51 protein-coding genes are annotated in these 48,362 nt (G+C 46.5%); 14 read left to right on the top strand and 37 right to left on the bottom strand.

The features are described from left to right. The first annotated feature begins 267 nt into the window (after positions 1 to 267). Positions 268 to 816: a gamma carbonic anhydrase family protein gene (locus ASC40_RS11575; protein ID WP_055439975.1), complete on the top strand. Its 549-nt coding sequence runs from the start codon at positions 268 to 270 to the stop codon at positions 814 to 816. A 25-nt stretch (positions 817 to 841) separates the two neighbouring features. Here ASC40_RS11575 and ASC40_RS11570 read toward each other — a convergent pair whose 3' ends face one another. From ASC40_RS11570 to ASC40_RS11560, 3 genes are read right to left on the bottom strand one after another with little or no spacing between them, the layout of a single operon-like run. Beyond that, the gene (locus ASC40_RS11570) at positions 842 to 4,009 is read right to left on the bottom strand and encodes an error-prone DNA polymerase (protein ID WP_055439974.1); all 3,168 of its coding nucleotides are present in this window, start codon (positions 4,007 to 4,009) and stop codon (positions 842 to 844) included. Next, a complete protein-coding gene (locus tag ASC40_RS11565; RefSeq protein WP_055439973.1) occupies positions 3,993 to 5,411 on the bottom strand; it encodes a Y-family DNA polymerase in 1,419 nt (472 codons plus the stop codon). The genes ASC40_RS11570 and ASC40_RS11565 overlap by 17 nt, the downstream gene beginning before the upstream one ends. Continuing rightward, positions 5,408 to 6,061: a hypothetical protein gene (locus tag ASC40_RS11560; RefSeq protein ID WP_055439972.1), complete on the bottom strand. Its 654-nt coding sequence runs from the start codon at positions 6,059 to 6,061 to the stop codon at positions 5,408 to 5,410. Before ASC40_RS11560 ends, ASC40_RS11565 begins: the two co-directional genes overlap by 4 nt. 118 nt (positions 6,062 to 6,179) lie before the next feature. Between ASC40_RS11560 and ASC40_RS11555 the strand changes: the two genes are divergently transcribed. Continuing rightward, complete coding sequence (locus ASC40_RS11555; RefSeq protein WP_245622272.1) at positions 6,180 to 7,124, top strand: acyltransferase; 945 nt, start codon at positions 6,180 to 6,182, stop codon at positions 7,122 to 7,124. 94 nt (positions 7,125 to 7,218) lie between these two features. Here ASC40_RS11555 and ASC40_RS11550 read toward each other — a convergent pair whose 3' ends face one another. From ASC40_RS11550 to ASC40_RS11525, 6 genes are all read right to left on the bottom strand, one after another. Next, positions 7,219 to 7,827, bottom strand: coding sequence for a thiol:disulfide interchange protein DsbA/DsbL (locus ASC40_RS11550; RefSeq protein ID WP_055439971.1), 609 nt, complete (start codon positions 7,825 to 7,827; stop codon positions 7,219 to 7,221). 46 nt (positions 7,828 to 7,873) lie between these two features. Next, a complete protein-coding gene (locus ASC40_RS11545; RefSeq protein WP_055439970.1) occupies positions 7,874 to 8,878 on the bottom strand; it encodes a serine/threonine protein kinase in 1,005 nt (334 codons plus the stop codon). After that, positions 8,871 to 10,286: a cytochrome c oxidase accessory protein CcoG gene (gene ccoG, locus ASC40_RS11540; RefSeq protein WP_055439977.1), complete on the bottom strand. Its 1,416-nt coding sequence runs from the start codon at positions 10,284 to 10,286 to the stop codon at positions 8,871 to 8,873. The genes ASC40_RS11545 and ccoG overlap by 8 nt, the downstream gene beginning before the upstream one ends. Before the next feature lie 60 nt (positions 10,287 to 10,346). Further along, positions 10,347 to 11,621, bottom strand: coding sequence for a Zn-dependent hydrolase (locus tag ASC40_RS11535; protein ID WP_055439969.1), 1,275 nt, complete (start codon positions 11,619 to 11,621; stop codon positions 10,347 to 10,349). 266 nt (positions 11,622 to 11,887) lie between these two features. Further along, complete coding sequence (locus ASC40_RS11530; RefSeq protein ID WP_055439976.1) at positions 11,888 to 12,415, bottom strand: carboxymuconolactone decarboxylase family protein; 528 nt, start codon at positions 12,413 to 12,415, stop codon at positions 11,888 to 11,890. Between the two features lie 79 nt (positions 12,416 to 12,494). Beyond that, a complete protein-coding gene (locus ASC40_RS11525; protein WP_055439968.1) occupies positions 12,495 to 13,046 on the bottom strand; it encodes a peroxiredoxin in 552 nt (183 codons plus the stop codon). Between the two features lie 159 nt (positions 13,047 to 13,205). On the opposite strand from ASC40_RS11525, the gene ASC40_RS11520 reads away from it, so the two are divergent. Next, positions 13,206 to 14,120 (top strand): hydrogen peroxide-inducible genes activator, encoded by a 915-nt coding sequence (locus tag ASC40_RS11520; protein WP_055439967.1) that lies wholly within the window; start codon positions 13,206 to 13,208, stop codon positions 14,118 to 14,120. 41 nt (positions 14,121 to 14,161) lie between these two features. Here the strand turns inward: ASC40_RS11520 and ASC40_RS11970 are convergent, their stop codons facing one another. After that, a complete protein-coding gene (locus tag ASC40_RS11970; RefSeq protein WP_055439966.1) occupies positions 14,162 to 14,587 on the bottom strand; it encodes a hypothetical protein in 426 nt (141 codons plus the stop codon). A 130-nt stretch (positions 14,588 to 14,717) separates the two neighbouring features. On the opposite strand from ASC40_RS11970, the gene ASC40_RS11510 reads away from it, so the two are divergent. Further along, positions 14,718 to 15,863: a PQQ-dependent sugar dehydrogenase gene (locus tag ASC40_RS11510; protein ID WP_055439965.1), complete on the top strand. Its 1,146-nt coding sequence runs from the start codon at positions 14,718 to 14,720 to the stop codon at positions 15,861 to 15,863. A gap of 2 nt (positions 15,864 to 15,865) precedes the next feature. Further along, positions 15,866 to 17,884: a TonB-dependent receptor family protein gene (locus tag ASC40_RS11505; protein ID WP_055439964.1), complete on the top strand. Its 2,019-nt coding sequence runs from the start codon at positions 15,866 to 15,868 to the stop codon at positions 17,882 to 17,884. On the opposite strand, the gene ASC40_RS11500 is transcribed toward ASC40_RS11505, so the two are convergent. Together ASC40_RS11500 and ASC40_RS11495 are read right to left on the bottom strand one after the other, a co-directional pair. Beyond that, complete coding sequence (locus tag ASC40_RS11500; RefSeq protein WP_055439963.1) at positions 17,868 to 19,241, bottom strand: sigma-54-dependent transcriptional regulator; 1,374 nt, start codon at positions 19,239 to 19,241, stop codon at positions 17,868 to 17,870. The genes ASC40_RS11505 and ASC40_RS11500 overlap by 17 nt on opposite strands. Then, positions 19,238 to 20,584 (bottom strand): sensor histidine kinase, encoded by a 1,347-nt coding sequence (locus ASC40_RS11495; protein ID WP_245622271.1) that lies wholly within the window; start codon positions 20,582 to 20,584, stop codon positions 19,238 to 19,240. The genes ASC40_RS11500 and ASC40_RS11495 overlap by 4 nt, the downstream gene beginning before the upstream one ends. Before the next feature lie 157 nt (positions 20,585 to 20,741). Between ASC40_RS11495 and ASC40_RS11490 the strand changes: the two genes are divergently transcribed. Beyond that, positions 20,742 to 21,116 carry a DUF4168 domain-containing protein gene (locus tag ASC40_RS11490; protein ID WP_055439961.1) on the top strand — a complete coding sequence of 125 codons (375 nt, stop codon included), beginning with the start codon at positions 20,742 to 20,744 and terminating at the stop codon, positions 21,114 to 21,116. 72 nt (positions 21,117 to 21,188) lie between these two features. Here ASC40_RS11490 and ASC40_RS11485 read toward each other — a convergent pair whose 3' ends face one another. Then, on the bottom strand, positions 21,189 to 21,869 hold the full coding sequence (locus ASC40_RS11485) for a type 1 glutamine amidotransferase domain-containing protein (protein ID WP_055439960.1): 681 nt from the start codon (positions 21,867 to 21,869) through the stop codon (positions 21,189 to 21,191). A 90-nt stretch (positions 21,870 to 21,959) separates the two neighbouring features. Between ASC40_RS11485 and ASC40_RS11480 the strand changes: the two genes are divergently transcribed. Further along, complete coding sequence (locus ASC40_RS11480) at positions 21,960 to 22,454, top strand: PH domain-containing protein (protein WP_055439959.1); 495 nt, start codon at positions 21,960 to 21,962, stop codon at positions 22,452 to 22,454. Then, a complete protein-coding gene (locus ASC40_RS11475) occupies positions 22,447 to 23,940 on the top strand; it encodes a PH domain-containing protein (RefSeq protein ID WP_055439958.1) in 1,494 nt (497 codons plus the stop codon). Before ASC40_RS11480 ends, ASC40_RS11475 begins: the two co-directional genes overlap by 8 nt. Before the next feature lie 7 nt (positions 23,941 to 23,947). On the opposite strand, the gene ASC40_RS11470 is transcribed toward ASC40_RS11475, so the two are convergent. Genes ASC40_RS11470 through ASC40_RS11455 form a run of 4 tightly spaced genes read right to left on the bottom strand, consistent with a single transcriptional unit; the run spans position 23,948 to position 27,567 of the window. After that, positions 23,948 to 25,363 carry a glycosyltransferase family 2 protein gene (locus tag ASC40_RS11470; RefSeq protein WP_055439957.1) on the bottom strand — a complete coding sequence of 472 codons (1,416 nt, stop codon included), beginning with the start codon at positions 25,361 to 25,363 and terminating at the stop codon, positions 23,948 to 23,950. Continuing rightward, positions 25,350 to 26,456: a HEAT repeat domain-containing protein gene (locus tag ASC40_RS11465; protein ID WP_082432565.1), complete on the bottom strand. Its 1,107-nt coding sequence runs from the start codon at positions 26,454 to 26,456 to the stop codon at positions 25,350 to 25,352. Before ASC40_RS11465 ends, ASC40_RS11470 begins: the two co-directional genes overlap by 14 nt. Beyond that, entirely contained in the window at positions 26,413 to 27,177 is a 765-nt protein-coding gene (locus tag ASC40_RS11460) for a YaiO family outer membrane beta-barrel protein (RefSeq protein WP_055439955.1), read from the bottom strand. The genes ASC40_RS11465 and ASC40_RS11460 overlap by 44 nt, the downstream gene beginning before the upstream one ends. A gap of 3 nt (positions 27,178 to 27,180) precedes the next feature. Continuing rightward, on the bottom strand, positions 27,181 to 27,567 hold the full coding sequence (locus tag ASC40_RS11455; protein ID WP_055439954.1) for a response regulator transcription factor: 387 nt from the start codon (positions 27,565 to 27,567) through the stop codon (positions 27,181 to 27,183). Between the two features lie 144 nt (positions 27,568 to 27,711). Here ASC40_RS11455 and ASC40_RS11450 point away from each other — a divergent pair, with 144 nt between their 5' ends. Then, the gene (locus ASC40_RS11450) at positions 27,712 to 28,716 is read left to right on the top strand and encodes a DUF2339 domain-containing protein (RefSeq protein WP_055439953.1); all 1,005 of its coding nucleotides are present in this window, start codon (positions 27,712 to 27,714) and stop codon (positions 28,714 to 28,716) included. Here the strand turns inward: ASC40_RS11450 and ASC40_RS11445 are convergent. Together ASC40_RS11445 and ASC40_RS11440 are read right to left on the bottom strand one after the other, a co-directional pair. Further along, entirely contained in the window at positions 28,713 to 31,304 is a 2,592-nt protein-coding gene (locus tag ASC40_RS11445; protein ID WP_055439952.1) for an EAL domain-containing protein, read from the bottom strand. The genes ASC40_RS11450 and ASC40_RS11445 overlap by 4 nt on opposite strands. Positions 31,305 to 31,354: 50 nt before the next feature. Next, positions 31,355 to 31,816 (bottom strand): methyltransferase family protein, encoded by a 462-nt coding sequence (locus tag ASC40_RS11440; protein WP_055439951.1) that lies wholly within the window; start codon positions 31,814 to 31,816, stop codon positions 31,355 to 31,357. A 43-nt stretch (positions 31,817 to 31,859) separates the two neighbouring features. Here ASC40_RS11440 and ASC40_RS11435 point away from each other — a divergent pair, with 43 nt between their 5' ends. Then, positions 31,860 to 32,432 carry a gamma-glutamylcyclotransferase gene (locus tag ASC40_RS11435; protein WP_055439950.1) on the top strand — a complete coding sequence of 191 codons (573 nt, stop codon included), beginning with the start codon at positions 31,860 to 31,862 and terminating at the stop codon, positions 32,430 to 32,432. Positions 32,433 to 32,458: 26 nt separating this feature from the next. On the opposite strand, the gene ASC40_RS11430 is transcribed toward ASC40_RS11435, so the two are convergent. From ASC40_RS11430 to ASC40_RS11415, 4 genes are read right to left on the bottom strand one after another with little or no spacing between them, the layout of a single operon-like run. Continuing rightward, on the bottom strand, positions 32,459 to 32,929 hold the full coding sequence (locus tag ASC40_RS11430) for a hotdog fold domain-containing protein (RefSeq protein WP_055439949.1): 471 nt from the start codon (positions 32,927 to 32,929) through the stop codon (positions 32,459 to 32,461). Positions 32,930 to 32,970: 41 nt separating this feature from the next. Further along, positions 32,971 to 33,936 carry a phospholipase A gene (locus ASC40_RS11425; protein ID WP_055439948.1) on the bottom strand — a complete coding sequence of 322 codons (966 nt, stop codon included), beginning with the start codon at positions 33,934 to 33,936 and terminating at the stop codon, positions 32,971 to 32,973. Next, positions 33,929 to 34,957, bottom strand: coding sequence for a saccharopine dehydrogenase family protein (locus ASC40_RS11420; RefSeq protein ID WP_055439947.1), 1,029 nt, complete (start codon positions 34,955 to 34,957; stop codon positions 33,929 to 33,931). Before ASC40_RS11420 ends, ASC40_RS11425 begins: the two co-directional genes overlap by 8 nt. A 9-nt stretch (positions 34,958 to 34,966) precedes the next feature. Then, positions 34,967 to 35,425 carry a YccF domain-containing protein gene (locus tag ASC40_RS11415; RefSeq protein ID WP_055439946.1) on the bottom strand — a complete coding sequence of 153 codons (459 nt, stop codon included), beginning with the start codon at positions 35,423 to 35,425 and terminating at the stop codon, positions 34,967 to 34,969. A 140-nt stretch (positions 35,426 to 35,565) separates the two neighbouring features. On the opposite strand from ASC40_RS11415, the gene ASC40_RS11410 reads away from it, so the two are divergent. Together ASC40_RS11410 and yghU are read left to right on the top strand one after the other, a co-directional pair. Beyond that, positions 35,566 to 35,970 (top strand): BON domain-containing protein, encoded by a 405-nt coding sequence (locus tag ASC40_RS11410; RefSeq protein WP_055439945.1) that lies wholly within the window; start codon positions 35,566 to 35,568, stop codon positions 35,968 to 35,970. Positions 35,971 to 36,108: 138 nt separating this feature from the next. After that, positions 36,109 to 36,960, top strand: coding sequence for a glutathione-dependent disulfide-bond oxidoreductase (gene yghU, locus ASC40_RS11405; protein ID WP_055439944.1), 852 nt, complete (start codon positions 36,109 to 36,111; stop codon positions 36,958 to 36,960). A 41-nt stretch (positions 36,961 to 37,001) separates the two neighbouring features. Here yghU and ASC40_RS11400 read toward each other — a convergent pair whose 3' ends face one another. Further along, a complete protein-coding gene (locus ASC40_RS11400; protein WP_055439943.1) occupies positions 37,002 to 37,247 on the bottom strand; it encodes a GlsB/YeaQ/YmgE family stress response membrane protein in 246 nt (81 codons plus the stop codon). 137 nt (positions 37,248 to 37,384) lie between these two features. On the opposite strand from ASC40_RS11400, the gene ASC40_RS11395 reads away from it, so the two are divergent. Both ASC40_RS11395 and ASC40_RS11390 read left to right on the top strand, forming a co-directional pair. Next, positions 37,385 to 37,747, top strand: coding sequence for a PadR family transcriptional regulator (locus tag ASC40_RS11395; RefSeq protein WP_055439942.1), 363 nt, complete (start codon positions 37,385 to 37,387; stop codon positions 37,745 to 37,747). Further along, positions 37,728 to 39,086, top strand: coding sequence for a permease prefix domain 1-containing protein (locus ASC40_RS11390; RefSeq protein WP_055439941.1), 1,359 nt, complete (start codon positions 37,728 to 37,730; stop codon positions 39,084 to 39,086). The genes ASC40_RS11395 and ASC40_RS11390 overlap by 20 nt, the downstream gene beginning before the upstream one ends. Here ASC40_RS11390 and ASC40_RS11385 read toward each other — a convergent pair. From ASC40_RS11385 to ASC40_RS11320, 13 genes are all read right to left on the bottom strand, one after another. After that, a complete protein-coding gene (locus ASC40_RS11385; protein ID WP_055439940.1) occupies positions 39,083 to 40,000 on the bottom strand; it encodes a cation diffusion facilitator family transporter in 918 nt (305 codons plus the stop codon). The two genes, ASC40_RS11390 and ASC40_RS11385, sit on opposite strands and share 4 nt — an antisense overlap. 35 nt (positions 40,001 to 40,035) lie before the next feature. After that, positions 40,036 to 41,304 (bottom strand): APC family permease, encoded by a 1,269-nt coding sequence (locus ASC40_RS11380; protein WP_055439939.1) that lies wholly within the window; start codon positions 41,302 to 41,304, stop codon positions 40,036 to 40,038. An 81-nt stretch (positions 41,305 to 41,385) separates the two neighbouring features. Beyond that, complete coding sequence (locus tag ASC40_RS11375; RefSeq protein WP_055439938.1) at positions 41,386 to 41,637, bottom strand: hypothetical protein; 252 nt, start codon at positions 41,635 to 41,637, stop codon at positions 41,386 to 41,388. A 27-nt stretch (positions 41,638 to 41,664) separates the two neighbouring features. Then, the gene (locus ASC40_RS11370) at positions 41,665 to 42,270 is read right to left on the bottom strand and encodes a hypothetical protein (protein ID WP_055439937.1); all 606 of its coding nucleotides are present in this window, start codon (positions 42,268 to 42,270) and stop codon (positions 41,665 to 41,667) included. Between the two features lie 239 nt (positions 42,271 to 42,509). Next, positions 42,510 to 43,511 carry a hypothetical protein gene (locus ASC40_RS11365; protein WP_055439936.1) on the bottom strand — a complete coding sequence of 334 codons (1,002 nt, stop codon included), beginning with the start codon at positions 43,509 to 43,511 and terminating at the stop codon, positions 42,510 to 42,512. A gap of 400 nt (positions 43,512 to 43,911) precedes the next feature. Then, entirely contained in the window at positions 43,912 to 44,466 is a 555-nt protein-coding gene (locus tag ASC40_RS11355; protein ID WP_055439934.1) for a hypothetical protein, read from the bottom strand. A gap of 178 nt (positions 44,467 to 44,644) precedes the next feature. Further along, a complete protein-coding gene (locus ASC40_RS11350) occupies positions 44,645 to 44,929 on the bottom strand; it encodes a type II toxin-antitoxin system RelE family toxin (RefSeq protein WP_055439933.1) in 285 nt (94 codons plus the stop codon). Continuing rightward, the gene (locus tag ASC40_RS11345) at positions 44,919 to 45,170 is read right to left on the bottom strand and encodes a type II toxin-antitoxin system Phd/YefM family antitoxin (protein WP_055439932.1); all 252 of its coding nucleotides are present in this window, start codon (positions 45,168 to 45,170) and stop codon (positions 44,919 to 44,921) included. The genes ASC40_RS11350 and ASC40_RS11345 overlap by 11 nt, the downstream gene beginning before the upstream one ends. 149 nt (positions 45,171 to 45,319) lie before the next feature. Continuing rightward, positions 45,320 to 45,925 (bottom strand): DUF4326 domain-containing protein, encoded by a 606-nt coding sequence (locus tag ASC40_RS11340; protein ID WP_055439931.1) that lies wholly within the window; start codon positions 45,923 to 45,925, stop codon positions 45,320 to 45,322. Beyond that, positions 45,925 to 46,365, bottom strand: a complete 441-nt coding sequence (locus tag ASC40_RS11335; RefSeq protein WP_055439930.1) for a DUF488 domain-containing protein — start codon at positions 46,363 to 46,365, stop codon at positions 45,925 to 45,927. The genes ASC40_RS11340 and ASC40_RS11335 overlap by 1 nt, the downstream gene beginning before the upstream one ends. Positions 46,366 to 46,372: 7 nt before the next feature. After that, a complete protein-coding gene (locus ASC40_RS11330; protein WP_055439929.1) occupies positions 46,373 to 46,987 on the bottom strand; it encodes a dual OB domain-containing protein in 615 nt (204 codons plus the stop codon). A 97-nt stretch (positions 46,988 to 47,084) separates the two neighbouring features. Continuing rightward, on the bottom strand, positions 47,085 to 47,549 hold the full coding sequence (locus tag ASC40_RS11325) for a DUF2846 domain-containing protein (protein WP_055439928.1): 465 nt from the start codon (positions 47,547 to 47,549) through the stop codon (positions 47,085 to 47,087). 140 nt (positions 47,550 to 47,689) lie between these two features. Next, positions 47,690 to 48,247, bottom strand: a complete 558-nt coding sequence (locus ASC40_RS11320) for a MaoP family protein (RefSeq protein WP_055439927.1) — start codon at positions 48,245 to 48,247, stop codon at positions 47,690 to 47,692. Positions 48,248 to 48,362 lie beyond the last annotated feature (115 nt).

Below are 48,362 nucleotides of genomic sequence, written 5' to 3'. Positions count from 1 at the left end.
TTTTCAGACTCAAAACTTGTGCTTTTGGCGACTTCGTTGTCTGCCTCAAGCGTGGGGCGCATTTTAGAGATTTAACTGGCTGCGTCAAGCGCCTTTTTCACATTTTTATGTGTTTTTTTGCCGACTGCTGTTTTTGTGAACGAAGCGCAGCAAAAAGCAACGAAAACTGTCGGATTAGCCACCAATAAGGCTTTCTGCTAATCTTTAGGTAAGTTGAATCTCAGATCAAAAATGTAACATTTTCGCGAATTAACGGGGTAAGTAGTCATGAACGGTGATATTCGTAGCTATCGGGGCATTGAGCCGCAATTTGGGGAGCATGTATATATCGACGCAAGTTCTGTTGTCGTTGGCGATGTGCATATTGGTGAACATAGTAGTATTTGGCCGTTAGTAGCTGCACGCGGTGATGTGAATCATATTCGCATTGGTGCGCGTACGAATGTCCAAGATAATAGTGTGCTGCATGTTAGTCGTATAAGTGAGGGCAACCCTGAAGGGCATCCACTGATTATTGGCGATGATGTAACCGTTGGCCATCATGTGATGCTGCATGGTTGTACTGTTGGTAACCGCGTACTTATTGGTATGTCGGCAGTAATTATGGACGGTGCTGTTGTAGAAGACGACGTTATTATTGGTGCTGGTAGTTTGGTGCCGCCAGGCAAGACTTTGCGTAGTGGCCATCTTTATGTGGGTAGCCCAGTGAAAGAAGCCCGCCCTTTGACAGAGGCGGAGCTTAATTTTCTGCCACAGTCAGCGGCAAACTATGTGTTATTAAAAGAAGACTACTTACTGCACGTCACTTCTATATAAGTACAAAGCTGTTATATAAGTCAGCTTAATGAAAGTCACGGGAGCGGTTAGCAGCGACGCCTAGTTGCGCTAACTGCTCAGTTCCGTCTTCTAAATGACCGGCAATGACATGAATAACATCACCATGAATTTCAACCACTCCTTTTACTTTTAATAACTGCGCCGTTAAAAATGCCTGCCGAAAAGAGCGCGCAGTTTGCTGCCAAATCACCACATTCACTAAACCAGTTTCATCTTCTAAGGTTACAAAAGTAACCCCTGAGGCCGTGCCGGGCCGTTGCCGACAAGTCACTAGCCCCGCCACGCGCACCAATTGCTTATGCCGACATTGCGCCAGCTCACTGGCTAGCTTATAGCCTGTTAACCCTTGCTGTTCACGAAGTAGCGCAATAGGGTGGCGACGAACAGAGACGCCCGTCGTTTTATAATCAACGGCGACGTCTTGAAACTCCGCCGGCGGTGGTAAAGGGAGAGCTTGAAGATCATAACTAGCGGCATTGCTTTTCGGCCCCCCTGCTTCAGCAAAAAGGGGGAGCTGCTCAACTTGCAATGCCAAGCTTTGCCACTGGCTTTCATGTCGGTGGCCGCTTAATGCTTGCAGCGCATCAGCCGCTGCTAGTTTATGTAAGTCGGCACCGCCCAACCCAAAGGAGCGTAGCTGTTGTAAGTGTTGGAACCCGCCTTTCGGGCGTTGACTTAACAACTTTTCAGTAACGCTTTGTGATAAGCCTTTAACTAAACGTAAACCCAAACGCAACTGCAGCCCATGTTGCCCGGATTCAAGTTGGTGATGCCACTGGCTATGCTGAATATCGATTGGTAAGACATTAATATGATGCCGTTTCGCGTCTTGAATAAGCTGACTAGCTGAATAAAACCCCATAGGTAGGCTGTTCAGCAGCCCACAGTAGAACGCCGCGGGGTAATAGCATTTTAGCCACGCCGAAGCATAGGCTAAATTGGCAAAACTGGCCGAATGGGACTCAGGGAAGCCATACTCGCCAAAACCACATATTTGCTGAAAAATACGCTGCGCAAATTCATCGCTATACCCTCGCTCTCGCATGCCGGCAATCAGCTTGGTTTCAAATTGCCGTAGCTCACCGCTACTTTTCCAGTTCGCCATCGCTCGGCGCAACTGATCAGCTTCGCCACCACTAAAGCCGGCGGCAACCATAGCAAGCTTAATAACCTGCTCTTGAAAAATAGGCACCCCGAGCGTTCGTTGTAATACTTCACGGACTGCCTCACTGGGAAAAGTAACTGGCTCTATGCCGGCACGACGACGCAAATAAGGGTGCACCATGTCTCCTTGAATAGGCCCGGGCCGCACAATAGCTATTTGTACCACTAAGTCATAAAACGTGGTTGGCCGCAGTCGTGGCAACATATTCATTTGCGCTCGCGATTCAATTTGAAACACACCAATAGAGTCCGCTCGCTGCAACATACTGTAAACCGCGGCATCCTCTTGCACGATATTCGCCAAGTTTAAGTCGCGTTGGTGGTGTTGCTTCACTAACGCAAACATTTTGCGTAGCGCCGTCAACATACCTAAGGCAAGCACATCAACTTTTATCAGGTGTAAGGTTTCTAAATCGTCTTTGTCCCATTGAATAACCGTACGTTCTGGCATGCTGGCATTTTCAACAGGAACAAGATCGGTCAGTTGTGTCGCTGCAATAACAAACCCACCGACGTGTTGTGATAGATGGCGAGGAAAGCCTAAAATACTTTGCGTGAGCTTTAATAAACAACGTCCACGATAGCTGGCTTGCAACCCTGGAAACTTTTCTGCTAACTGCTCTTGCCAACTTTGTTGCCCATCGCGCCGATCAATTTGGCGCAAATAATGACTTAGCTCCTGCTCATGAAAACCGAGCGCCTTACCAACATCACGCAACGCACTACGTAAACGATAACGTATAACCGTGGCCGCCAACGCTGCTCGGTGCCGCCCGTATTTTTTATAAATATACTGAATAACTTCTTCACGCCGTTCATGTTCAAAGTCCACATCAATATCTGGTGGCTCATCACGCTCTGCGGAAATAAAGCGCTCAAATAAAACATCAATTTGATCAGGGTTTACTGCGGTAATTTGCAAGCAGTAACACACCACAGAGTTGGCAGCTGAACCGCGGCCTTGGTACAAAATTCCGCGTTGCTGGGCAAACTGCACAATGTCATGAATTGTCAAAAAGAAATATTCGTAACCTAGCTGTGCGATCAGTGTGAGTTCTTTCTCGAGCTTGGCTTGCACATCGCTACGTAGCCCCTGAGGGAAACGTATGGCGGCGCCGGTGTAAGTTAGCTCTCGTAAATAGTCTGTGGCTGTTCTTCCTTCAGGCACCAATTCTGCAGGGTATTCATAACGTAATTCGCTTAAACAAAAGCAGCATTGTTTAGCGATGCCAATTGTTTGCGCTAGCCAAGCTTCAGGATAACAACTAGTTAGTTCGCTAGGGCTGCGTAAGCAATAGTCTTGATTGGGCTTAAGTTGCGCAACTTGGCTATCAATAGGTTGTCGCTGACGTATCGCAACTAGTACATCATGTAAGGTGTGGCGTTTTGGTTGGTGATAACAAACCTCACAAACAGCGGCAACAGGCACGTAATGAGCCTGACTTAACTGCTGATAGCGCCGATAGTTATCAGCATCGTAGGCATGATAATGACGCCCATAAGCCAACCAAAGTCGACTTGGGTAATGTTGCTTTAATGCTGTAACACTTTGTTCAATATCGGCAAGTTCATAACAGCTTTGAGGTAAGCGCCAAAGCAGGTTGCAGTCGGGTAAGGTGCCTAAGAAGTCCGCCAATGAGACTCGGTAATCGCCTTTTTTACAGCGGTTTCGCGCTGTCGTGATGAGCTGGCAGAGCTGAGCATAGCCTTGTCGGTTGCGCGTTAAGACAATAAAAACGCCAAGTTCTGGTACGTGAAACTCACTACCAATAATTAAACGCAGCGGCTTATCTCGTGCCGCCACATAAGCACGCACTACGCCAGCTACGGAGCACTCATCGGTGATTGCTAACGCTTGATAACCAAGTTCACAGGCACGTTCAACTAACTCATGCGGATGTGACGCACCACGCAAAAAACTAAAGTTACTAATACAATGCAGCGCCGCCGGCCTTTTGTCTTGTGCTACTGCTGCGCCCAAAGTAAGACCTCTAGCTAAACCAGCCATGCAAATACCACCCTTGCTGACTGTGAAAGATCCACCCTTGCCGCTGTGCTTTATCAACCGCAATATAATAATCGCGCCTTATTGGTTGAGCATCCCACCAACCGCTAACAATACGCTCCGGCCCCCATTGCAACTGCCACTGCTGACGATCAATAGGTTGTACTTGCGGTAATAGCCAACACGGCCGCTGTTGTTTTAACGGCTGCTGTTTTTGCCCCTGCTGCCAGGGCTGTATTCGGCCTTGGCGTTCGGGCCGCCAGTCATCGTTGTAACAAACAGATTGTACACTTTGCTCACCTAAGCGAGCTTGTAAGCGACTAACCAAAGCACTTAGCTGGTCATCAGCCGATGGTGCGCCAGCCAATAATTCAGTAGATTTAGCTTGTCGTGATTCAGGCCGTTGCAACCCTATACTAAGAGCTAGTACCGGTTGACGTAACTGTTGTCGCTCAAGATGCAACTGACAAAGTTGTAATAAGTCATTTTGTTGCCAAACAGCATGAGCGAATTGAATAGGTACTTGCGTAGCTGGACCTTGTCGATGATGTGCGCGAATAACTAACGCTCGTGTACTCCATTGATGGCTTTGTAAAAAACTTTCAGCCTGCTGCAGTAAACGTTTTAACGGAAAAAGTAACTGCCCCCAGCTGGATACTTCACTAGTTAACTCTACTTTTTCATCAAACTTATCTGGTGGATGATAAAACGCTTGTGGTGGTTTAAAGTCGCCACTTAATTCCGCCATATAGTTCATCACCGCACGACCAAAGCGCACCCCAATTTCTGCCCGCGGCCGTTTGAGCAAGTCTCCAACCGAAGTAAACCCAACGTTGTAGAGCTTTTCAATATGCACTGCAGCTAAGCCACTATAAGTTATTGGTAACGCAGCAATGGCTTGCTGCACCGCCTCACGATCATGACTAATGATTGGGCTAGCCGCCTCGGCAAGCAACTTGGCAACTAACGGGCTATACCCGCTACTGAGGCAATAGCGTAATGGCCACTGCTCAACACGCGACCGCAAACGGGCTACCACAGCGTCGTACCCCCCACGTAGCCGCACCAAACTGCGAACCTCGCACAATAAGCCTTGAGGTGGATACAAAACAATTTGGGCAATGTCTTGATAAATCACTTGCGCAAGCTGTGTAATAACCCGTTTTTCTTGTGCTTGGGAATAACTATGTACGCGTAAGTTTGGCGCCAAGGTACTCGCCAACACATCGGCCATTCCCAGCTTGATACCCGCTTGCAAAGCCGTTTGATTGGCTTGCACTAAAGTTCTTCGTGCTGCATGACTTTCTAGCAATGCATGAGGGTACCGGCTTTGTTCAGGCGGCTGCAAAGCTAGCTGGTAGTCCAGCAACAGATGTGGAAAATGCAAGTATACCCAACGATTCATAACACTCGCCGACGCCTTGGTAAGCGGCTTTCAATGGCACATGGAAATGGCGGTAACGGCCAACCATAGCGACGCTTTAACACCTCAACTTGTAGCGGCGCAGCAGCGATTTTAGTTAAGCGTAGCCGCATCGCATAAGCACGTGCGTCGTCTTCTGGTTGTATAGCCGTTACAATAAAAACTGTTTTTTGTGCGGCCTCTGCCGCCTGCTGTAAGCGCCGCACTGCAGCAGCCGAAAGCCCTGTGGTATGCCAAAATAAAACAAGATCAACCGCCTTGCTTTGTACCGCTTGCTCGGCCGCCCATAACGCCAACTTATTATCAGGCTCTTGCACAATCACCTGCTGTAACAATGCAATATCTTGATAAATAAGACCTGGTGCATAAGGAGTCGCCGGAGGGTTGATCCATAAGGTGGTGATATTAGGCTGTGACAACAAAGGTAATAGTAACGTCAACTCACCAATAAACTGTTGCTGCAATTGCAGTTCATGTACACAGCCTTGCAACCAACCACCACCCAAGCGCTGATCAAGCTCAGGCCAGCCAGTAGTTAATACGTTGCTAGGTGATCTATGCAGTGGCGCTTGCTGCCCCTGCCAAACCAAGCCTTGCTTTACCAAGGCTTCAACTTGTGCTGGAAACGCCATAACCCCCTCTTTATATAAGCCGAGGAAGAAAATTCAACGGCTGAAATACTGTACAAATATACAGTATACTTTAGTGTGTTTTGGGGAAACTGGCAAGTCTTTCACAATGAGGTATCATATGCGCACCACACCAACAATTTGCGACAAACGCGCTGAGACTATGCTGACAACTTTGTTAATTCCTTTTCGTTTTATCATCACATTTACTTTTGCATTAGTGTCTACTGGAATTATTGGCGCTCTCATTATTTTGGTCGGCTTGCCAAAGTTGCTCCTGCCCATACCAGTGGTGCAGCGTATGTTTTCAACTTGGGCAAACGGGCTGTTTCGTTTATGGGGCTATGCCATGTCAGCTACCTTTCGCTTAACCCAACCAATGCGCTGGCATATAGAAGGAGATAGCCAGTTACATCGCGATCGCTGGTATATGATTTTGGCCAACCACCGCAGTTGGGTAGATATATTGGTATTAATGCATTTGTCTTGTCGCAACATGCCCATGCCGCGTTTTTTTCTCAAGCACCAACTGATTTGGGTACCCATTGTAGGGCTTGGCTGCTGGACGCTTGATATGCCGTTTATGAAGCGTTATTCGCGTGAGCAAATTGCCAAAAACCCTAAATTACAGGGTAAAGACATTGCCACCACACAAAAGAAGTGTCAGAAATTTCGCCATATTCCAACCACGGTCATTAACTTTTGCGAAGGCACCCGCTTTACGCCTGAAAAACACGCAAAGCGACAAAGTTCTTTTAAACATTTACTTGCACCTAAAGCAGGCGGAACGGCTTTTGCACTACAGATTATGGGCAAACAGTTTGACGCTATTTTAGACATCACCATAGTCTACCCCGACGATAAGCGCCCGGCAGTTTGGCAGCTATTATCTGGCCAGCTACGAGATATTTACGTGAATGTTGAGACGTTACCCGTCACCGACGACTTAATTGGCGACTACTTCAATGATGAGACATTTAAAGCGCATTTTCAGAATTGGCTAAACGCCCGTTGGCAGCGCAAAGATCAATTAATTGACTCGATGAAGGGCAAGTTAAGATATTAGATATTAGACAAAAAAGCCCTCCATCTTGGAGGGCTTTGACACAGCCAATAATCTAGCTGCTGTTCTAATAGCTAATATCGCTGTTGCTGTTCAATTACTTCTTCATCAAGTAGCCAGCAGCTTCTACAAGATCAGCAACAACGTCTTTGCTACCGTTAAAGCCGCTAGTAATAATTTCATACTTACCATTCACAATGAAGGTTGGCGTCGCCTTGATATTGTATTTATTCATATTGCGTTCCATTTCATTCACTTGTTTTTCAACCAGTGGATGGCTCATGGCTTTTTCAAACTTTTCAGCCTCAATACCATGCACGTGGAAAATCGCTTGTAGATCCTCTTCAGAGGTAATTTGCTTTTTCTGGTCGTGAATACGCTGATAAAACGCCTTACCAATTGGCTCTTCTTTTTTAAATAACTTCGCTGCCACCATACCGCGCGCCATTAATCGTAAAGTTGGGTGCGAAACAATGTGCGACTTTTCAAATGAAGTTGGATAGGCTTCTTTCATTGCTGCCGCTACAACTTCAAAGCGATAACAATGAATACAGTAATATGAGAAAAACTCTCTTACTTCTGGGCGTTTAGTGCCTTCTTCAGCAATCACTTTATAGTGAACACCTTCTTTAAACTTTTCCTCATTCGCTTGTGCCGACAAAGGCATAACCAACAATGCGAGAAAACCAATTAACAACGTCTTCATGTTTGTAACTTCCTAATTTTTAACAAATTAAAGATTATTAATATATTTAATACATAGGCTGCAGGGCCAATGGCGGCTCTTGCAGCGCGGAAAATTGTTCTTTGAGCGTGAGAATTTGCTGTTCCCAATAACGCTGTTCAGCAAACCATGGAAACGCGCGTTGAAAAGCGCTGTCATTCCAACGCCGAGCTAACCACGCCATGTAATGTATGATGCGAAAACCGCGCAAGGGTTCAATTAAAGCGACTTCTTTACTATCGAAATCACAGAATTCTTGATAACCCTCTAACAATACATCAAGCTGCAGCGTCCGTTCGGCACGATTATCGCCAGCAAGCATCATCCATAAGTCTTGAATCGCAGGTCCGCTGCGAGCATCATCAAAGTCAACAAACATCAGTTGCTCGTCACGCAGCAACATATTGCCTAAATGACAGTCTCCGTGCAAACGTTGAAATTGCACTGCATCTATATCAACTAAGCTCAGCTGTTTTGCTAGCGGCTCTGCGATTGCCCAAAAAGCTTCTTGCAAATTATCTGGCAACAACGGTGAATCATGTAAAGTAACCATCGCCTCTGTTACAAACTCTTGATATGACAAACGCGGTCGATGATTAAATTGCTGCCGCTTAGCTACCGCGTGCATACGTCCTATTTGTCGCCCAATACGTTCAAGTTGATCAAGGTCGCCTGGCTCAACAGCTCTTCCACCAACACTTGGAAATACAGTAAAGCGGTAGTCTTGATAACTATGCAGGGTTGTACCGTTCAATACCAATGGTGCTACCGCAGGCACTTCTGCATCAAGCAGCTCTTGAGTAAAGGCGTGCTCTTCTAATATTTGTTGCTCTTGCCAGCGGCCAGGACGATAAAACTTAGCTACATACCGTTTGTTGTCATCAGCGATAAACTGATAAACGCGATTCTCATAGCTATTTAGCGCTAATAAACCTGATTGAGGGTCAACCCCTACATGCGCGAGCGCATCGGCGATACGCTCGGGCGTGAGGTTTTGAAAGCTAAAATCGTGCTGAGTGGAATGATCACTCATAGAGGAATCGAGTAACGTGTTGCTCACGAACATCACCAGTGGTTGAACTAACCACAAAGGTAACATCTTGCACGCGCTCGGTCACGTCATCTGGATGCACCGCTAAGGTTATCGGCCGTGTTGCCACTTCGCCGGCTGCCACCGTAATGGTTGTATCACCCACTAACTCACTGCGTGCAAACCCTTCAGCGGTAATAACATAGGTTTGCTCTTGTTGTGATTTGTTTTGAATCTTCAAGGTAAAGACGTTTTGCACCCAGCCATCCATATTAATACTGTATAGCTGATTGCGGTCGCGCAGCACGTTAAATTGCAATGGCGAGCGGGTACTGATATCCCAAATCAATAAGGCCGTCATTATGATCATGACAACAAAGTAGCCTACGCTCTTGAAGCGCACTTTGTGGGTGCGGCCACCTTGTAAATTGCGCTCAGTAGTAAACCGAATCAAACCACGTGGGTAATTCATTTTATCCATCACGTCGTTACAAGCATCGACACAAGCACCACAGTTAATGCACTCATATTGCAGGCCATTGCGAATATCAATACCAGTAGGGCATACCTGCACACACATGTAGCAGTCTATACAGTCACCTAGGCCAAGTTCCTTTGGATCTTTTTTACGAGAGCGCCCACCGCGAGGCTCACCGCGCTTAGCGTCATAGGAAACGGTCACGGTGTCTTTATCAAACATTGCCGACTGAAAACGCGCATACGGGCACATGTGTGTGCACATTATCTCGCGCATGTAGCCCGCATTACCGTATGTACAGAAGGCAAAAAACCACACCGAGAACGCCGCCCAGAACCCCGCATTAAAGGTCCAGAAATTGACAAACAATTCACGAACATCGGTAAAGTAACCAACAAATGTTAATGCGGTTAGCAGTGACAATAGAAGCCAAGAAATTTGCTTACCGGTTTTGCGCCACAGCTTGTCAAAGTCCCACGGCCGTTTATCGAGCGACATACGCTGGTTACGCGAGCCTTCAAACTTCTTCTCGAACCACATGAACATGAAAGTCCACGTGGTCTGCGGACACATAAAACCGCACCAGACACGACCATACAGAGTGGTAACAAAGAACAAAGCAAACGCAGAAACAATGAAAATCCAGGCCAATATCGTGAAGTCTTGTGGCCACAAAGTCAGCCCAAAAATTCGAAAGCGCTGTTCGGCAATATTCAGCAGAATGGCTTGTTCACCATTCCACTGCAACCATGGCAATAAAGCAAATAGCGCCAGCAAAATAAAACCAAAGCTGCGACGAAACCACTCCAGAGCTCCCTTCACATCACGCACATAAATACGGTTGCGGGGCGAGTAATCATTACTGCGCTGCTTAGGGTCAGGACGATGAATTTTTACTTTATCGGCCGCTTGCACTTCGATTTTTTGTTCCATAGCCATACCGCTTCTGTTTGGACTAGAAAATAAGCCCGATTATACATACTTTTTGTATGTCTATTTAGGCTTTTTCAATGTCTTACCGACCGATTTTTGATCACGATCAACACCGCAAATGGCAACAATAGTGTCCAATAGCACATTTGTGCCGGCTTCTACATCATGCCAGTGTGACCACTCGTCTGGCGCGTGACTAACCCCATTCACAGAAGGAATAAAAATAAGGCCTGCGTCTGTTACCTCAGTCATAAATTGCGTGTCGTGCCCAGCCCCACTTGGCATACGCGTATACGAGTAGCCGCGTTGCTTTACTTGCGCTTCAATAATATTCGTTAATTCAGTCGAACAGTGCTTAGGCTCAAGCCAGCTTACTTGCTCGTACTCAAACATGAGGCGATGCTTGCGCGCTATCGCCGACAAGGTTTTGCGGCATGCGTTAGCTAGCTCCCGCATAACCCCTTCGTCCATGTCTCGCCCAACAATAGTAAATACCGCTTCACCTGGCACGGTATGTGGATGACCTGGTTTCAGTTCTACTTTACCAACAGTGATACGTGTTTTGTCGGTGCCATTTTCCGCAATAATACGCTCAATTTCGTGCGCAAAGTCAGCTAACCCCATAAACGCGTCGCTGCGCATATCCATAGGTGCTGTGCCCGCGTGGTCGGCTTTACCTTTCAGATGAACTATCCACTTAAACACGCCAGAAATGCCATCTACGACGCCTATTTGCAGATCTTTTTGAAACAGCACCGGCCCTTGCTCAATATGCAGTTCGACAAAAGCCTTCAGCTGTTCGGGCCGCCAAGCGGCATCAAGCGCTTGCATCGCATCAAGCCCTTGCGCAGCCATGGCGTCCTTCAAATACACGCCATCGGCATCATGAGCTGACAATAGCCAATCAGGATTCAAACAACCCGACATGGCTTGCGAACCCAGCATGCCGCCAAATCGGCCTTCTTCTTCGGCTGTGGCAACTCCCCAAACTGGCGTGTCGATACTCGGTTGTTGCTCCTGAATAGTTTGAATAACTTCAAGAGCAGCCATAACGCCAAGGGCACCGTCAAAAATGCCGCCTGCAGGCACGCTATCAATGTGCGATCCCATGAGTACAACCGGATTATCGCGTTGACCTCGTCCAAAGAACACATTGCCGGCGCCATCCATATAGGATTCAAGCCCAGCGTTTTTAGCTTTCTCTTGCAGCCATTGCCGCCCCTGCATATCAGCATCAGTAAATCCTATGCGATAGATGCCGCGGTCGTTTTCGTTGTAACCAATTTTTGAGAGTTCGAGTAGGTTTGCTTTCAGTCGCTCCGCATTGATCTCCATAATTAAAACCTTAGTGCGATATTAGCTATCAGATATCAGATATTGGATATTGGATATTGGATATTGGATATTGGATATTGGATATTAGTATAGACACCGAACTCGATCTCGCGACCACTATCCAATATCTAATAGCTAATATCGTCTTTGCAGTTCAAAAAAAAGCCCGGCGGGTGCCGGGCAAGAAGAGAACAACCAGATCTCAGGGAAGTTTCACAGCACTATAAACAGCGCCTGTGACAAAGATGTGACATCAAGCAATTAAATTAGGCAATGCGTTTTGCGGTTGCTGCTGCGTTCAGTACCGCCGCCAATTTAATCGATGCTTGAATAACTTGCGCTGAAATGTTGTGTTTCAGCAACACACCAACGTGTGAGTCGATGCACATACCACAGCCGTTTAAAGCTGATACTGCAAGCGAGTACAATTCGAAATCAGCTTTATCAACGCCTGGGTTGGCCATGCCATTCATACGCAAGCCAGCAGGTAATTTAGTAAACTGCTTGTCGGTGCACAGGTGTAAAAAGCGATAGTAAACGTTGTTCATCGCCATTAAGGTTGCCGCAAGTTTCGCTGCGCCATCCACGTTATCTTCAATTTTGCCTTCGGCTTCGGCTTTTACCGCGTCAATTAACTCTTGGTCACCAATGGAGTACACCAATGACAGGGCGGTGCCGTAAAACTGGGTTGGAGTCATACCAGAGGTATCGACATTGCCGAACAGGTTCGACAAATTGAGTTTGGTATCTTTACCGTGTTCACCCAAGCCTTGTTTGTAATCTGCAATGCTCATTTCAATTCCTCCGCTTAAAAAAGGTGCCGCTTGCGCGGCACCTAAAGACATCACGTTGTGTGGGGGATGTGATGTCTGCTTACAGGGTGTCACCGCCTACTGCACGGTTACATGGACACAATTCGTCAGTTTGTAAGCCGTCCAAAATACGCAGTACTTCTGCTGGGTTACGACCTACGTTTAAGTTGTTTACTGACACGTGCTGAATCACACCGTGTGGGTCGACAACGAACGTGGCACGTAAGGCAACGTTTTCAACTTGGTCACGTACACCTAAACCGTCTACCAATGACTTCACGCCGTTGTCAGCAAATGACCACTGGTTCAAGCTTTTCAGGTCTGGGTGCTCACGACGCCATGCTAATTTCACGAATTCGTTATCCGTGCTGCCACCTAAAACGATAGCGTCGCGGTCTGCAAACTCTTCGTTTAACTTCGCGAACTCAACAATTTCAGTCGGGCAAACGAAGGTGAAATCTTTCGGGTAGAAGAAAATAATTTTCCACTTACCTTCAAAGCTGTCGTTGTTGATTGTTTCAAACGCGCTTTCGCCGTTTTCTTCTGGCATGTTGAAACCAGGTTTAACACCAACCACTTCAAATTCTGGTAATTTATCGCCTACTGTTAACATACGTTTTGCTCCTTGATTCAAATCGTTGTTGGGAAATTTGTGCAAGGCCCGTTGCCTTAGCTCGGTGACTATAATAGGCGCGCATCAAAATTTGTTAAAACGAATAAAACGGATTACTATAATCGGAAATACTAATTAAGGTTTTAAGAGGGTTATAGAATGAGCAAGCTACCTAGCTTAAAAAACCTCAGCTATTTGTTGGCGCTGCACCAACACCAGAACTTTAATCGAGCGGCACAGGCATGCAACGTCAGTCAATCGACGTTAAGTAGCGGCATTCAAAATTTAGAAGAGCAATTAGGCTGTCAATTAATTGAACGTGATCACAAGTCATTTTTGTTCACCGGCATGGGTGAAGAAGTGGTTGAGCAGGCTCGGCGTATACTCACCTCAACCGAAGAGCTGCTGTATTTTGCACAAAGCCAAGGCAAAATTATGGAAGGCCCGTTACGTTTAGGCTGCATTCCAACTATTGCCCCGTTTTTGGTGGGCCCTTTAACCAAGCAGTTGCAAGTTGATTACCCCAAATTGCAATTGAATATTCGCGAAGACACCACCGATAATTTATTGCACCTGCTGCGTAACGGCGAACTTGATGTGTTGGTTTTGGCGCTGCCCGTTGACCTACAAGGAAACCAAAGCTATGTGTTAGGCCGTGACCCGTTCAAGTTAGTTATGCACCAATCAATGGCTGACAACTTGCATGAGCCGGTGCAATACAACCAGCTACCCGATAATTCCATTTTTCTACTCGAAAAAGAACATTGTTTAACGGGGCATGCGGTGGCCGCTTGTGAACTGGCTGATTCAACGAAAATAAACCCATTCACGGCAACCAGCCTACATAGCTTGGTGCAAATGGCTGACGCGCGCTTAGGTGCAACATTTATACCGCAAATGGCAATTGACCGAGGTATTTTGAATGGTACAGACTTGGTTGCGCTACAACCAACTGGTCAGCAAGCTTCGCGGGAAATTGGCTTGGTATATCGGCCAACAACCAACCGCCGGCAAACATTCCGACGGTTGGCTGAGTTTATTGCGCAGTTGTTACCTGAGCCGCTATTAAAGTAGCGGCTTAAGTGTCATCGAAAGTACCACCGAGGCCTGGCCCATTAAGGCGCCGTTTGTAACTGTTCTAAACGCGGCGCAATGCTCGCTTGGTCAGGTGCTTTTTCGCTGTGCACACGAGCCTGAGTCAGGTCGACCGGTTGACCGACTTCAGCAGAAATAATCTCCTGCAGTTGGTCTGGGGTTAAATGCTTACCGGTTTTAACTATCCGCACATCGGTGTTACCGTCTACTGATGCCGTACCCGGTAAATAAATAGTCCCGTTGGAAAAGTCGACCGCAAAAGCAATAACGCCAGGCACTAAGAAAAACAAAAGGCCAATGCCGTTTAATGCCGCAACGCCTGGATCAATTTGCCCACTCACTTGACCTTTGCGCTCTGGATAAAGAATAGTGCCACACGCAGTTAAATGTAAGGTGGCGAGAATTAAAGCCGTTGCACGTAGAGAGTTGCGTTTTAAGGTTGCCATTTGAGCTCCTTGGTCGCTTGTTAAAATCATGTGATGTCAGAATTGTAGCTAAAAAAATCAATCCAAAATTGGATTTAATCTATATTTACTTTAGTAAAGCTTTGTAAATTTTCATGTTAAGGAGCGTTCCATGTTACGCAAATTTGTTGCACTAGCGGTTACCGCCGCACTTTATGGCAGTGGTCTTGGCAGCAGTGAGGCCTTGGCGGAGACGGTTTCGACTGAGCGTCATAAAATCACCGTAAATACCATAGCTGACAAGCTCGAAAAGCCTTGGGGAATGGCATTTTTACCCTCTGGTGATCTACTTATTACTGAAAAATCTGGTACCTTGCGCCGAGTAACATTAAGTGGCGACATTAGCTCACCATTAAGCGGCGTTCCCGCCGTTGTTGACCGCAGCCAAGGCGGATTATTAGACGTTGCAGTTGACCCCAACTTTGCCGACAACCAATACATTTATTTGAGCTACTCAGAAGCTGACCCACAAGGCGGTGAAGGAAACAGCACGGCTGTTATGCGGGCCAAGTTAACGGCCAACGGCTTAACCAATGGCAAGGTAATTTTTCGTGGCGCACCAAAATATAAAAGCGGCGCGCACTTTGGCTCACGCCTAGTATTTGCCCCCGACGGCCATTTATTTATTACCTTAGGCGACCGCTATTCGGCCATGAATGACGCTCAAACCTTAGATAATCATCACGGCAAGGTGGTACGCATTAAGCCTGACGGTAGTGTCCCTAGTGATAACCCATTCGTTGGCAAGCAAGGTGCTTTGCCGGAAATATGGTCCTATGGTCATCGCAACGTACAAGGTGCCGCCATTCATCCTGCTACCGGTAAGCTGTGGACTGTTGAACACGGCCCTAAAGGTGGCGATGAAATTAATATTCCTGAAGCTGGCCACAATTACGGTTGGCCAATAGCTACCTATGGCGTCGACTACGATGGCAGCATTATTAGCGAGAAAACTCATGTAGAGGGCACCGTACAGCCACATTATTACTGGGTACCTTCTATTGCCACCTCTAATATGATTTTTTACACCGATGACAAGTTTCCGGCATGGAAAGGTGACTTACTCGTTGCGGCCCTGAAGGGCTCTCAGGTTGCGCGCCTTGATCTTGAAGGCGACCGTGTAATGCATGAGGAAACCTTGTTTGAAGAAGCGGTAACACAACGTATTCGTGACATTGAGCAAGGCCCTGATGGTTACATTTATTTAATTACCGATGATCGTAATGGTCAGTTGATTCAAATTAAACCGGCACAATAATCATGTTGTTAAGTAGTATTTTGGTCGCTTCACTTGCAGCGACTACAGAAACATCAGCAACGCTGGCTTCGGCCAGCGTTGCTGTAGATGAAGTTATTGTGGTGAATCAAAGCCAGCCGCGTTCAGGTGATGAAACCCCTGCGGCGCTAACCAACCTAGACTTAGATGAGCAACCCGAAGGCCTGCGCGTTGATGCGGCTGAGCTGCTCAAAGGGGTGGCTGGCGTACAGGCTGATTCGCGCGCCAACTACGCGCAAGATACCCGCATTACCCTACGCGGCTTTGGTGCTCGGTCGGCATTTGGGGTGCGTGGGGTTATTTTGCAGCTTGATGGCATTCCGTTAAGTATGCCCGACGGACAAGCCCAAACATCGAGTATTTTGCTGGATGAACCGGCCAACGTGCAGATTATTCGGGGACCCTTAGCAACTATTTACGGCAACAGTGCTGGTGGCGTAATTCAATGGTTTAGTGAACGCCCGCAAGCAACCCAGTTAAGTGTAGATATCATGGCCGGCGCCAATAATACCCAACGCCAGCATGTACAAGCTGATTATGTGAGCGAACGCAGCTCAGTTAGGTTAGCCGGCGCTCGTTTTCGCACTGACGGCCCACGTCAGCACAATAGTGCTGAGCGAGATCACTTAGCGTTACGTTGGTACTATGACTTAACCGATAGCGTTGAGATGATTGTGCGCTTAGATGACAACAACGCACCGTTGTTACAAGACCCAGGCTCGCTAACCCCCACCGATTGGCAAGCCGACCCTAACCAAACTTTTGGTGGCGCTGAGCGCTTCAATACCCGTAAGTCGATACATCATCAACAAATGTCTTTGTCTTTGCGTAGCTCGTTGCGCAACGAGAGCGGCTGGCACCTAAATGCTTGGCGCGGTTGGCGTGATGTACTGCAGTACTTACCGTTTCCAGGCAGCGACACTCGCAGCTCAGGCGCTGTCATTGACCTGCAACGCAGTTTTACCGGTCTAGATGCAAGCTATAACATGCGCTGGAACAACCAATGGCGAACCACATTGGGTGCTCACATTGCAGAACAAGTTGATCGCCGCTACGGCTTTGTGAATGACTTTGGTCAACGCGGCGATTTGCGTCGTGATGAGCGTGGAGAAGTTATTCAAACCGCTTTGTATAGCCTGACCGACTGGCGTCTTAACCAGCAATGGTCATTTACCGCTGGACTGCGCTATAGCGACGTTGAATTTAGTGTTGATGACTACTTTATTCTGCCTGAAAACCCCAATGACAGCGGCGTGCAACAGCAACACGCATGGAGCTGGAGCCTTGGCGCAAATTATCAGCTCAATGACGCATGGCGCGTATTTGCCGCTCGCGGTCATGGCTTCGAAACCGCCACCTTAACCGAAATGGCCTACAGCAACACTGAAACTGGGCTAAATACTGCACTAGGCCCTGCTTTTAATGATCAATGGGAAGTGGGCGTCAGTTGGCAACAAGCCGCAGTAAAAGGTCAGTTAAGCTGGTTTGATATACAAACAACCGACGAGATTGTGGTTGATCAAAGCATTGATGGGCGCACCACATATACCAACGCTGGACTTACCGAACGTTACGGTGCTGAATTTGAGGTTAGCTGGCAACTGACTGAAAATTGGAATTGGCGTGGTGCCGCTACATGGCTTAAAGCAACCTATGGCAATGGGAACCGGTTACCTGGCGTGGCTGAACAAACAGCTTATAGTCAGCTTAACTGGAATTATCAGCGTGATCATCGGCTTAGTTTAATTACTGAATACCGCGGTGATATTGCCGCCACGGACGACAATAGTGTCATTGCGCCCAGTCATACGTTGTGGCACATCAATTGGCGCGCAGATTATGTACTCGGTAACTGGGAACTCAGCCCCTGGCTGCAGCTACACAATATCGGTGACACACAATACGTTGGCTCCGTGGTGGTGAACCAAGGCAATGGCCGTGCATTTGAACCTGGCGTCGGGCGCGAAGTTCACCTTGGTCTTGGTGTTAGCCATCGTTGGTAAGCCAGCGATAAAGAGTGCGGCGAGTAACTCCTAAAATATTCGCCGCTTTTTGCTTATTACCTTGTGTGTGAGTCAATACGCGCTGAACGTAGTCAGACTGAACTTGGTCAAGCGTAGGCCAGTAGCCTGTCTCAACGCCAACAGCAGACTGTGCTAATTCGCTTCGCTGAGAAGCCTCTTGCAGCATGCGGGTTGGCAAATGCTGATCTTGTATCCAATCACCATCACAAAAAGTTACTGCACGTTCTACTGCATTTTGTAGTTCACGCACGTTGCCCGGAAACGAGTACGAAAAAAGACGCTCTTGCGCTGCTGACGAAAAGCCACGAATAGTCTTCTGCTGCTGATCATTCACGCGTTGCAGAAAGTGCTCTGCAAGAATAGCAACGTCATCGCCGCGGTGGCGCAGTGGTGGCACCTTCAAGGTAAATGTTTCAAGCCGATAGAACAGATCTTCACGAAAGCTCTGCTCTGTCACTTTTTGTTCCAAATCTTGATGGGTGGCAGCAATAATTCGCACATTTACCCTTTCTTCTTTGTCACTACCAACTGGTCGCATCGTTCCTTCTTGCAATACGCGCAACAATTTAGCTTGTAGCTCTAACGGCATTTCACCAATTTCGTCCAATAGCAAGGTGCCACCGTCGGCTTCTTTAAGTAATCCAGCGCGAGCCTTTTGCGCCCCCGTAAAAGCGCCAGCCGCATGACCAAAAAACTCACTTTCAAGTAATTCAGCCGGTATACCAGCACAATTCACAGCCAAAAATGGCTGCTTTGCTCGTTGACTTTGCTGATGCAAGGCTTTGGCTACAAGCTCTTTACCCGTGCCGCTTTCACCGAGTACTAGCACCGCGCCATCAACAGCCGCGATGCGTGCAATATCATCGTAAAGCTGACGCATAACGCGGCTATGACCAATAATTCCAGCTGGGCCGTGTTCAGTTTGTTGTTGTGACCGCCGATAGTAGGTTACTTCATCGCGCAACTTGTGAAATTCCAGAACACGCCCGACACTAACCAATAAATGATCGAGGTCGAGCGGCTTTGTTAAAAAGTCATCGGCGCCTTGTTTCAACGCATCAACAGCTTGGTCGACTGTGCCAAAGGCGGTAATGAGAATAAGAGGTATCAACAATTGCCGTTCAGTTAACGTGTGCAGTAACTGTAAGCCAGAAATCCCTGGCAATCGAATGTCACTTATCACCAAGTTAGGGTACTGTCCCTTATTTTTGAGACTCAGCAGCAATGCTTCTGCATCAGCAAAAGCCTGAGTCTTGTAGCCGGCGCTCTCAAGCTCCTCTACTAACAATTCGCGTAAACCCGGATCATCTTCAACAACGGCGATATATAAACTCATGAGCCTTGACCTTGCTTGGAAATCTGCTGGTGTATTTTTTGGCGGCGGGGCAGGGTGATGCTTACCTCACAGCCGCCTTTGGCATGGTTTTTAAGCTGCAGCTTGCCCTGATGATCATGAACGATGTAACTAACCAACGCCAAACCTAAACCAGTGCCTTGGCCAATGCCTTTCGTGGTGGTAAAAGGCTCTATGAGTTGGGTTTCGGAAAGCTCTTCGGGCAAACCAGCACCATCGTCATTCACATACACAGTGACGGTTTCTGGCGTTACGGTGGTCTTCACTGTCACCTGCTGACTAGCTGCTTGCAATGCGTTACGAAAGATATTTACAAGAGCAAGCTCAAGCCGTGGAATATCCGCCTCAAGCATAACCTCGGCAGATGGCAACTCAACTTTCAACTGCGGACCCTCGGCACCTTGTTCAAACGAGATAGCTTGCTGGGCTTGGGAAATGATTTGCTTGAGCGCAACGCTGGTTTTATTAGCTACAGGCGTGCGTGAAAAAGCCAGCAGTTGATTCACCATTTTTGTCAAACGCTGAACTTGGCCCCGAATTGCCTGCAGTTGACGCTGGGAGTCGTCGTCTAAATGGCGCTTTTGCAATTTTTTTGCTCGCGCATCTATAACCGTTAAAGGTGCCCCTAATTCATGCGCCACACCGCTAGAAACTTGGCCTATAGCGACCATTTTTTCTTGTTGGCGGCGTTGCCATTCTAGCTTTTCTTCGACATAACGATGTACGCCACGGTAGTGACCAAAAATCAATATTGCAATGGTTGCTAGCGCCAACACCAACCAAGTTCCCCAAGCAATGCGGGCTAATTGGCCAAAGGCATTATCGAAGTCTTGGGCACGGCGATTTAATTGCATAAAGCCTATGATTTGCCCGCCTGTACCTTGTATGGGTACAAACTGCGAAAATACATCTCGTCCAGCTACTTGCCGATAATCATCTTGGCTTTCTCCGGTAAGAATAACTTGTTCGGCGAGTAAGCTTTCCGAAAGGTCACGCTCGGTAATACCGGCAGAAGCCACCACTTTGCCATTGGTATCATAAACCGACGCCCCGTAAACGCGACCGATTTCAAAAACCGACCCCAAACTTGCGCGCACAGCAGCAATATCACCTTGAATTAACGCGTCGCTCACCGGAACGTGGATAGCGCGACCGATAAGTTCCAAATCATCACGCAGGCGCTTGTCCTGAAACTCCGCAGCGCGCTCAAGTCCAACGCCTATCGCAATGCCAGAAAGCACCAACAGCGGCAACATGACATAAAAGGCCAATGTGCGCTGCAAACCAGACCAATTAGGCAACCAGGATATGTATCTTTTTGTCACATTCGACTCCAAATAACATGTGACAAAAGTATACACAAATTTGAAAGCAATTTGGATCCCGTTGTTTTTACCAACAAAAACAAGAGCATAGAGACAAGCCAAAGTTGGCATAAGTGTTGCAACAACTAAATTGAACTTAAAATAGGAGATAAAAACTATGCGTAAAACAATGACAGCTTTAGCAATTGCCGCTCTATTCTCTGGTTCAGCAGCTATGGCCGCGCCACAGCAAGCACAAGCGGAGCAGCAACAAATGGCTCAGCAGCAACAGTCGATTGAACTTACCGACGGGATGCTGGAAAACTTTGTAACCGCTATGGGTAGCGTGCAGCAAATTAGCTCAAAGTACTCAGAGCAGTTTCAAAACGCTGAAGATGCTGAGCAAGCACAAGAAATTCAGCGTAAAGCACAAGAAGAAATGGTAGCTGCAGTGAATGACTCAGGCCTTTCACCGCAAGAATATAACGCTATCGTTCAACGCGTGCAGCAAGATGAAGAGCTGCGTGCTCGCTTGCAAGAAATGACTGAATAAGTCACTTCATCAACACCTTGCAGCAAAAAAGCCAACCTTTCGGTTGGCTTTTTTGCTAGCGAGTGCTCACGCTTAATGTTTCAGCTTTTTAAGTAGCTCACGCGCGACCAACTCAGAGCTGGCAGGGTTTTGACCAGTAATTAGGTTGCCATCAACCACGGCATGAGGTTTCCAGTCTGCCACTTTCTCGTAAATACCGCCTAGTTCTTGTAATTTGTCTTCAAGCAAAAATGGTACCACCTCAGTTAATCCCACCGCAGCTTCTTCGCTGTTGGTAAAAGCACTTACTTTACGACCTTGCACCAAAGGCTTTCCGGCTGGCGTTTTCACATTAACTAATACCGCTGGCGCATGGCACACGGCAGCAACCGGTTTTTCTTGCTCCCAAAATTGCTGAATTAACCCTATAGATAATGGGTCTTCGCTTAAGTCCCATAATGGCCCGTGCCCACCTGGGTAAAACACGGCGTCAAATTTATCAGCCGTAACTTGGCTTAATTTCAGCGTATTCGACAACTGCTCCATGGCCGCTTCATCTTCAAATAAACGCACAGTTGCATTAGTTTGTGCGTCAGATTGTTCGCTATTTGGGTCAATGGGTGGCTGCCCGCCTTTTGGGCTGGCGAGTACTATTTCAGCCCCCGCGTCTTTGAATAAATAATACGGTGCGGCAAATTCTTCAGCCCAGAAGCCGGTTTTATGGCCACTATCACCGAGCTGCTCGTGCGAGGTTAATACCATTAATATTTTCATGAGCTTGCTCCTAATTATTAAGTGCGTGTTAGAGTGGTATAAAAAGACATGCGCCCGTTAACATACTTTTTCAAGTGAGGAATTGATCACATGCCCGTAAATTGGATACCGGTAGAACCCAATTACAAAAGCTATTTGCAGCTAGTTGTGCTTATTGATATGGCCATACTGGCAATTATTGCGGCAAGTTTATACCTGTTCTTACCGAACAACGACTGGTTACCAGCACCATTATGGCTCGGTGTTCCGTGGGCGGCTACCACCTTGTTTTTCGGATTATTTTGGTCAGCTCGTCGTTATCAATTCACTGCCTATGCGCGTACCGAAGAAGCTATGTTTTTGCGCCGTGGCGCGCTGTGGCGTTTAACTCGTGCGGTACCGCTAAACCGCATTCAGCATGTTGAAGTTCGCCAAGGCTTTTTGGAACGCCTTTTTGGGCTTGCGCATTTAACGTTGTATACCGCAGGTAGTGGGGGCGCTGATTTAAGTATACCTGGCTTAGCATTAGCTAACGCAGAAGCCATGAAAGCTGAGCTCATTACCACCATTGCCACTGAGCAACCGCAAGAGAGCAACCATGACTGAGTTAGTTTGGCAGCGCACCCCTATACTCACCATTGGCTTTTTCATTGCCAAAGAAGTGCGCAATTTAATCAAGAACATTACCAACTTTATTCCTGTATTGGCCGCCATTTTCGTAACTGATAGTAGCTGGCTGCCTTATGCTATTGGTGGCGGTTATTTAGTGTTTGTTATCGCCAGTGCTATTTTAAATCATCATTTTTTTCTATACGCCCTAACTGATGATGCCGTACACCTTCGTACAGGCGTGTTTAGCAAAAAAAGTCTTACCCTGAAATATGAACGCATACAACAAGCTGAACTTGATCAAACTTGGTATTTTCGGCCATTTGCCCTGACTATTTTACGGGTTGATAGCGCAGGCTCTGCTGGCAAAGAAGTTGAAATCCCAGGCTTGTCCATCGATGTCGCCCAGCAATTGCGCCAAACCATACTCGCTGAGCGTAAAGCGGTTGCAGCAGAGTTGCGTGATGACGCCGATTTGGCATCCGTACCAACCGCGAAAGCAAACAGCCCTGTTGACTTAGAACGCCAATACGGCCTCGCCGAACTAATTAGAGCTGGTATTTTTGACAATAAATTATTTGTACTATTGGCGGTGCTTATTTATCCACTGTCACAAACCGAGGTTCTAGAAGAGCGCATTGTGCCGTGGCTAGAAGCTAACATAACCTTTCTTGAAGAAAGCATGTGGTTGAACGTAGGTGTTGTTGTTGTTTGTTTAGCTGCGCTGTTTGTATTGGCCATCGGCGTCACCGTAGTCACCAATTACAACCTCACTCTAACTATTGCCAAACAACGCTTTCAAACGCGAGCCGGATTATTAAGTATTCGTACGGTAAGTTTTCGCTACCCCAAACTGCAGCGAGTGCGCATTCGTCAAAACCTTCGGGCGCGGCTGCTCAAGCGATTTACGGTGCGCGTAAACCAATTGCAGCCCTCAGCCCATGCGCAACAACAATCTAGTGGTACGTTCGTATTGCCAGTGCTTACCCGCAGTGGCCTTGAGGAGCTATCCCGCTGGTTGCGATTACCGGCGCGGCAGCAACTAAATTGGCAGCGTATCAGCCCAATTGCCTTATTGCATCCGTCCTTTTGGGTCGCATTAAGTGCGCCACTTACTGCTACATTAAGTTATTTAAAATGGGAAAGTAACCTGCTTGCGTTGGCGCTAGGTGCCAGTGTGTGGCTGGCATTGCAGCTTTATGTTGTGGCACGTTGGCAACGTTATGGCTTTACCCAAGCGCAAGGCTGGTTAGGCGTGCACCGCGGCGTATTTGGTCATTACGAATATTGGTACCCACTATATAAGGCACAACAAGTGGACGTCTATCAGTCGCCGTGGTTACGTCTACTCGGCTTTGCCGATGTTATTATTTATACCGCAGCCGGTGCAGAAGTCATTAAATATCAGCCTCTTGCCGTCGCTAAGCAAATGCAAAGCAGCTGGCTACATGACATTGCGAGTAATTCTACGCGCTGGATGTAACAGTCAGTTATGGGGAGTTAATGCTCCCCACACGCTTCATGGCGCCCCAATTATGTTTGCGACCGCGCAACCACTGCCATAAGCCGCGCACGCGCCACCAGCTGTTTATTTGTCGATAACCAAAGTTCTCTAACACCGCAGTAAAAATTAACACCAATAGTGCCCGTTTTGATGTATACGTTCGAAATGTAAGCTCCTCAAGAATAAGGGAAAATGTCGACATTAAAATGCCAAAGCCAAAAGCCACCACGACAAAAGCTAAGGTAAAATAAATATCGACCGCATCGGTCATAAAAAAATACAGTGACAAACTGTACGCCAACACTTCAATTAAGGGTCCCATCCCCTCAAACAGTAGCATGAATGGGTAGGCAACCCAGCCGGCAACGCGACCTTGGCGTGAGGTAATAATGCGTTTGTTTTTAAACAAGCTTTCCAATAACCCGCGTTGCCAACGAATGCGCTGATTTCGCAAGGTACCCATATCTTCAGGAGCTTCTGTCCAGCACACGGGGTCCGGAATAAACGCAATGTGATACGGCTTGTTGCGTTGTTTAAAATGCGCATGTAAACGCAAAACCAACTCCATATCTTCGCCTACAGTAGCTGCTTGATACCCACCACAAGCAACCACAGCCTGCTTTTGAAAAAGCCCAAAGGCTCCCGAAATAATCAACATGCCATTAATGGGTGACCACCCCATTCGCCCAAACAAAAATGCGCGCAAGTATTCGACAATTTGAAACCGCGCTAACCAAGATTTGGGAATACCGACGCGCGTAAGAAGGCCATGACGAATTGCCGAGCCATTAGCCACACGAATAGAGCCGCCAACGGCAACGGTATCGTGACGATCAATAAACGGGCGGACAATACGCTGCAAGCTATCTCGTTGCAAAATAGAGTCTGCGTCCACAGCACAAAACAAAGGATACCGTGAAGCATTTATGCCGGCGTTTAGTGCATCCGCTTTGCCGCCATTGGCTTTATCAATAACCCGTAGTTGTGGGTAATTTCGTGAACGATAAACCGCAATCACTGGCTTGGAAGGAACCTGCTGTCGGTAAGCTTCGGTATAAAGCTCTAGCGCGAACTCGTGCTTAAGCTTGGCTAAGGTGTCATCTTTTGAGCCGTCGTTTACCACAATCACTTCATAGCGTGCATAGTCTAATTGCAGAATACTTTTTACCGAGGCGATAATATTTGCCGACTCGTTGTATGCTGGCACGATTACCGAGACGGGCGGAAGCAAGGGCCCATAACTCTCTGGCAACAAATTATTGTCATAGTCTTTCATGTATTGCCGAATGACAACGTAGCTCATTATGTTCAGCAATAAATAAACGAAGGTCAAAATAGCGAAGTAACCAATGAATACAACTTGAGCAATAGCTATCCAGTCGGCTTTATCAAATGCGTCCATAGTGAGTCTCCGCAGCAATTTGCGCGATCATAGTTTTGCCATATTCGTCAGTAAGCTGTGCCGCACGCGCCATAATTTCTGATCGCGCTAACTGGGGTTGTTCAAAAAGCCCTTCTGCAGCACGGTAGCGCACCCACCATGACTTATCGCAAACCAACTGCCAGAGTAACTCGATATCTGCAGGTTGCGCTAAGCGCGCCAGTGTCGACGTTGCTTGAATTCGAACGGCTTCAGCTGGGTGCTTGGTATGCTGACGTACTAACGGCAGTAATTTAGGTGACTGAATTAACCCTATTGTGGCGGCAATAATGTCGTCGCTATCGGCAAAACGTTGTAAGGTTTGCATGACAAATGTGTCTGATACGTTCAGATCCATACCTTTTATGACTTTTAAAAGGTAACTTGCGTATTTCGGATTATCTCGCAAAATTGTTTGCGAAACTTGCTCCGATAATAACCTCGGTGGGCACTCGCGCAGTATAGATACCAATCGTTCTGGGGCAATGTGCTGTACGTTTTTCAGTAGCAACGGTAACGCTAACGGAGCGTCATAACGCATGAGCGCGCGCAAGGCCGTCAGCACCACCATGCCACTTTTGTGGTCAGTAAGCTCAACCAGCCGAATAACTGCTTGTGAACTTAATTTTTGCATGTCACCCAAGGCAATGCAGCAAGCTATCAGTAGCCGTGTATCTTGGGTATCTGTTAGGCGTAAAATGCGCGTTTCAAGCTTAAGCCTATCAGCCAGTTGCTGCAAACCATCGTCGGCATCACCTCGCACGTACTGATGCATTTGCGACCACTTTTGCATAAACCAAAAAAAAATGTCTTTATTAGCTTTTAGCTCTCGTAGACGTTGCGAATCAAGTTTAATACAGTGCTTGGGATCACAGGCCTCAAATAGCACCTGTTGCCAGTAGGTTTGCCGCTGCGCTACTTGCTCAGCGACTTTTTGGTGTTTTAGGCGCAGCCAAAACAGGCTCACAAAGGTAGCGACCACCGCCAGCAACACCCCAACGGTAATGAGGTTTAACCAATAAAGGAGTGCTTCAGAAGCGGTATCGGAGGCCAAGTTGTGCTCCTGCGCGATCATAATAGTCGCCCTGTTGATTGAAGCTAACAGACCAACGCCAACCCCAATCGTTACTAGAGTAATGCAATCCGTAAATGGCAACCCCCTTAACGTTAGTGATAACCACGTCTGTTGGGTTTATTTTTTCAAGTTCTTCTCCCGCCGACAACGCCAACGAGATATGGCTATGCTCACGGTAATATCGGCTCAGCGTTAGTTGATGGGATAAGCCATTTTGGGCGGCACCATTGAGTGCATCGCGACGTAACGTATAGGCCCAGCGCCAAGCGCCAACATAGCGTTCAATTCGGCCGCTAAAGCCTTGGCTGACTGTAGGGTCCCAGTCGGTTCGGTGATAACCAACGCTGGCAATAAACCCATTATCCAAAGTACGTGACAACCAAAATTGCGCAGCATTAACTGGGCGGACGCGATGGCTAGGAGAATGCGACAGCTCAATATGGGTTTGCCATAGCGAATTAATATTGTAGTAGGTGCCAAGTGTCCATTCGTTATCACGTTGACCAAAACGTTTGGTGTTTTGAAGCCGCGCATACGCCAAAGTATCTGTATTGAATTGTTGCTCATATTGCAGTGCCGCAAGTTGCCAACTTTGATAATTATCGCTCAATTGCTCTGAGCCTAAACTCAGCTCTAGAGCTTGCTGTTTCCGCTCTTCACTTTGGGCGGTATAACTGACACTTACGCTTAGCAGAGTTACCATTAACAACAAGCGCACCATATTTTAGTCCTTTTTTATGCGCAAAAGCTTGCGAATACGAGCTTGCAATTCTTTAGGCTGAAACGGCTTTATCATGTAATCATCTGCACCGGCATCAAGTGCATCAGCAATATCATCGTCGTCCTGCAAGTCAGTTAATATCAGCACTGGCATGTGGCGATGTGTCTCATAATCGCGCAGCCATTTTAATAATTGGCTACCGGAAACTATCGGTAATAATAAATCGAGAATAACCAAGTCATAGGTTTTGTGACTCATCAATTGGCGTTTGGCAAATTCACCGTCGCTTACGCTTTCAATCGCGTAACCTTGGCGTTGCAACAAATATTCCAACAGCTCGCGAAGGGTGGTGTCATGTTCAGCTACAAGAATCTGTTTTTTATGATTCATTATTCAACCTAATGTTTCATAACAATTAATTAAAGGTAGCAAAGAGTTGTAACGAGCTCAATTATTAACTCAGCCAACCTACTTGTTTCAGTCACACCCTAATGCCAATATATGAATCAACATAATCATAACCACGAGGTGCATATGTACACCGATGACGATCTCAACAGCGCTGTTGAACGCGGAGTATTAACCGAACAGAATATCAATGCGTTTCGAGATTTTGTGCAACAAAAACGTCATTCCACCCTACAGGATGAAGAACATTTTCGGCTGGTTACAGGGTTTAACGACATATTTGTAGTGATTGCAGCAGTATTAGCCTTATTTGCATTGGGCACCTTAGGTAACACCATTGATGATTTTGTGGGTGGTTTCATCGTTGCCGCTGCGGCTTGGGGATTGTCTGAATATTTCACCCTAAAACGCCGCATGGCGCTGCCTTCCATTGTGTTAATGTTTTTTTGTTTAGGTGGCGTTTATTATGCAATAGCGACCGGCTTCGCCGCTAAGTCCGCTGAGCATGGCGGTTATTTTGTCTTAGCTTTTGCAATAACTGCGGCTGTGGCTGCGGCACACTGGTACCGCTTTAAAGTGCCTATTACTCTTGCTGCCGGCCTTGCCACGGTTATTGGCATTGTGATTTCGTCGGCCAGCTTGGTGTTTGATTTTTCTGACACTTTGATAAAGGTACTTATTTTTATTTCCGGTGTAGTCGTGTTTGCCATTGCCTTGTGGTGGGATAGCCAAGACAGACTGCGCCAGTCGCGCCATTCTGATGTCGCTTTTTGGCTACATTTACTGGCCGCTCCGTTATTAGTTCACCCCATATTTGTTACCATTGCCGACAGTGATTTTGAAGTGAGCGTAGCACAAGCGCTTATTACTTTAGTTCTGTACCTTGGCTTAAGTGCGTTATCACTCATTCTTGACCGCCGCGCGCTAATGGTATCGGCTTTATCCTATGTGATTTATGTATTCGCAGCGCTGTTAACTAGCTTTGGTGTGGTTAACTTAGGCGCAGCAATTATTGGCGTGGTGATTGGCTTTGGGCTTCTGTTGGTGTCGGTATTTTGGCACCCGCTACGCAGCATGATCATGCGCATCACCCCGGCGAGCCTAGAGAAATTAGTCCCGCCGGCTCGCTAAACCGAAGTGTCTTCTTGTAATGTCTTGCTTTGTTCAAGCCGGCTTTGCCAGTAACTAATAGGCTGAGGCCGGCCGAACAAGTAACCCTGAAACTTATGGCAACCTAAATTTCGTAAATGCTCCAACTGGGCTTTTGTTTCTACCCCTTCGGCAATGACCGATAAGTTCAGGTTGTTACCTAACCCAATAATTGTGGTGGTAATCACGTCGTCGTTGACATCGGTAAGCATGTCACGCACAAAGCTTTGATCAATTTTTAATTGGTACAGCGGTAATTTTTTCAAATACGCCAACGAAGCATAGCCCGTTCCGAAGTCATCCAGCGAAAAACGCACACCTAGTTCGCCCAAGCGCGCCAAACGCTTCACCGTGATATCAATATTATCAATAAGTAAACCTTCGGTAATTTCAAGTTCAAGCAACCCAGGTGGAATTTGCATAGCCTGTAAGCAGCGCTCAATATGCGTCACAAAGTGACTATGTCGGAATTGTCGCGGGCTAATATTAACCGCCAATGGCATGTGTTTGAGCGCATCGTGCGCTTGCCATTGCTGCAAAATACTGCAGGCTTGTTCTATTACCCAACTACCTAACGGCACTATCAGGCCGCTTGACTCAGCCACAGGAATAAACTCAACCGGCGAGACAATTCCAAGGTCTGGGTCGGTCCAGCGTAGCAATAATTCACCGGCGATAACTTCACGGTCCTCATTCACTTGCGGCTGCATATACAGCTCAAGTTCGTTATTTTTCACCGCCCGCCGTAACGCCGATTCAATTAACATACGGCGGTTAATAGACTCTTGCATTGCTGGGTTGAAGAACCGAATGGACTCGGCACCTTGAGCTTTCGCTTCAGCAATGGCTAAGTCGGCGTTTTTAAGCAACCCAGCCACGCTATGTTGACTGTCCGAGAACATGGTGACACCAATACATGCAGTTGTGCTATGGGTTATGTCGCCCAGCACATAAGGCTCTGCAAGCGCTACGAGCAGTTCTCGCGCCCAATTTCGAGCCGCTAATACGGCTTGTTCTGGGTCACGACTTAAGTCTTCCAAAATCACTACAAAATCATCAGAACCTAAACGTGCGGCGGTGTCTGTGTCGTCAATGCTACTACGAATACGCTGTGCCACTTGCTGTAGCACTTGGTCGCCGGCTGCGTGCCCCAAGGTGTCATTTATAATGGTGAAATGGGTTAAGTCTATGCTAACCAGAGCGCCTTCGTAGCCGGTTCGATTAGAACTTGCCAAGGCATGTTCTAAGTTTTGTAGCAGTAACTTGCGATTCGCCAAGCCTGTAATTGCATCGTAATACTCTAAATGATTGAGCGATTCTTTAATGCTGATGTGATCGGTGATATCGGTGGAGATACCGCACAGTGCATAAACCTCTCCATGTGCATTACGTAGCGGAATTTTTACGGATAAAAAGTGACGCATACTGCCATCGGCAGTCACGTTATTCTCTTCATCTGCTACGCGCTCACCTTGGTGAATTACCCGTAAATCGCTCTCGCGTAAGTGCTCACAGGTTTTTTTATTGAAAAAAGCAGCATCCGACTGGCCGATAATTTTGTCTGTGGTGGTTCCTAAATAATCACACACTTTTTTATTGGCATATTCATACCGAAGATTTTTGTCTTTGATATAAATATAAGCCTCTACCGAATCAAGAATGGTGTTTAGCTTTAACTCACTATGCGCCAGCTCAAGAGTGCGTTGTTTGACGCGTCTGCGTAGCCATAGCACGGTAGCAAAAACCAACAGCAGTACACTGCCAAGCAAGGTAATTAAGGCATAAGGAAACGCAGGAGCATCGGAAGGCATGGCACGCCAGCGCTGCAGAATTTGGTAAAACGGTGAGTGTGCGTCACCTCGCCAGTCACTGATATACGTCTCGATGGTATTAATAACACTCTGCAATTGAGCGTTGCCGCTAACAAAATACAATCGACTAGGCTGAAACATCACCGGCGTGGGTTCTAGATCAAGTTCTCGTGCACGACGATCACCATATAAGTGGTTTGACGCAACCACATCGGCTTGGTTTGCCAGCACCGCCTGAAAACCTTGCTCAAATGAGCGCACCGCAACAAATTCTACCTGCAAGCCAAAATTTCTCGCAATGTCAGCCAAATACGCTTGTTGTATAGAGTCTTCTAAAACCGCAATGCGCACACCTTCAAGATCAAGCAAGCTCGATACTTTTAATGAACGTTTGCCATATAACTGCGACCACGAGTGCAATACCGGTGTTTGGTGAAAAATAAAGCTTTCATCGCGTTGTTGATTCAGTGCCACATCGGGCATTAAGTCAATTTCGCCAGCTTTAAGCAACTGTAAGCACGCATTCCATTCGCAGGTAATTGGCTCAATGTGCCAACCTTCTCGAAAAGCTATTTCTTGTAAAATATCGCCGAAAAGGCCCGAAACTTGGCCATTTTCAAACATAATTTTAGGTGGGTTTTCATAAACGCCTACACGAATAACTTGAGGTTCAGCTTCAACGTTGTAGGCAAAAGAGGCTTGACCGAAACATAGACAAGCGACTAACGCAAAAAACGATATGCTTTTTATGTTTCGCAAATGGCACCTCTTTTGTTTGTGTTCACTTAACGTATAGCATTGAATACCCGTTAAAACCAGCGCCGCACTCGCTTTCTGTAGGTTATATATTGGGCGCCAAAATGCTGCTCTAATATGCGCTCCTCAGGAGTAATTTGAAAGCGATTCATATACAACACATAAATAATTAACCACATGAATGCCGGCAGGCTTGCTAACCACACACCCCAACCAGCTAACGCCAGCAGAAAACCCAAGTACATTGGGTTACGCGTAAAACGATAAATACCAGTTTGAACAATTTCAGAACTCTCTTCTGGCTTCATTGGGTTGACGGTCGTTTTGGCCTGGCGAAACGCTATCACTCCAGCCACGGCAATAAAGGCACCGGCGGTTACCAAAGCAAACGCAAGAGCCTTGGCATCGGTAAAGTGCCAAGGTTGCATGGGCAGCAGGCGCGAGGTTAACGCCATGAAACCAGCAATAATGGCAACCACCGCTACCGGTGGTACTTTCAACTCAAGTTTTTGCATACCGTTTTCCTGTGCTAGTGAAGAAGTGTTAAAATAGCTGCCTATGTCACACAACACTATTGCATTAAATCAGCAGCGCCAGCCGTTAGACCACCTGAAATCAGTGTGGCTGTTTGGTTATGGGTCTTTGATTTATGAAGCAGATTTCCCTTTTATACAACGCAAACCAGCGCGTATTCGTGGTTGGGTTCGGCGGTTTTGGCAAGGGTCACACGATCACCGCGGTACGCCCGATAACCCGGGTCGCGTTGCCACGCTTATTGAAGCGCCTGAAGCCGTGTGCGCGGGTATGGCGTATGAAGTCACACCAGACGTATTTGCGCACCTAGATCATCGTGAAAAAAATGGTTACTTGCGCATTTTTACTGAGTTTGAATGGCTTAATGAGCCCGGCTCAGTGGAAGGGTTGGTTTATATTGCCGGCCCCGATAACGCGGCGTTTTTGGGCGACGCTTCAGCAACACAGATTGCCCAGCATATTGCCAACTCGCACGGCCCAAGCGGCCCTAATGATGAGTACTTATTAAAATTAGCCGAGGCCCTGCGCGAGCTTGGCGAACACGATGATCATGTGTTCGCCATAGAGCGTGAGTTACTGGCATTGGCCTCTGAGTAACCGGCGGGCCGTTAACTTTCGCAGCACTATTTGCGCGTCGGTTTTTCAGAAATATAAATCGTAATCACACCGTCAATAACCAAGGTACCGTCAGCACGAAAGCCTTGCACAAGCACAGGTAAATCACCCGGTTTCCAAGCATTTTCATCAGCGCTGGCAACAATTCGAATATCGCTATCAGCTTTGGCGGTATAGGTTACTGTCATGCCTTTGGGTATCCACCGTAGGTGCTTGGGTATCGACGCTTCCGCAAGGGCTCCCATCGCCATTTCAAGGCCATTACACAAAGCAATGGCATGCACAGTGCCAATATGATTTTGCACGGCTTTGCGCTTTTTGAAGGTTAACTCGCAGTAATTAGGCTTTAAGTCAGCAATGGTTGGTTTTATGGTGCTAAAATACGGTGCTTTCTTGGCAAAAATGCGCGAAAACAACGCGCGGCCAAAGGGTAGTTTTAAGGTTTTATGATAAAGCTTGAGTAAGTAGTTTTCGTTCATCAGTTGGCTGTACTCCAAAGGGCGTCGGCTGCTCTCACAACCTAAATATTTAACAACAAAAAGCCAATGCCAATACGGTTTTGACGATGGTTATAATCTAGCAACGTTTCCCCGTAGCCCGAGAAGAATTGAATATAAAAACGTAGTCCATCAGGTTTGTCAGAGTTTAATGGGTGCGTGAAATCAAGCTGCCATGAGCCTTTGTCCCAAGACAGTTCTCGAGTAATGCGCGTTAAACTATAGGTACTCAAATTATTACGCCACGAAAAACGGTTCTCGAAATTACCGCGATAGCGCACTAAATCAGGGTTATCGTCCTTATCGCCAACTTCGTTAACACGTTGCTTCCACGTAGTCTCCCAAATGACTGGGCCCCACTCAACGGCGCCGCCAAAATAAATATAGTTCCAGCTACGCGAGTCAGGCTTACGCTGACCATTCGATTCATGCGCCAAACCTGCTTTGGCAAAGCGTACGGTGGCGTCACCAGGAATAAAGTCCCATTTTTCTTTCCACGGCATCACGTAAAAAACTTCAGGTTTATAGTTGGTGCTTCGAAACGGAGAAGAGTCGTCTGAATTCCATGCTTGCCAAAGCGATGTTTGCGAATACGCCACCCAAATATCACCATCTAACAAAATGTCTTCAACCAACTTGGTGCGCAGTGACAACTGCAGCTTGACCTCGTTAGGTTGCAAGTTTTCAAATGGCGTTCCCGGCCCACGCGTTGGCGAGCTTGGCTGCTCATTGGGGTTTGAGCTGTAATGAACTGGCAAAATAAAGTTGGGGTGAAAGGTGCGCAGGTCAAAAATACCGCGCTTTTGGTCTTCACCAAGCTCCCAAAATCGACCAATTAAGTCGGTTTCTGCAAAAGCTTCTGCATCAAGCTCGACTTCAGCTTGTGGATTGTTCACGGCATTATCCGAGGTATCTTGCGCCAACACAAGCTGAGACCAAAACAGTCCACCGACCAATAAACCAAACTTCACAGCACTATACTTAAACATAATATTTCTCCACCAACTGCTCACCGCATAACAACGCTGGGGTGTAATAGCCGCCCGCCGGCTGCTGCGAGACAATATGCATGGCTACATCAATTGCCCCCATACTGGTCAACTTGTAACCGTTCAGCACTTGCACGCGCAGTGTTTCCGTTATACCCGCTGCATTGCGAGCTTCACCCCACACGTAAGTCGTCGCCTGTTCGAGTTGCTTGTCGCTTGGCCCCGCAGGTTGCCTATCAACTTTCTTTTCCAAAAACTTTTTCACGCCTTCAATGCGCAACAACCAACGTAACCAATTGAGTTTTTTCAACTTACTCACTAACTTCGGTGAGGCCGGAATATACACCTCAATGTTGGGGATCCCTGTGGTATAAAAAGCCGTTGAGACATCGCCCCAAGGTATGGTCATGGCAAATTTATTGCCGTTACCAAAATCTATTTCGCGAGTTCGGTAGGCAAGCGGTACCGTGGTGATGGTGCCATTAGCACGCACTGCACCACCTTGGCCTAAACGCCGCACACTGGTTTTAGCAGTACCACGGCTCATGCGTGAAGCCGAGTCAAAACCTAGCGCTAAATGAGTTGCGTCAGGAAGCTTTTGCTTAAGCTTGGCCGCCACACAGTCGGTTGGAATAACATCGAACCCAACACCAGGGCATAGCACAATGCCGGCCGCTGCCGCACGCTCATGTTGTGCATGCGCATACTCGAACACACTAAGCTCACCGGTAATATCCACATAATGAGTTTTGCTTGCCAAGCAGGCTTCAATCATGGGCTGGGCTGTTACTTCAAATGGGCCGGCACAATGCACGACAAGATCAATATCGCTCAACGCTTGCTGCAATGCCTGAGTATCATGTAGGTTCACCACACAGCTAGGTAGCTCAAGCTCGCCAGCTAACTTATGAATAGCTTCACCATTGCGCCCCGCCAATACTGGGGTTAACCCGCGCTGCTTGGCTTGTTGAGCCACAAGCTTCCCGGTGTAGCCGTTGGCGCCGTAAATCATGAACTTCATATGTTTTCCTTATTTTTTACGCAGGTTGCTTACTGTTTGCTGTGCATTATGCATGCGTGCAGCGGCCGCTACTTCTTTGCTGACAATGGTTTTACCCACCGGCGAGAGCGCTATGGCAGCCAGCTTAATGTGCTGAATACCAAATGGAATACCAATAATGGTAATAAACATAGCAATTGCTGCAACCAAATGACCCAGAGCGAGCCACCAACCAAAGAAAATAAACCACAACACATTCCCTAAACAGCCGAGTGAACCGGTGCCGATATCTTCTTTTTGAGTAAGCTCATCACGCGCAATGGCTTCTTGCCCAAATGGGAAAAACGAAAAAAGACCAATAACAAAACAAGAGCGGCCCCAAGGAATACCGACAATGGTAATAAAAGCGACCAAACCGGCTAGCCACCAGCCAAGCCCCATAACGGCGCCACCCAGAATAAACCACAAAATATTCCCTAATGTGCGCATACTGCTGCCTCCATTAAATTTTACCGAGTTTGCTATGTCGACAACGCAAAAGCTTTGTAAACCACCTACAAATTTTTTGTGTCTTTACTATGTTTAGACTGTAACGACTTACAAGCATATCGAAAACAGGAGGTTTTACCATGAAAACACTGCAAACTTTACTTATTGCAACCATTTCTGCATTGGCTTTATCTGCTTGCTCACAGCAAGAGCAAGAAGAAACGCGTGAAGAAACACAAACAGCATTAGAGCAAGCAACTGAGGCAACACAACGCGCGGCTGAAGATGCTGCCGATTTTGCACGTGAATCAGCAGAGCGCACTAGCGATTTCTTGAGCGATAGCTCAATTACTGCGCGCGTTAAAACAGCATTGTTTGAAGCTGACCAAGTGAGTGCTAGCCAAATAAATGTTGAAACCATTGATGGCCATGTGGTTCTCAGTGGCGTTGTGGCAACTGCAGAAGAAGCAGACTTAGCTGAACAGCTTGCCGAAGGAATTGAAGGTGTGAAGTCGGTTGAAAACGACATTGAAGTACAGCAATAACTGCTGAAAAAATAAGAACGGCGCTTCGGCGCCGTTTTTTTATGCCAATTCAATACGCCTTATGCCAAAGTCGAATAATCCAAAGTGCCCTACAGTGCGTTACACTCTTAACCATACATTTGATAGCTAGGAGCACGCATGTCGTCATCAACAGATAAGTCATACACGCCCCCGAAGGTTTGGCAGTGGGACCAAGAAAGCGGTGGCAAGTTCGCGAGCATTAATCGCCCCATTGCTGGCGCGACACACGATAAAGAGCTACCCGTAGGCAAACACCCATTGCAACTTTATTCGCTAGCCACACCTAATGGGGTAAAAGTAACGGTTCTGCTTGAAGAGTTACTTGAGGCTGGTATTCATGACGCCGAGTATGATGCCCACTTGATTGAAATTCTTGAAGGCGACCAGTTCAGTAGCGGGTTTGTAAGCGTGAACCCTAATTCGAAAATTCCGGCCCTGCTTGATGTCAGTACCACACCACCGACACGAGTGTTTGAGTCGGGTTCAATTATGCTTTATTTGGCCGAAAAATTTGGAGCGTTCATTCCTAAAGACCCCGCTAAACGCACAGAAACCCTAAATTGGTTATTTTGGCAAATGGCCAGCGCCCCTATTTTAGGCGGTGGGTTTGGTCATTTTTATGCCTACGCTCCAGAAAAATACGAGTACCCAATTAACCGCTACACCATGGAAATTAAGCGCCAGCTGGATGTGCTCAATCGCCAACTTGCGGAGCATGAGTACATAGCCGGAGACGAGTACACTATTGCCGATATGGCCATTTGGCCTTGGTACGGCGCATTAGTTACAAATCAGGTTTATGAGGCAGCTGAATTTATAGAAGCGCATACTTATAAAAATGTACTGCGCTGGGCTGAACAAATAGCCAAACGGCCGGCCGTTCAGCGCGGACGTATTGTAAATAAAACCTGGGGTGAGGCCGACAAACAATTGCGCGAACGCCATGACGCGAGCGACTTTAACCAATAAAAAAGGGCTGAAAAGCCCTTTTTACTTTTTCTGACTTCGCGCTAGGCCTTTTTCAACGCCCGCACAATAATTAACAGCACTATAGCGCCAACGGTAGCAACAATAATGCTGCCAATAATGCTGCCGTCGCTAGACAGCCCAAGCAGGTTGAACAAAAACCCGCCAAGCATAGCGCCAATAATACCGATGACGATGTTACCTAAAATACCAAAGCCACCGCCTTTCACAAGCGTGCCCGCTAACCAACCGGCAATAAGCCCAACTAACAAAAACCAAAGAAAACCCATGTGCTTCTCCTTTTTTGTTTTTAAACAGGTTGTTAGTAAGCCTAGCAGAATATTTTCATAGCGCGAACTTGCATACCTAGAGATGTTAGGTATAGCATTATACCTAACAGCTCTAGGTATAGATGGGGTAATAACACATGAATTTATCTAAAGACTTAATGGCCGCTTCGTCCACACCATTAGTGCTTGGCGTTATTGCTGAGGGTGAAACCTACGGCTACGAGATAGTAAAACGCGTGGAAGAATTGTCTGGGGGCAAATTGCAATGGACAGATGGCATGTTATATCCATTGTTACATCGTTTAGAAAAGCAAGGCTTTCTCATTTCGCGTTGGCATGTCGGTGACTCAAACCGTAAACGTAAATATTACGCCATTACAGAAGACGGCCGGAAAACATTGTGTGAACAACAACAGCAATGGCAAATCATTAATCAAGCGCTGAATAAAGTTTGGCGCGACATTCAACGGAGTGGCAGCCATGATATCGAATTCGCCTAATCTTTTCGATTTAGAGCAAAGCATAACCCAATGGCGTCAATTTGTTTTGCGCCGATCGGCCATTGTGAGCGACGATGCCGACGAATTAGAAAGTCATCTGCGTGATCAAATAGATGCATTTATGGCGCAAGGGCTGCATGCCGATGAGGCTTTTCTAATTGCCACCAAACGCATTGGTAATCTTGAAGCGGTGTCACATGAGTTTGCTGAAGTGCATACCGGCCGGCTGTGGCAAAATTTAGTGTTTAATCAGCAAGAAGCATCTTGGAGCAAAGATGTACTAATCGCCCTTGGGTTTGCCGTTGTTGCGGCACTGCTTTTCCAACTGCCTCGCCTTTTGGGTTTTAATCCTGAACAACACGAATGGGTTTACGCACGTAATATTAGCTTATTCTGTTTACCCGTTTTAGCTGGTTATTGGGTGGTAAAACGGCAGCTTGACAGCCGTGCTTGGTGGCTCATAGTGGCAACGGTTGGTGTGTTCGCAATAGCTATGAATGCATTTCCATGGCAACGCATTTCCGACACCGGTGACTTAGCGGTATTACACTTACCCATTGTACTGTGGTTTTTGGTCGGTGTTATGTATACCGGTAACTGGTGGCAAACCGATGCGCGGCGCATGGACTTTATTCGTTTTTCGGGTGAATACGCCATTTATTTTGTGCTTATTGCGTTAGGTGGTGGCGTGTTAACCGCGTTAACTATTGGATTATTCGCTTTTATTGGCTTTGACATTGAATTCTTTGCCCAGCAATGGCTGATACCCAGTGGCGCCATGGGTGCGGTCGTTATTGTCGGCTGGTTGGTCGATATGAAAAAAGGCGCGGTTGAGAACATGGCGCCGGTGCTAGCACGTATTTTCACACCGCTATTTACCCTGCTATTAATCAGCTTTTTAGCTGTTCTGCTAGTGTCAGGTCGCGCCTTCGACATGCAGCGTGACGTATTAATTGGCCTTGATGCGATGCTAATTATTGTACTTGGATTGGTGCTGTATTCCGTTTCTTCACGCGAACCGTCAGCGCCGGCGGGGTTGTTCGATACCTTGCAACTGCTACTGGTGCTTAGCGCCTTAAGCATTAACTTAGTCGCCTTAAGCGCTATGTCTGATCGCATTTTCGCCATGGGAATTACGCCGAACCGGTTAGCGGCACTTGGTGAAAATTGTATTCTATTAATCAGTTTAAGCGGCTACGCATGGTATTACTTCGGGCTTATTCGTGGTGCCCACGGGTTTGCGCCCCTAGAGCGCTGGCAAACCCGTATGGTGCCCGTTTACGTGGCATGGGCCGCGGTGGTCGTACTGGTGCTGCCGATAGTATTTAGTTTTGGCTAATGCGAATGCGCAGCGTGGTCGTGGTGATGCGGTTTATCATCACGGCATCGCTCGCCGGGCAACTCAAGCTCTATAGTCGTATGGCTTAACCGATAGGGCGCGAGCGCATTATCAATCTGTTCTTTTAAGTCGCGTCGCGCGGTGGTGTCAATGTCATCATCCAGCGCTAAATGCGCAGTTAATACGTGATGCTCACCGTCAAGCGACCAAAAGTGCACGTGGTGTACATCAACCACATGGGGCAGCTGCTTTAAGGTTGTGATCACTTCCGTTACGGTGCCGTTATCTGGCGCAGCTTGGAAGAACAGGCGGGCGGTTTCATACAAATTGCGAATAACGTTAAACAAAATAAACAGCGTAAACGCTATTGATAACAGCGGATCTAAAATTGGCAGGTTTACAAAGTGCAGCACAATACCGACGATAAGTACGGCCACCCAACCCAGCACATCTTCCATTAAATGCCAGTTAATAATGCGCTCATTCAAACTCTTGCCGGCCGAGAGTTTGTAAGCTGCAAAGCCATTCACGGCAATACCTAAAATGGCCAGCCCAACCATGCCTTCAGCAATGGGCATTTGCGGGTTCCATAAGCGCGGAATAGCCTCAACCAGCACCCACGCTGAACCCGCTATGAGCACAATGGCATTCACAAACGCCCCAGCAAGGCTCAAGCGCCGATAACCATAAGTGAATTGGTTGTTCGCTTGCTTTTTACCCAATTTATTGAGCACCCACGCTAAGCCAAGCGACAAGCTGTCGCCTAAGTCATGCACGGCATCAGCCAGAATGGCGGTACTGTTGGTTAGTATGCCGCCGATAAACTCAATAATGGTAAAACAGAAATTAAGCAGGAACGCCCAGCCGAGGCGTTCCGAGGAAAGGTCTTTGCTGTGATCGTGGTTATGGCCCATGGTTTAAACCCAAAATCGATATTAGCTATTGGATATTAGATATTAGCTGCGCGTGCGTTATTCGTTATTCGTTTGAAGACAATAACACACAACACCAAGACAATGCCCAGGGCGATAGTTTGCCAGGGAATAAATACGGCCAAGCCGAAACAGGCGATTAAGCCAAGTATGGAAACCCACTTGGGGACAAAACGTTGGGCTTGGGGTATTTTTAGCGCGGCGAGGTTAGTTAGGCCGTAATAAATGAGTACAGTGAAGGCACTGAATGTCCATGCCGTTTCTACACCGCCTAGCAGGGCAATGGCGGCCATAACGGCAAAAGTAGCCCAGGTTGCTGCTGGCGCCGATTTTTGCTCGCTATCTAAGGTTGCTAAGCGCTGTGGTAAGTCGCCTCGACGGCCCATAGCAAGTACCACGCGTGACACGCCAAGTACCAAGTTCAGAATAACGCCGCACATAGCGACAATACCACCCACAAGCACCACGCTGTGCCACGGTGAATTTTCAACGAGGTTGGCAATATTGAAGTTACTTTGGGCAAAACTTGCAGTGCCGCTAACGTGCAAAATAGCCAAGCCAACAGCAATGTATAACAGGCTGATTAAAGCCAATGTCAGCACAATGGCTTTAGGAATGGTATGGCGTGGGTTCATGACCTCTTCGCCCATGGTGGCAATGCGGCCGTAACCGGTAAAGGCCACAAACATTAAGGCGGCCGCAAAGAACAAACCGTTGTCGTAGTGTTGCAGTGAAGCCTCAGTAAAAATTTGTGGCGGGCTAGGTTGGCCATAAGCGGCCACAATAAACGCCACTAAACCGGCAACACTAATGGTGACCAGAATTGCGTTTAACCAATTAGTTCGGCGCACACCGCTAAGCACAAACGCAGTAAAAACAAGCAATAACGCTGCGGCAATTGCATTGATTGCCCAAGCCGGCGTATTCATAAATGAGCTTATATACCCGTGTAAATACCAAGCAACGGCAAGCGCCGCAGTAGCTGCAGAAGCGCTTTTTGCTAGCACAAATAAGGTACCGGCTGTTAAGCCTGCGGTTGGGTTGAGAAACTTATAGCCATACTCGTATGTGCCACCACTTACAGGGTGCACAGCAGCTAATTGGGCCGAACTTAAGCCATTCAACAAAGCCGTTACTGCCGCAATAACAATAGCAAAGACCAAATTTGGCCCAACCAATTCAGCACTTAAGCCCACACTGACATACGCACCCGTACCCAAAATTGAGCCTAAGCCTAGAATAATAGCGCCAACAAGTGTTGTTTCACGTACTAACTGTTGTGTCATTATTATTCCTTTTTAGCTTTGGTGATCAGCCAACGTAGCACCGCTTTATGACATTTTTATGACGTTTTCAAAGCGCTGCCGTTAACGCTTCAACGTCAGCATTTTAGATAATTCTTCGCTACCTTCTTTGCTGTTTATGGTGGCTAGGGTCCAAATAGCCGAAAGCACCAACAACACACCGTGCGTAATTGCACTGTCGAAGTTAATATCAAACACTAAGCTTAACAACCACGCCAGCAAATAAGTAAAACCAATAGCCGGCAAGCTTAGTAATGCAAAAGCCAACATAACAATGACAAACGCGCCCACATGCTGCAGTAATTTTGTAAGCATAATGACTCCAATTATTCAGTTAGCGATTTATAATAATTTTCCAGCTGTACTGGCAGATTTTAGGTCACCAAAAACAACACGATAGTTGCTAACGTCATACCCGTAGTTCACTAGTTTTTGGCCATTAACCAATGAGAAATCTGTCATTTCGCCTTGTTTCCAGTCAACATCTTGCGCCTTTCGCTGTTCTTGTATGGCTTTTGAATAGTGTAATTTAACCATGAACTGCTCACTTGCTGAGCAATTACCGGCTGCACATTGTTCTTCATAGTCATGGACTTGAATGCAGAAATTATGCGGTTTAAATACCAGCTGATTGTCATCAGATAAATTGATCGTGTGGGTGATATCTTGGTCACCATACCAGACTGAATACCACTTGCCGCCGGCGCACATACTGCCTTGGTACTCACACACCGCGGTTTCATTAAGCTCAATCACTTTACCCGCATCGTTCAGTGATAAGTTCAGCGCGATGTCTCGCGTTGCACCGGGTTGAAGGTTAGCCGTTGGGTTGTCATTGACACTGCAGCCAATACTGCCGGTGACGGCTTGCACGGCAACGCCTGCCACTTGGCAGCTTGAAAGCAGCGGAATGAACATGAATAGCAGCAGTTTTTGATTACGGCTCATACGCAATTAGTTCTCCAAAATGGCCAACATTAGCCATATAAACACACAACTCGCAACGTATTGAAATGCACCCGTTAGCGACAATCCGCCAGCTTTTTTTTGCCACACTTGCATGAGAGCACCGCCGCCCAAACACCAAAGGTGCCAAACCAACCCTAATCCTGCTCTGCGCTATCATTCAAAAATCATCGCAGCTATCAATTTTATGATAAGTGGCGTTTAATCATTAAGCCAATTAGCTATAGAGCTAGCCGAGGCTTGAGTTCATTTAAAAATACATTAGGCTGATCAATCCCCAAGTATATTGTCGGTATCACATGATCCGAACCATCACTTGCTGGCTTCAATTCAATCGCAATATTTGGCACACCTGAACTGTTATAGCGTTTCACTTGCTTTGCTCGCTTTACATAAGTTGCATGCGCCTTAACCGCTGCAATTTTTGATAACGGAATAACCTGCGGTGGATAAATTCCATAGCGAATAATTAACTCGTTTGCGGTTAGCGAAATAGGCCGTTTCGCGTACGCACGATATTCAGCGATAAAAAACACCAAACTAAATAGCGTTAGCGCTGTGATAATATTTGCCGCAAGTGGCGACCAGAAAAAATGCAGTAATACATGCGCAATTGGCAGTTCAATAATAATTAATAAAATAAACCCAAGTAGGTTGCTCTGTGCGCCGTCTTTTTGGTGATAAGTAAAATGCTGCTCGCCATTAAAGCGTTCTGGCTTAATTCGGCTAGCAAATAATGCGTAAGTCCACAGGCGGGTTTCAAAACTGAACACCTTAGCCACCAAACCGTCTCCTAAATAGCGCTTAATCGGTTCTGCTATAGCCAAATCTGGATCGATGTTCTGGTTTAGCGCCGCTTTAATCGAAACATAAACAGTAAGCAACACCGATAACTCAAGCAGCACCAATGCGGCTAAAACGAAATACCGCCCCTGCTCAAGATAGGGCCAAATTAGTTTATTTGTCTGCGGAATAATAAAACTGCCGACCAAAACAGCAATGCTGCACAGCACAGTGGCTTTTAGTAGTGCTTCTTTTTTATTCTTTATGCAGACAAAGCAGAGTATGGGCAGAACAAAGAACGCATCAATGAAGAACAGCCATTCATAGTTGGCACTTCCAAAGTCATTCAGCACTGAATTCGATTGATAATAAAACGTCCACCATAGCGAAATAGCAATGAGAAATAGCAGTGGTATTTTCGTTTTTATGGCGGTGCGCATTTGATGAGTGCCTTATCCAGAGGTTTTCATATCGTTATGCATTTGGCGAAACACAAAATTAGCCCATTTCAAAACAACCTGCTTATCATATGGGCTATCCTTCGGTTGATCATAAAGCACTAAAACCGGAAACTGATCTTGTGGACAAAAATCTGTAGGTGAAAATCCCCCCCATTTTAGTCCGAGACCCACAATCGTTTTTTCTGAATTACCGGTAACCCAATAGCTTACTCGGTGGTTAAATCCTTTGTCATATATCTTACGGCCCACTTTGCGCGCTTCAGACTCGGAAGCAAAACATATTGGCGTTTCCGTGTCTGAACTTACAGCACACGAGGATAAAATAAATACGACGCATAAACTGAAAACAAACCTAACGGACATTACGCCCCCGCATGTATTACTCATCGCGTTCGTATACAATCGCAGGTAACGGGGGCAAGCCTTTGGTTGTTCGATCAGCAGTGGATATATCTTTGCTAGCCGCTTTCAATTCACCATCGCTATAAGCCACGCCATAAGACTCAAGACTTAGTCCGCGGTTTTCGATATATCGATTGTAGGTTGCAGCCATCAACCAACGACCGTCAGGATGGTTTAATTCCGCAGCTCGTTTTGCCAAATAAAATGCCAACAAGTGATTTTCATTGCCCATACTTACGAGTTTTTTGTCAACGTGCTCAAGATTTGTATGTTGCAATATAACCGCTGCATGCACGAAATCTGCAGCAGTTGAAATACGGCCATTAACCAGCTCTTCAAAAACCAATAATCGGCGGGCCATTTCATCGCTATATATCGGGAAATTACCGTTTTTCAAATTCTCTTCCGAACGCGCTTCTTGATCAGCTTGATAAGCAGCAAGTAGCTTTAGGTTGTCGTCAGCTAACAACGAGGTTGACATAAAAGATAGTCCGCAGATAGCTAAAAACAACAGTACGTTCAAAATTTTCATAGACTCTCACCGATTATGTGACCTAGAGATACCTTATATACCCGTTGGCAGTACGTTAATAGTCGATCCGCAGTGTAGCTATTAGCAACAGATTAAAATTGATCGAGTGTGGATCAGTTTTCACCCCTTGTTGACATTGGCAGCCGTTGCAACTGCTTTTAATGGCGAGATGTCGGCATCATTTTCGGTCCTTCAAAGTCTGGTAGACCTTCCCTTTCTCTCGTTTACCAACGACAAGAGCATAGATGACTAGCTCTTCATCGACCACTTCGTAAACCAATCGGTAACCCGCTGATCGTAGTTTAATTTTGTACACTGAACTGTAGCCTCCAAGCTTTGCCGAAGGCACTCTTGGATTAATAAGTCGCTCCTCAAGCTTCTTCTTGAACTGACTTCTTATAGCAGCGTTCAGCTTCTTCCATTCCTTCAGTGCTGAGGGTACAAATTTCAGCTTATAGGTCATCCAGCGACACCGCGATGGCTTCTGCACGCTCACTACGACGCTCTTCGACCAGCTTGCCCAGTTCGTAATTCTCGATCATTTCCATAATTGCCTCATACGTATCCGCAGGTATAAGGTATGCAGCAGGCTTATTATGATTCAAGATAGCAATAGGTGAACCACTAGCTTGGGACAGCAACGATGATGGATTTTTCTTTAACTCTGAGATGCTTACAGAAAAATCTGCTAACACTTGGCGCATAAAAACCTCAAATATGACCTAAATAAAGATCATATTTTAGGTTATTTTCATAGTTTTGCCTAGATAAAAACTGAGCCCTAACGCCGCACTCTGCGGAAATTTAGGAGCGCCAGCGAGTAAATTTTCCGTAGCAGCGCTTTGTTAAGCGCTTACTTTCCGTCATCCCATGAATTCAAAAAATCTGCAAGAACATCACCGTGACATGCGTGCGGTTTACAAAAGCAGCCTAATCGCTTTCCTGCCAATTTATACACCTCTGATTTTTCTTTATTTGGAAACTTTTCATAATCGAAGTCATACTTAAATTTTCGAATAACTTCTTCGCGATCATCACCTTCTTCATACATTGAATAAGGGTTACCCCAGTATGATCCTCTCCCGATATACTCATAGTTTGGCGTGCTTTTTTTTGCTTGGTATTCAGTGTCTATTTTTATATTTATAACGCGCGTTATCGAAATATTCACGACCCGGATGGGCAACCCGATAGATCGCAACCTTTGAGTCTCCATCGGAAATTCTTCACCATCATCAAAAACTATCGCGTGGGTTATATTTTCATTTTGCCAATCAAAAAGCTCTTTACTTTGTATTTCATCAGGCTGCTCTTCGCAGAATTTCTGAATGAATCCGTTAGGATCGGCGGGGTATACTAAAGAAACCTTGTCTAAGCTCGAAATTATTTTGCCTACTTTCCGAGAGAACTTCGAGTAGCAATTAAAGTCCTTCGGATAAAAAATTAGAACAATAGCCATCAGTATAAATGCTTCACTTTGAGGTTTAGATTTGAATGTTCATTAAGATACTCGACAACCAGCCTTCTGTGGCAAAAATGTGGTTCATGCTCGCTGCATAGCAAACACCCATGATCAAGCAGTTCTGACTTAATCGATTTCTCAATATTTCGCTGCGCCATAAGATTTAGAAACTTATCCTCGTAAACGTTCCAAGGCATTTCCCCTTTTTTGTACGCATTTAAAATATCTTTAGTTGGCGCAAGCTCTGGTGAATGAACATATTCAGCCCCGCACAGCTCTCTCAGAAAGAACTTAAGATCGTCTTTTTTTGCGAAACCTGCTAATTGCGATACATTATTTAAGCGAACATCGACAAGTGTTTTAACACCAGAAACCCTGAGAAATTTAAAAAATTTTTCAGCATTTTTTTGAGTAAATCCGATAGTATAAATATCCATTAAAACCTCAGAAAATTGTGGCTACAAGCTTGTAGCAATAGCCTTGATACTCTTCCCCAAGGCTTATACAAAGAATTTGGTTAACATCGCGATTATCTCTTACTATTTCGTCAAATTTTGGATCAGTCACAGCTAGATCATACGTGATCCCGTTATAAGTAAAAGATGCTCTCCTCTTGCCGTCGTCTGTATTATAGAGGCTAAGCCCCTCTACTTGAACGAGGTAAAGCGATTGAGGAACATTATATAATCCAGAAGTAATTAGAGCATGCTGTACTCTGTTATCCTGCCCCCATATGTCAACAGGTTGGTCAAGGTAGTTGGGCAGATCCCCTACTCCAATAGAATAGTTTTGCTGCCACAGGTTGCCGTCTATCAGATAATTTTCCGGCTGATGTGGAAGCGGAACATGTTGTGAGAATCCCATTCGGATTTTTTGAAGTGGTTTTACTCCATACGTACCGTATGGATTCTGATATTTTGCTTGTTCATGACTTAACTCGGCACCTTGTGCATTGGACACAGGTCTAATCCATCTGCCGGTATTCATACACTTGCCAGCCACGCAATGCTGTCCATGCTTAACTGAATTTGCCAGTATAACTATTTCTGTTTGGCTCATACATTCTCCTTGCTACGTGCACCTTGGCGCTTAACGCCGCAAGCAGCGGCGAGCGTTAGCGAGTCCAGCACCGAAGGTGCGATGCTGACTTGCCTTGTTAGTTTTTCTTAGTTTCACGCAGTTCTTGCTTGGCGATTTCTGGATTAACCAATCCAAGCGAGTAGTTACCAGAAATACTGGCTACGCCACCAACATAAGCTGCGTTATCAAGAGCCGCAGTTAAGCGAACAAAATAAGTGTTATTGGCTTGTGCATCGAAAGATATCTGTAACGGACCGGCACGCCAATTGGACATAAAGCCACCCTCTTTAACTGCAATTATTGTATTGCCTGGACTAAGGTCTATTACATGGAAGCCACCATTACCTATCTCAAAACTATCTACGCCATTTATCTGCACTACTGGCGATGCAGCGCCATCTAACATAGCCCAAGGCCGATAAAAATACACTTTAGCCTTATTTACCTCTGGTGCTTCAGTTTCAGTAAACTTAGGTCCTGTTGCACTACAACCAGTAAGTGACACAATAATGCCTAGTGCAAAAATAAACTTCTTAAACATATACTAAGCTCCATCACTACAAAAACAAACGCCCCGCTCACCCGCACATACTGCGGAGAGCGTTTTTGTGTAAAGTGGCGCGCAGCGACACACAAAAACGGGCGGAGCAGTATGTGTCGGCGTGCAGCGGATTGTTATGTTTATTTCGAAAAGAATACGTGATCTCCAGAGTGAATTGGTGGCCCATGCCAACCCCAATCAACTTTAATGTTTTCTTTTGGCAAATTCGGATTATCTCTTTCAAACTTTACTCTACAGAGGTATTTCAGCCATACTGCTCGTAGTACATCTAGCTCATCTGATTTATTTTGGTAGTACGCGAGCATCCCACTAAAGCTCAACCCCCGAATTTCCTGACACATTTGAAGAAACTCTTCTTGTGCAGGTGTTTCAGGCTTGATTTTGTTCGAAGCCAGTGCACTTAACCAACTCCCATATCTCATTAAGCTTTTGCGTTCGTCCTCGCTGAAAATTACCTCGCTGCACTGAAGGATGTACGGCTTCCCTACATAGGCTCTATGCGCTTTTGAAAATTTCTTTGCGCGTTTCTGATCGACTTTTTTCTCTTCGTAAGTAAGCACTAGTATCGGCTCCACACCGCCCTGTGTAGAATTTTTCTTTTGCAGTAATAGCGACTTAAAGCCGAGGAGTAAATCAACCAGCCTTTCGATAACCTTCACTAACAGATCACGAATCAATGCAGATCTCCTTGAAAACATAACGCTCGCCTATGCGGCGCACGATTTGTTGTGGAATTTGCAATAATGTAGCGCAGCGAAATACAAATTCCACAACGAATTGTGTGTCCGAACG

The sequence above is a fragment of the Pseudidiomarina woesei genome (assembly GCF_001418345.1).
In the GTDB taxonomy this organism is placed as follows: domain Bacteria; phylum Pseudomonadota; class Gammaproteobacteria; order Enterobacterales; family Alteromonadaceae; genus Pseudidiomarina; species Pseudidiomarina woesei.
Note: the sequence above shows the minus strand (reverse complement) of the source record. Positions and strands in the feature narration are given on the sequence as shown.

Excerpts from the sequence above, each read along its gene's own strand:
- ASC40_RS11325 (WP_055439928.1), bottom strand. The coding sequence starts at position 47,549 with ATGTTTAAGAAGTTTATTTTTGCACTAGGCATTATTGTGTCACTTACT.
- ASC40_RS11455 (WP_055439954.1), bottom strand. The coding sequence starts at position 27,567 with ATGAATCATAAAAAACAGATTCTTGTAGCTGAACATGACACCACCCTT.
- ASC40_RS11535 (WP_055439969.1), bottom strand. The coding sequence starts at position 11,621 with ATGGAGATCAATGCGGAGCGACTGAAAGCAAACCTACTCGAACTCTCA.
- ASC40_RS11970 (WP_055439966.1), bottom strand. The coding sequence starts at position 14,587 with ATGGCAACCTTAAAACGCAACTCTCTACGTGCAACGGCTTTAATTCTC.
- ASC40_RS11410 (WP_055439945.1), top strand. The coding sequence starts at position 35,566 with ATGAAAACACTGCAAACTTTACTTATTGCAACCATTTCTGCATTGGCT.
- ASC40_RS11435 (WP_055439950.1), top strand. The coding sequence starts at position 31,860 with ATGTCACACAACACTATTGCATTAAATCAGCAGCGCCAGCCGTTAGAC.
- ASC40_RS11430 (WP_055439949.1), bottom strand. The coding sequence starts at position 32,929 with ATGAACGAAAACTACTTACTCAAGCTTTATCATAAAACCTTAAAACTA.
- ASC40_RS11415 (WP_055439946.1), bottom strand. The coding sequence starts at position 35,425 with ATGCGCACATTAGGGAATATTTTGTGGTTTATTCTGGGTGGCGCCGTT.
- ASC40_RS11400 (WP_055439943.1), bottom strand. The coding sequence starts at position 37,247 with ATGGGTTTTCTTTGGTTTTTGTTAGTTGGGCTTATTGCCGGTTGGTTA.
- ASC40_RS11575 (WP_055439975.1), top strand. The coding sequence starts at position 268 with ATGAACGGTGATATTCGTAGCTATCGGGGCATTGAGCCGCAATTTGGG.
- ASC40_RS11530 (WP_055439976.1), bottom strand. The coding sequence starts at position 12,415 with ATGAGCATTGCAGATTACAAACAAGGCTTGGGTGAACACGGTAAAGAT.
- ASC40_RS11335 (WP_055439930.1), bottom strand. The coding sequence starts at position 46,365 with ATGGATATTTATACTATCGGATTTACTCAAAAAAATGCTGAAAAATTT.
- ASC40_RS11565 (WP_055439973.1), bottom strand. The coding sequence starts at position 5,411 with ATGAATCGTTGGGTATACTTGCATTTTCCACATCTGTTGCTGGACTAC.
- ASC40_RS11390 (WP_055439941.1), top strand. The coding sequence starts at position 37,728 with ATGATATCGAATTCGCCTAATCTTTTCGATTTAGAGCAAAGCATAACC.
- ASC40_RS11470 (WP_055439957.1), bottom strand. The coding sequence starts at position 25,363 with ATGGACGCATTTGATAAAGCCGACTGGATAGCTATTGCTCAAGTTGTA.
- ASC40_RS11350 (WP_055439933.1), bottom strand. The coding sequence starts at position 44,929 with ATGACCTATAAGCTGAAATTTGTACCCTCAGCACTGAAGGAATGGAAG.
- ASC40_RS11380 (WP_055439939.1), bottom strand. The coding sequence starts at position 41,304 with ATGACACAACAGTTAGTACGTGAAACAACACTTGTTGGCGCTATTATT.
- ASC40_RS11420 (WP_055439947.1), bottom strand. The coding sequence starts at position 34,957 with ATGAAGTTCATGATTTACGGCGCCAACGGCTACACCGGGAAGCTTGTG.
- ASC40_RS11370 (WP_055439937.1), bottom strand. The coding sequence starts at position 42,270 with ATGAGCCGTAATCAAAAACTGCTGCTATTCATGTTCATTCCGCTGCTT.
- ASC40_RS11560 (WP_055439972.1), bottom strand. The coding sequence starts at position 6,061 with ATGGCGTTTCCAGCACAAGTTGAAGCCTTGGTAAAGCAAGGCTTGGTT.
- ASC40_RS11465 (WP_082432565.1), bottom strand. The coding sequence starts at position 26,456 with ATGATCGCGCAGGAGCACAACTTGGCCTCCGATACCGCTTCTGAAGCA.
- ASC40_RS11520 (WP_055439967.1), top strand. The coding sequence starts at position 13,206 with ATGAGCAAGCTACCTAGCTTAAAAAACCTCAGCTATTTGTTGGCGCTG.
- ASC40_RS11330 (WP_055439929.1), bottom strand. The coding sequence starts at position 46,987 with ATGAGCCAAACAGAAATAGTTATACTGGCAAATTCAGTTAAGCATGGA.
- ASC40_RS11545 (WP_055439970.1), bottom strand. The coding sequence starts at position 8,878 with ATGAGTGATCATTCCACTCAGCACGATTTTAGCTTTCAAAACCTCACG.
- ASC40_RS11385 (WP_055439940.1), bottom strand. The coding sequence starts at position 40,000 with ATGGGCCATAACCACGATCACAGCAAAGACCTTTCCTCGGAACGCCTC.
- ASC40_RS11345 (WP_055439932.1), bottom strand. The coding sequence starts at position 45,170 with ATGCGCCAAGTGTTAGCAGATTTTTCTGTAAGCATCTCAGAGTTAAAG.
- ASC40_RS11555 (WP_245622272.1), top strand. The coding sequence starts at position 6,180 with ATGCGCACCACACCAACAATTTGCGACAAACGCGCTGAGACTATGCTG.
- ccoG (WP_055439977.1), bottom strand. The coding sequence starts at position 10,286 with ATGGAACAAAAAATCGAAGTGCAAGCGGCCGATAAAGTAAAAATTCAT.
- ASC40_RS11425 (WP_055439948.1), bottom strand. The coding sequence starts at position 33,936 with ATGTTTAAGTATAGTGCTGTGAAGTTTGGTTTATTGGTCGGTGGACTG.
- ASC40_RS11485 (WP_055439960.1), bottom strand. The coding sequence starts at position 21,869 with ATGAAAATATTAATGGTATTAACCTCGCACGAGCAGCTCGGTGATAGT.
- ASC40_RS11375 (WP_055439938.1), bottom strand. The coding sequence starts at position 41,637 with ATGCTTACAAAATTACTGCAGCATGTGGGCGCGTTTGTCATTGTTATG.
- ASC40_RS11355 (WP_055439934.1), bottom strand. The coding sequence starts at position 44,466 with ATGAAAATTTTGAACGTACTGTTGTTTTTAGCTATCTGCGGACTATCT.
- ASC40_RS11550 (WP_055439971.1), bottom strand. The coding sequence starts at position 7,827 with ATGAAGACGTTGTTAATTGGTTTTCTCGCATTGTTGGTTATGCCTTTG.
- ASC40_RS11570 (WP_055439974.1), bottom strand. The coding sequence starts at position 4,009 with ATGGCTGGTTTAGCTAGAGGTCTTACTTTGGGCGCAGCAGTAGCACAA.
- ASC40_RS11510 (WP_055439965.1), top strand. The coding sequence starts at position 14,718 with ATGTTACGCAAATTTGTTGCACTAGCGGTTACCGCCGCACTTTATGGC.
- ASC40_RS11505 (WP_055439964.1), top strand. The coding sequence starts at position 15,866 with ATGTTGTTAAGTAGTATTTTGGTCGCTTCACTTGCAGCGACTACAGAA.
- ASC40_RS11440 (WP_055439951.1), bottom strand. The coding sequence starts at position 31,816 with ATGCAAAAACTTGAGTTGAAAGTACCACCGGTAGCGGTGGTTGCCATT.
- ASC40_RS11490 (WP_055439961.1), top strand. The coding sequence starts at position 20,742 with ATGCGTAAAACAATGACAGCTTTAGCAATTGCCGCTCTATTCTCTGGT.
- ASC40_RS11365 (WP_055439936.1), bottom strand. The coding sequence starts at position 43,511 with ATGCGCACCGCCATAAAAACGAAAATACCACTGCTATTTCTCATTGCT.
- ASC40_RS11450 (WP_055439953.1), top strand. The coding sequence starts at position 27,712 with ATGTACACCGATGACGATCTCAACAGCGCTGTTGAACGCGGAGTATTA.
- ASC40_RS11480 (WP_055439959.1), top strand. The coding sequence starts at position 21,960 with ATGCCCGTAAATTGGATACCGGTAGAACCCAATTACAAAAGCTATTTG.
- yghU (WP_055439944.1), top strand. The coding sequence starts at position 36,109 with ATGTCGTCATCAACAGATAAGTCATACACGCCCCCGAAGGTTTGGCAG.
- ASC40_RS11475 (WP_055439958.1), top strand. The coding sequence starts at position 22,447 with ATGACTGAGTTAGTTTGGCAGCGCACCCCTATACTCACCATTGGCTTT.
- ASC40_RS11460 (WP_055439955.1), bottom strand. The coding sequence starts at position 27,177 with ATGGTGCGCTTGTTGTTAATGGTAACTCTGCTAAGCGTAAGTGTCAGT.
- ASC40_RS11525 (WP_055439968.1), bottom strand. The coding sequence starts at position 13,046 with ATGTTAACAGTAGGCGATAAATTACCAGAATTTGAAGTGGTTGGTGTT.
- ASC40_RS11500 (WP_055439963.1), bottom strand. The coding sequence starts at position 19,241 with ATGAGTTTATATATCGCCGTTGTTGAAGATGATCCGGGTTTACGCGAA.
- ASC40_RS11395 (WP_055439942.1), top strand. The coding sequence starts at position 37,385 with ATGAATTTATCTAAAGACTTAATGGCCGCTTCGTCCACACCATTAGTG.
- ASC40_RS11340 (WP_055439931.1), bottom strand. The coding sequence starts at position 45,925 with ATGGCTATTGTTCTAATTTTTTATCCGAAGGACTTTAATTGCTACTCG.